48 protein-coding genes and 1 tRNA gene (1 of these 49 cut by a window edge) are annotated in these 57671 nt (G+C 73.1%); 15 read left to right on the top strand and 34 right to left on the bottom strand.

From position 1 onward, the window contains the following. Nucleotides 1-1257: the 5' portion of a phosphopyruvate hydratase gene (gene eno, locus CHF16_RS16945; RefSeq protein ID WP_089327006.1), read on the bottom strand. The gene continues 27 nt to the left of window position 1, outside the view; 1257 of the gene's 1284 nt are visible here — the first part of the coding sequence; its start codon is at nt 1255-1257; the stop codon falls past the left edge of the window. Between the two features lie 201 nt (nt 1258-1458). Here eno and CHF16_RS16940 point away from each other — a divergent pair, with 201 nt between their 5' ends. The 4 genes from CHF16_RS16940 (at nt 1459) to CHF16_RS16925 (ending at nt 5713) form a co-directional block, all read left to right on the top strand. After that, entirely contained in the window at nt 1459-2511 is a 1053-nt protein-coding gene (locus tag CHF16_RS16940; RefSeq protein ID WP_089327005.1) for an ABC transporter substrate-binding protein, read from the top strand. Then, the gene (locus CHF16_RS16935; RefSeq protein WP_089327004.1) at nt 2508-3308 is read left to right on the top strand and encodes an ABC transporter ATP-binding protein; all 801 of its coding nucleotides are present in this window, start codon (nt 2508-2510) and stop codon (nt 3306-3308) included. Before CHF16_RS16940 ends, CHF16_RS16935 begins: the two co-directional genes overlap by 4 nt. After that, a complete protein-coding gene (locus CHF16_RS16930; protein ID WP_089327003.1) occupies nt 3298-4197 on the top strand; it encodes an ABC transporter permease in 900 nt (299 codons plus the stop codon). The genes CHF16_RS16935 and CHF16_RS16930 overlap by 11 nt, the downstream gene beginning before the upstream one ends. A gap of 178 nt (nt 4198-4375) precedes the next feature. Then, nucleotides 4376-5713: a sensor histidine kinase gene (locus CHF16_RS16925; protein ID WP_089327002.1), complete on the top strand. Its 1338-nt coding sequence runs from the start codon at nt 4376-4378 to the stop codon at nt 5711-5713. A 37-nt stretch (nt 5714-5750) separates the two neighbouring features. Here the strand turns inward: CHF16_RS16925 and CHF16_RS16920 are convergent, their stop codons facing one another. The 10 genes from CHF16_RS16920 to CHF16_RS16875 form a co-directional block, all read right to left on the bottom strand. After that, nucleotides 5751-6107 (bottom strand): tetratricopeptide repeat protein, encoded by a 357-nt coding sequence (locus CHF16_RS16920; protein WP_089327001.1) that lies wholly within the window; start codon nt 6105-6107, stop codon nt 5751-5753. A 106-nt stretch (nt 6108-6213) separates the two neighbouring features. After that, a complete protein-coding gene (locus tag CHF16_RS16915) occupies nt 6214-6426 on the bottom strand; it encodes a hypothetical protein (protein ID WP_089327000.1) in 213 nt (70 codons plus the stop codon). A gap of 123 nt (nt 6427-6549) precedes the next feature. Beyond that, nucleotides 6550-7494, bottom strand: coding sequence for an NADP-dependent oxidoreductase (locus CHF16_RS16910; protein ID WP_089326999.1), 945 nt, complete (start codon nt 7492-7494; stop codon nt 6550-6552). A gap of 135 nt (nt 7495-7629) precedes the next feature. Beyond that, entirely contained in the window at nt 7630-10098 is a 2469-nt protein-coding gene (locus tag CHF16_RS16905) for a penicillin-binding protein (RefSeq protein ID WP_179271557.1), read from the bottom strand. 103 nt (nt 10099-10201) lie between these two features. Continuing rightward, nucleotides 10202-11194, bottom strand: a complete 993-nt coding sequence (gene mazG, locus CHF16_RS16900; RefSeq protein WP_089326998.1) for a nucleoside triphosphate pyrophosphohydrolase — start codon at nt 11192-11194, stop codon at nt 10202-10204. Between the two features lie 5 nt (nt 11195-11199). Continuing rightward, complete coding sequence (locus CHF16_RS16895; protein ID WP_143228011.1) at nt 11200-11856, bottom strand: SurA N-terminal domain-containing protein; 657 nt, start codon at nt 11854-11856, stop codon at nt 11200-11202. 46 nt (nt 11857-11902) lie between these two features. Beyond that, complete coding sequence (gene mfd / locus CHF16_RS16890) at nt 11903-15508, bottom strand: transcription-repair coupling factor (protein WP_089327027.1); 3606 nt, start codon at nt 15506-15508, stop codon at nt 11903-11905. A 201-nt stretch (nt 15509-15709) separates the two neighbouring features. Continuing rightward, nucleotides 15710-16126 (bottom strand): FAD synthase family protein, encoded by a 417-nt coding sequence (locus CHF16_RS16885; protein WP_089326996.1) that lies wholly within the window; start codon nt 16124-16126, stop codon nt 15710-15712. Then, nucleotides 16123-16890 carry a CDP-alcohol phosphatidyltransferase family protein gene (locus tag CHF16_RS16880; protein ID WP_089326995.1) on the bottom strand — a complete coding sequence of 256 codons (768 nt, stop codon included), beginning with the start codon at nt 16888-16890 and terminating at the stop codon, nt 16123-16125. The genes CHF16_RS16885 and CHF16_RS16880 overlap by 4 nt, the downstream gene beginning before the upstream one ends. After that, on the bottom strand, nt 16887-17318 hold the full coding sequence (locus tag CHF16_RS16875) for an adenylyltransferase/cytidyltransferase family protein (RefSeq protein ID WP_179271556.1): 432 nt from the start codon (nt 17316-17318) through the stop codon (nt 16887-16889). Before CHF16_RS16875 ends, CHF16_RS16880 begins: the two co-directional genes overlap by 4 nt. Before the next feature lie 185 nt (nt 17319-17503). Here CHF16_RS16875 and CHF16_RS41420 point away from each other — a divergent pair, with 185 nt between their 5' ends. From CHF16_RS41420 to CHF16_RS16860, 3 genes are all read left to right on the top strand, one after another. Then, on the top strand, nt 17504-18418 hold the full coding sequence (locus CHF16_RS41420; RefSeq protein ID WP_245868645.1) for a class I SAM-dependent methyltransferase: 915 nt from the start codon (nt 17504-17506) through the stop codon (nt 18416-18418). 135 nt (nt 18419-18553) lie between these two features. Then, nucleotides 18554-20035: an adenylyl-sulfate kinase gene (cysC, locus tag CHF16_RS16865; RefSeq protein WP_089326993.1), complete on the top strand. Its 1482-nt coding sequence runs from the start codon at nt 18554-18556 to the stop codon at nt 20033-20035. Between the two features lie 120 nt (nt 20036-20155). Next, nucleotides 20156-21082, top strand: coding sequence for a sulfite exporter TauE/SafE family protein (locus tag CHF16_RS16860; RefSeq protein WP_179271555.1), 927 nt, complete (start codon nt 20156-20158; stop codon nt 21080-21082). On the opposite strand, the gene CHF16_RS16855 is transcribed toward CHF16_RS16860, so the two are convergent. From CHF16_RS16855 to CHF16_RS16845, 3 genes are read right to left on the bottom strand one after another with little or no spacing between them, the layout of a single operon-like run. Further along, nucleotides 21059-22375 (bottom strand): lipopolysaccharide biosynthesis protein, encoded by a 1317-nt coding sequence (locus tag CHF16_RS16855; protein ID WP_143228010.1) that lies wholly within the window; start codon nt 22373-22375, stop codon nt 21059-21061. The genes CHF16_RS16860 and CHF16_RS16855 overlap by 24 nt on opposite strands. After that, the gene (locus tag CHF16_RS16850; protein WP_089326990.1) at nt 22372-24024 is read right to left on the bottom strand and encodes a YveK family protein; all 1653 of its coding nucleotides are present in this window, start codon (nt 24022-24024) and stop codon (nt 22372-22374) included. Before CHF16_RS16850 ends, CHF16_RS16855 begins: the two co-directional genes overlap by 4 nt. Nucleotides 24025-24059: 35 nt before the next feature. Further along, nucleotides 24060-25205, bottom strand: a complete 1146-nt coding sequence (locus CHF16_RS16845; protein WP_245868642.1) for a glycosyltransferase family 4 protein — start codon at nt 25203-25205, stop codon at nt 24060-24062. 161 nt (nt 25206-25366) lie between these two features. Between CHF16_RS16845 and CHF16_RS16840 the strand changes: the two genes are divergently transcribed. Continuing rightward, nucleotides 25367-26497: a DUF1972 domain-containing protein gene (locus CHF16_RS16840; protein ID WP_089327025.1), complete on the top strand. Its 1131-nt coding sequence runs from the start codon at nt 25367-25369 to the stop codon at nt 26495-26497. 173 nt (nt 26498-26670) lie between these two features. Here the strand turns inward: CHF16_RS16840 and CHF16_RS16835 are convergent, their stop codons facing one another. Next, nucleotides 26671-28320 (bottom strand): PQQ-binding-like beta-propeller repeat protein, encoded by a 1650-nt coding sequence (locus CHF16_RS16835; RefSeq protein ID WP_179271554.1) that lies wholly within the window; start codon nt 28318-28320, stop codon nt 26671-26673. A 211-nt stretch (nt 28321-28531) separates the two neighbouring features. After that, nucleotides 28532-31696 carry a LamG-like jellyroll fold domain-containing protein gene (locus CHF16_RS41415; protein ID WP_089326988.1) on the bottom strand — a complete coding sequence of 1055 codons (3165 nt, stop codon included), beginning with the start codon at nt 31694-31696 and terminating at the stop codon, nt 28532-28534. Between the two features lie 264 nt (nt 31697-31960). On the opposite strand from CHF16_RS41415, the gene CHF16_RS16825 reads away from it, so the two are divergent. The 3 genes from CHF16_RS16825 (at nt 31961) to CHF16_RS16815 (ending at nt 35890) form a co-directional block, all read left to right on the top strand. Further along, nucleotides 31961-32542: a hypothetical protein gene (locus CHF16_RS16825; RefSeq protein WP_089326987.1), complete on the top strand. Its 582-nt coding sequence runs from the start codon at nt 31961-31963 to the stop codon at nt 32540-32542. A 78-nt stretch (nt 32543-32620) separates the two neighbouring features. Further along, the gene (locus tag CHF16_RS16820) at nt 32621-34426 is read left to right on the top strand and encodes a right-handed parallel beta-helix repeat-containing protein (RefSeq protein ID WP_089326986.1); all 1806 of its coding nucleotides are present in this window, start codon (nt 32621-32623) and stop codon (nt 34424-34426) included. A gap of 114 nt (nt 34427-34540) precedes the next feature. Further along, on the top strand, nt 34541-35890 hold the full coding sequence (locus tag CHF16_RS16815) for an O-antigen ligase family protein (protein ID WP_089326985.1): 1350 nt from the start codon (nt 34541-34543) through the stop codon (nt 35888-35890). On the opposite strand, the gene CHF16_RS16810 is transcribed toward CHF16_RS16815, so the two are convergent. After that, on the bottom strand, nt 35867-36799 hold the full coding sequence (locus tag CHF16_RS16810) for a hypothetical protein (protein ID WP_089326984.1): 933 nt from the start codon (nt 36797-36799) through the stop codon (nt 35867-35869). The genes CHF16_RS16815 and CHF16_RS16810 overlap by 24 nt on opposite strands. 111 nt (nt 36800-36910) lie before the next feature. Here CHF16_RS16810 and rfbC point away from each other — a divergent pair, with 111 nt between their 5' ends. Beyond that, nucleotides 36911-37567: a dTDP-4-dehydrorhamnose 3,5-epimerase gene (gene rfbC / locus CHF16_RS16805; RefSeq protein ID WP_342750098.1), complete on the top strand. Its 657-nt coding sequence runs from the start codon at nt 36911-36913 to the stop codon at nt 37565-37567. A 15-nt stretch (nt 37568-37582) separates the two neighbouring features. Here the strand turns inward: rfbC and rfbD are convergent, their stop codons facing one another. From rfbD to CHF16_RS16745, 12 genes are all read right to left on the bottom strand, one after another. Further along, a complete protein-coding gene (gene rfbD / locus CHF16_RS16800; protein WP_089326982.1) occupies nt 37583-38455 on the bottom strand; it encodes a dTDP-4-dehydrorhamnose reductase in 873 nt (290 codons plus the stop codon). Further along, nucleotides 38452-39456, bottom strand: a complete 1005-nt coding sequence (gene rfbB, locus CHF16_RS16795; protein ID WP_089326981.1) for a dTDP-glucose 4,6-dehydratase — start codon at nt 39454-39456, stop codon at nt 38452-38454. The genes rfbD and rfbB overlap by 4 nt, the downstream gene beginning before the upstream one ends. Then, the gene (locus CHF16_RS16790) at nt 39453-40520 is read right to left on the bottom strand and encodes a glucose-1-phosphate thymidylyltransferase (protein WP_089326980.1); all 1068 of its coding nucleotides are present in this window, start codon (nt 40518-40520) and stop codon (nt 39453-39455) included. The genes rfbB and CHF16_RS16790 overlap by 4 nt, the downstream gene beginning before the upstream one ends. Before the next feature lie 4 nt (nt 40521-40524). Beyond that, nucleotides 40525-41787 carry a sulfate adenylyltransferase subunit 1 gene (locus tag CHF16_RS16785; RefSeq protein WP_089327024.1) on the bottom strand — a complete coding sequence of 421 codons (1263 nt, stop codon included), beginning with the start codon at nt 41785-41787 and terminating at the stop codon, nt 40525-40527. 32 nt (nt 41788-41819) lie between these two features. Next, on the bottom strand, nt 41820-42737 hold the full coding sequence (cysD, locus tag CHF16_RS16780; RefSeq protein ID WP_089326979.1) for a sulfate adenylyltransferase subunit CysD: 918 nt from the start codon (nt 42735-42737) through the stop codon (nt 41820-41822). Nucleotides 42738-42863: 126 nt separating this feature from the next. Further along, entirely contained in the window at nt 42864-43796 is a 933-nt protein-coding gene (locus tag CHF16_RS16775; RefSeq protein ID WP_089326978.1) for an inositol monophosphatase family protein, read from the bottom strand. 116 nt (nt 43797-43912) lie between these two features. After that, nucleotides 43913-45391, bottom strand: a complete 1479-nt coding sequence (locus CHF16_RS16770; RefSeq protein ID WP_089326977.1) for a sugar transferase — start codon at nt 45389-45391, stop codon at nt 43913-43915. A gap of 231 nt (nt 45392-45622) precedes the next feature. After that, entirely contained in the window at nt 45623-46198 is a 576-nt protein-coding gene (pth, locus tag CHF16_RS16765; protein ID WP_089326976.1) for an aminoacyl-tRNA hydrolase, read from the bottom strand. 90 nt (nt 46199-46288) lie between these two features. Continuing rightward, on the bottom strand, nt 46289-46918 hold the full coding sequence (locus tag CHF16_RS16760) for a 50S ribosomal protein L25/general stress protein Ctc (RefSeq protein WP_089326975.1): 630 nt from the start codon (nt 46916-46918) through the stop codon (nt 46289-46291). Between the two features lie 269 nt (nt 46919-47187). Beyond that, complete coding sequence (locus tag CHF16_RS16755; protein WP_089326974.1) at nt 47188-48168, bottom strand: ribose-phosphate diphosphokinase; 981 nt, start codon at nt 48166-48168, stop codon at nt 47188-47190. Nucleotides 48169-48339: 171 nt separating this feature from the next. Then, complete coding sequence (glmU, locus tag CHF16_RS16750) at nt 48340-49785, bottom strand: bifunctional UDP-N-acetylglucosamine diphosphorylase/glucosamine-1-phosphate N-acetyltransferase GlmU (RefSeq protein WP_281259365.1); 1446 nt, start codon at nt 49783-49785, stop codon at nt 48340-48342. A gap of 166 nt (nt 49786-49951) precedes the next feature. After that, nucleotides 49952-50024, bottom strand: a tRNA-Gln gene (locus CHF16_RS16745). Between the two features lie 570 nt (nt 50025-50594). On the opposite strand from CHF16_RS16745, the gene CHF16_RS16740 reads away from it, so the two are divergent. Together CHF16_RS16740 and CHF16_RS16735 are read left to right on the top strand one after the other, a co-directional pair. Then, on the top strand, nt 50595-51545 hold the full coding sequence (locus CHF16_RS16740; protein WP_089326972.1) for an acyl-CoA desaturase: 951 nt from the start codon (nt 50595-50597) through the stop codon (nt 51543-51545). Nucleotides 51546-51598: 53 nt separating this feature from the next. Continuing rightward, complete coding sequence (locus CHF16_RS16735) at nt 51599-52345, top strand: TetR/AcrR family transcriptional regulator (protein WP_179271553.1); 747 nt, start codon at nt 51599-51601, stop codon at nt 52343-52345. A 157-nt stretch (nt 52346-52502) separates the two neighbouring features. On the opposite strand, the gene CHF16_RS16730 is transcribed toward CHF16_RS16735, so the two are convergent. Then, on the bottom strand, nt 52503-53297 hold the full coding sequence (locus tag CHF16_RS16730; RefSeq protein ID WP_089326971.1) for a trans-aconitate 2-methyltransferase: 795 nt from the start codon (nt 53295-53297) through the stop codon (nt 52503-52505). Between the two features lie 264 nt (nt 53298-53561). Between CHF16_RS16730 and CHF16_RS16725 the strand changes: the two genes are divergently transcribed. Continuing rightward, a complete protein-coding gene (locus CHF16_RS16725; protein WP_089326970.1) occupies nt 53562-54053 on the top strand; it encodes a MarR family winged helix-turn-helix transcriptional regulator in 492 nt (163 codons plus the stop codon). A 19-nt stretch (nt 54054-54072) separates the two neighbouring features. On the opposite strand, the gene CHF16_RS16720 is transcribed toward CHF16_RS16725, so the two are convergent. From CHF16_RS16720 to CHF16_RS16705, 4 genes are read right to left on the bottom strand one after another with little or no spacing between them, the layout of a single operon-like run. Beyond that, complete coding sequence (locus CHF16_RS16720) at nt 54073-55188, bottom strand: amidase (RefSeq protein ID WP_089326969.1); 1116 nt, start codon at nt 55186-55188, stop codon at nt 54073-54075. Nucleotides 55189-55237: 49 nt separating this feature from the next. After that, on the bottom strand, nt 55238-57010 hold the full coding sequence (locus tag CHF16_RS16715; RefSeq protein ID WP_089326968.1) for an ABC-F family ATP-binding cassette domain-containing protein: 1773 nt from the start codon (nt 57008-57010) through the stop codon (nt 55238-55240). Between the two features lie 42 nt (nt 57011-57052). After that, nucleotides 57053-57403 (bottom strand): hypothetical protein, encoded by a 351-nt coding sequence (locus CHF16_RS16710; protein ID WP_089326967.1) that lies wholly within the window; start codon nt 57401-57403, stop codon nt 57053-57055. 48 nt (nt 57404-57451) lie between these two features. After that, a complete protein-coding gene (locus CHF16_RS16705; RefSeq protein WP_089326966.1) occupies nt 57452-57634 on the bottom strand; it encodes a hypothetical protein in 183 nt (60 codons plus the stop codon). Nucleotides 57635-57671 lie beyond the last annotated feature (37 nt).

The raw sequence follows: 57671 nt of genomic DNA, 5'->3' as shown, positions 1-57671 counted from the left end.
CGCGGCGGCGCCGGCGTAGCGCGCGGCGTCGTCCAGCAGCTCCTCGATGCGCAGCAGCTGGTTGTACTTGGCGACGCGGTCGCTGCGGGCCGGGGCGCCGGTCTTGATCTGGCCGCAGTTGGTCGCCACGGCGAGGTCGGCGATCGTGGTGTCCTCGGTCTCGCCGGACCGGTGGCTCATCATGCACTTGTACCCGCTGGTCTGCGCGAGCGAGACGGCGTCGAGGGTCTCGCTGAGCGTGCCGATCTGGTTGACCTTCACCAGCAGGGCGTTGGCGGCGCCGGACTTGATGCCCCGGCCGAGCCGCTCGGGGTTGGTGACGAACAGGTCGTCGCCGACGAGCTGGACGCGGTCGCCGACGGCCGCGGTGAGGCCCTCCCAGCCGGCCCAGTCCTCCTCGTCGAGCGGGTCCTCGATGGAGACCAGCGGGTAGCCGCTCAGCAGCTCGCCGTAGTAGGCCGCCATGTCGTCGGCGGAGCGCTTCGTGCCCTCGAACGCGTACTGGCCGTCGGCGTGGAACTCGCTGGCGGCGACGTCGAGGGCGAGCGCGATGTCGCGCCCGGGGGTGAAGCCGGCCTTGCGGATCGCCTCCAGGATGAGGTCGAGCGCGTCCCGGTTGCTCGGCAGGTCGGGGGCGAAGCCGCCCTCGTCGCCGAGCCCGGTGTTCAGGCCCTTGGACTTCAGCACCGACTTCAGCGCGTGGTAGGTCTCGGCGCCCCAGCGCAGCGCCTCGGCGAAGGTGGCCGCGCCGATCGGCGCGATCATGAACTCCTGGATGTCGACGTTGGTGTCGGCGTGCGCGCCGCCGTTCAGGATGTTCATCATCGGCACGGGCAGCAGGTGCGCGTTCGGCCCGCCGACGTAGCGGAACAGCGGCAGTCCGGCGGAGTCGGCGGCGGCCTTGGCGACGGCGAGGCTCACGCCGAGGATCGCGTTGGCGCCGAGCGCGGACTTGGCGGGAGTGCCGTCGAGGTCGACCAGGAGCTGGTCGATCAGCCGCTGGTCGGACGCCGGGTAGCCGACGAGCTTCTCGTCGATGGTCTCATTGACGGCCTTGACCGCGTTGCGGACGCCCTTGCCGCCGTAGCGCTCCCCTCCGTCGCGCAGCTCCACGGCCTCGAACCGGCCGGTCGACGCGCCGCTCGGCACGGCGGCGTGCGCCTCGGTCCCATCGGCGAGCAGGACCTCGACCTCGACGGTCGGATTGCCGCGGGAGTCAAGGATCTCCCGGGCGAGAACGGCCTCGATCGACGACACGGGGAACCCCCTGAGGAAAAGCGGATGATCTGGTGCGGTCACCGAGCCTATCCGTGCCGCCCCCGCACCGACCAACGGGCTCGCCGTTCACATAGGGGACGCCCGTGACGAAACCGTTCCTGAGCCGGGACTTGACGCGGGACTTGCCCAAACTATCTACTAATCTGGTCTATCCGACTTGATTGATAGGGAAACAAGGCAATGCTTCGAGGACTCACCGGGCGCATCACCGCGGCGGCACTGGCCGCCCTGGTCACGGCGGGCGCGCTCGGCGCCTGCGGCGACGGCGGGGGGACCGGCGACGGCGGCGGGTCCGGGGCGCCGCTCAGGCTCGGGTACTTCCCGAACATCACGCACGCCACCGCCCTCGTGGGCGTCGAGAAGGGCATCTTCGCCAAGCACCTGGGCACCGCGCCGAAGACGGCGACGTTCAACGCCGGCCCCTCCGCCGTGGAGGCGCTGTTCTCCGGCGCGATCGACGCGACGTTCGTGGGGCCGAACCCGTCCATCAACGCCTGGGCGAAGTCGCACGGCAAGGCGGTCCACATCATCTCCGGGGCGGCGTCGGGCGGCGTGTCCCTCGTCGTCAAGCCCGGCATCAAGGGCGTCCAGGACCTGCGCGGCAAGCGCATCGCGACCCCGCAGCTCGGCAACACCCAGGACGTCGCGATCCGCTACTGGCTCAAGCAGAACGGCCTCACCGCGAACAAGGACGGCAGCGGCGACGTGAAGGTCGTCCCGCAGGAGAACTCGCAGACGCTCCAGACGTTCGCGCAGGGCGACATCGACGGCGCCTGGGTCCCCGAGCCCTACGCGTCGCGGCTGATCCTGGAGAGCAAGGGCAAGCGGCTGCTGGACGAGAAGACGCTGTGGCCGGGCGGCAAGTTCGTCATCACCAACCTGCTCGTCAGCCAGGAGTACGCGAAGAAGAACCCGGAGCAGGTCAAGAAGCTGCTGGAGGGCGTCGTCGAGGCGACCGACTACATCAACCAGAACCAGGCGGACGCGCAGAAGGTCACCAACGACGCGCTGACGAAGCTGAGCGGCAAGCCGCTCAAGGAGGACGTGCTGGCCGCCGCGTTCAAGGAGATCGACTTCACCGTCGACCCGGTCGCGTCCTCGCTGACGGCCGGCGCGCGGCACGCCGAGGAGATCGGCCTGCTGGAGAAGACCGACCTGACCGGCATCTACGACCTCAAGCCGCTCAACGAGGTGCTCAAGGCGAATGGGAAGCCGCAGGTGGACGACCGATGAGCACGACCGCGGCGGTCCGGCTCGACGGCGTCTCCAAGGCGTTCGGCGGCGGCCGGTCGGCGCTGCTCGCGCTCGACCGGGTCTCCCTGGACGTCGCGCCGGGCGAGTTCACCTGCCTGCTCGGCGCGTCCGGCTGCGGGAAGAGCACGCTGCTGAACCTCGTCGCGGACCTGGAGCGGCCGAGCGCCGGGACGATCGACACCGCGGGCGCCCGCGTCGCGCTCATGTTCCAGGAGCCCGCGCTGTTCCCGTGGCTGACCGTGACGGGCAACCTGGAGCTCGCCCTCAAGATGCGCGGCGTGCCGCGCAAGGAGCGGCGCGACCGGGCGGCGGAGCTGCTCGACTCGGTGCACCTCGGCGGCTTCGCGAAGAAGCGCCCGCACCAGCTGTCCGGCGGCATGCGCCAGCGCGTCGCGCTCGCCCGCGCGCTGTCGCTCACCGAGGGCGCGGGCGGCGGGAGCGCGGACGGCGAGGACGCGGACGGCCGGCGGACCGTCCTGCTGATGGACGAGCCGTTCGGCGCGCTCGACGCCATGACCCGCGACCTCCTGCACGACGAGGTCGAGCGGATCTGGCGGGAGCGGAACCTGACCGTGCTGTTCGTCACGCACAACGTGCGGGAGGCGGTGCGGCTCGGCGACCGGGTCGTGCTGCTCAGCAGCCGCCCCGGCCGGGTGGTGGAGGAGTTCCCCGTCCCGATGGGGCGGCCCCGCCGGATCGACTCGCCGGAGGTCGCCGCGCTGGCGGCCACCATCACCGACCGGCTGCGCGAGGAGGTCGTCCGGCATGGCGCATGAGGTGCTGAAGAAGGGCGCGCCCGCGGGCGGCGGCCCGGCGGAGGGGCTCCGCGAGCGGGAGCTGGCCGGGCTGGACGCCCTGGAGCTCGGCGGCGGGACGAGGGTCCGGCTCGCCCGGCGGGCCTGGTCGGCGCTGTGGCCCATGGCCGCGGCCGTGCTGATCGCGCTCGCCGTCTGGCAGGCGGTGGTGTGGAGCGGCTGGAAGGACCCGTGGGTCCTGCCCGGCCCCCGCGACACGCTCCCGGTGTTCTGGGACCAGGTCACGAGCGGGCGGTTCTGGGAGGCGGTCGCGCTGACCATGCGGCGCGCCCTGGTCGGGTTCGCGCTGGCCGTCGGCGCCGGGGTGCTGACCGGCGTGCTGGTGGCGCGGTTCCGGGTGCTGCGGCGCGCCTTCGGCTCGCTGATCACCGGCCTGCAGACGATGCCGTCGATCGCGTGGTTCCCGCTCGCCATCCTGCTGTTCCGGCTGAGCGAGAGCGCGATCCTGTTCGTGGTGATCCTGGGCGCGGCGCCCTCGATCGCCAACGGGCTGATCGCGGGCGTCGACTACACCCCGCCGATCCTGCTGCGCGCGGGACGCGTGATGGGGCTGCGCGGCCTCCTGCTGTACCGGCACCTGATCATGCCCGCGTCGCTGCCGGCGTTCGTGGCCGGGCTGAAGCAGGGCTGGGCGTTCGCCTGGCGCAGCCTGATGGCGGGCGAGCTGCTGGTCATCATCGGCGACACGACGTCCCTCGGCGTGCTGCTGTCGCAGGCGCGGGAGCTGAACAACACCGCCGACATGATCTCCTACATGCTGGTGATCCTGATCATCGGGATCGTGATCGACCAGCTGTTCGGGGTCGCGGACGGCGCGGTCCGGCGGCGCTGGGGCGTCGACGCGGCATGACCGGGTTTTACCCGTCCGCCGCGATGGCGTTTGCCGCTTTCCGGCAAGACCTCCCGGGTACCAGGAGAAACGTACCCGGGAGGTCGCCATACGCTTCCGGCTTCCCCGGCCGTCCGCGGGACTGAGCCGCTGGATCTGGCGCGCCGTCCTGCGCCGCCCGGAGATCCGGGTCCGGGTGATGCTCGTGGCCGTCCTCATCGCGCTGGTGCTGTCCGGCGTGCTGTGCGGGGTGATGCTGTACCTGATCAGGCAGCAGGTGCGGGTCGAAACGATGCGCGACCTCGCCCGGGACGGCCGCCGGGTGGCGACCGCGATCAAGAACGGCACGCTGACCCCCGAGATCCGGGCGCCCGGCGGCGAGCTGCTGGAGGTCACCGACCGCCAGGGCCGGGTGATCGCGGCGTCGCCGCGGATGCGCGGCCGCGAGCCGCCGCGCCTGCCCCCGCTGCCGCTGGACGTCGACCGCCGCGACACCCGCAGGTGCGGTGTCGACGCGCCCGGCGGGCCCTGCTTCCTCATCGTCGAGTTCCAGGTCGGCATCGGGCCGTCGGCGAAGCTCGTCTACTCGCTGGCGCCCGAGCCCGGGCTCGCGCCGGAACCGCTGCAGGCGGCGCTCGCCGCCCTCAGCGTCCCGCTCATCACCGGCCTGGTCGGTTACGCGACCTGGCTGTCGGCCAACCGGACGCTGCGGCCCGTCAACGCGATCCGCCGGGAGCTGGACGAGATCACCGCCACCGATCTGGAGCGCCGGGTGCCGGTGCCGCCGCGCCGCGACGAGGTCGGGCTGCTCGCCGAGAGCATCAACGCGACCCTCGACCGGCTGGAGCAGGCGGTCGCCCGGCAGCGCGGCTTCGTCTCCGACGTGTCGCACGAGCTGCGCAGCCCCCTCGCCGCGCTGCGAATGGAAGTGGAACTGGCGCTGTCGGCGCCGGAGGAGGCCGACGTGCAGGAGACGCTCCAGGCCGTCCTGGAGAACACCGAGCGGCTGTCGGCGGTGGTGGACGACCTGCTGGCGCTGGCGCGGCTGGAGGCCGACCGCAACTTCCCGCGCGAGGTGGTCGACCTCCCCGAGCTGGCGGACGAGGAGGTCCTGCGCCGACCCAGGCGCACCCAGGTGACCGTCCTGTCCGAGGGTGCCGTGCGGGTGGAGGGCGGCCGCAGCGAGCTGGCGCGGCTGCTGACGAACCTGCTGGACAACGCCGACCGGCACGCGGCGTCGGAGGTGACGATGATCCTGCGCACCGAGCCGCCCGCGACCGCCGTCGTCGAGGTGATCGACGACGGCCCGGGCGTCCCGCCGCAGGACCGCGAGCGCGTGTTCGAGCGGTTCACCCGGCTGGCCGAGGGCCGGCACCGCGACGCAGGCGGCACCGGCCTCGGCCTGGCGATCTCGCGGGACATCGCGACCGCGCACCAGGGGTCGCTGGTCCTCACCGACCGGCTGGACGGCCGCAGCGGCGCCCGGTTCGTCCTCCGCCTCCCCGCCGCGCCCTCCACGCCCGACGACGAGCGGTGACGCGCCGGCGGGCGGGGGTACCGGGCGAGCGGCGGTGTCAGGCCAGATCGGCGGCCGTGACGGACACCTCGACGCCGGGCGCGGGCTCCACGCCCATCGCGCGCGCGAGCTTGCGGAACTTGCCCGCCTCCGCCGCGCGCCCGCGCCGCTCCAGGGTGCGGGCCAGGGCCTCGTGCGCCCAGCCGTTGCAGGGGTCGAGGTCCACGAGGCGGCGGAAGACCGCCTCGGCGCGGCCGAGCTGCGCGCTGTGGAAGTAGGCGCGGCCGAGCAGCTCGACGGCGGCGCGGTTGCCGGGGTCGCCCTCGACGACCGGGGCGAGCAGGCGCGCGGCGCCGGCGTAGTCCTTGGCGTCGAAGAACAGCGTGGCGCGCTCGAACTCCTCGTAGGCGGTCATCCCGGCCTCCCCTCGGTTGCGTGATACAACCCCGCCAACCGGGGGCACCCGGCGTTTGTTCCCGGCGGTCCGGGCGGCCGGCCCGGCGGCGCGTGCCCCATGGGGCTCACTCGAGGCCGAGCGAGTCGCGGAGGCGCTCGCGCTCGGCCTCCAGCAGCTCGATCTGGCCCTCCAGCTCCTCCCGCTGGCTCAGGTACTGCCCGGCGTCGACGAAGTCGCCCGGGTCGTCGGGCGGCCCCGGCAGGTCGGCGCGGAGCCGCTCGAGCGACTCCTCGACCTGGCGGAGCCGGGTGCGCAGCTCCTCCTCGGACTGGTTCATCTGGTCCTCCCGTCGTCGGGCCGCCCGCGCGGGCGGCCCCTGCATGCAGCTCTGCATGCCCGCCTCCCGCCGGTCTGCACGCCGTCCCGCCGTGAGACGCCGATCACGGCCCGCGGCACGGGGTCAGACGCGCAGCACGGTCTTGCCGCGGGCGCCGCCGGCCCGGCTGGCGGCCAGCGCGTCGGCCGCCTCGTCGAGGGGCGCCTCCCGCTCGACGCGCACCCGCAGCTTGCCCGCGTCGATGAGGTCGGACAGCCGGTCCAGCAGCTCCGCGGACGGCTCGACCTGGAAGTTGACGCCGCGCAGCTCCCGCGCCTCCATCGCGTCCGGGTTCACCGCCCAGACCGTGCTGACGTAGGTGCCGCCGGGACGCAGCAGCTGGGCCAGATGGTCGGCCGCGGCCGTGTCGCTCGCCATGTCGAGGATCGCGTCGACGCCGTCGGAGTGGACGGCCAGCACCTGCCCGTTGAGGTCGCCCTTGGAGTGGTCGACGGTCTCGTCCGCGCCGAGGCGTCGCATCGTGCCCGCCATGTCGTCGCGGGCGGTCGCGATCACCTTGGCGCCCGCGAGGGCGGCGAGCTGCACCGCGCTCTGCCCGGTGCCGCCGGTCGCGCCGACGACCAGCACGGTCTGCCCGGAGTCGATGCGCGCCTCGTCGACCATGGCGAGCGCGCTCATGCTCGCGATCGGCACCGCCGCGGCCTGCGTGTAGATCATGCCCTCGGGCATCCTCGCGACCGGCCCGTCGTCGCGGGCGATCGCGTACTCGGCGTAGCTGCCGAGGCCGCGCTCGGGCATGCCGAAGACCCCGTAGACCTGCTCCCCGTGCCGCAGCCGGGTCACGCCGTCGCCGGCCTCCTCCACCACGCCCGCCCCGTCCTGGCCGAGGATCAGCGGGAAGGAGGCGTCGATCGAGTCCTTGAGCAGCCCGTCGGCGATCTTCCAGTCCATCGGATTGACCCCGGCCGCGATCATCTTCACCAGGATCTCCCCCGGCCCCGGTTCGGGCCGCGGCAGGTTCATCGGCGCCGGTGTGGCGCCGTACTCGGACACGGCGATGGCTCGCATGACGATCGTCCCCCCGATCGGATCGCAGGGGGCCCTGGCGCCCCCGCAGGTGCCCTACCCGATCATCGAGACGATCACACGGATCCGCAGGTCAGACGGGTCACACGCGGGCCGCCCCCGCCCCGGGGCGACCGATCAGGGCGACGGCGGACGGGCCGGGTCGCCGGGCGGCAGCGGCGGGATCGTCACCGGCGGGCGCGGGCCGTCCGGGCCGTCCGGCCCCTCCGGGTCGCCCGGCTCCTCGGACCGGTCCGGGCCGCGGCTGGCGCGCACCGTGATGGTCGTGCCGGGCTCGGCCGGGCCGGGCGCGGGCGACATCTCGGCGACCGTCCCCTTCGGGTACCGGTCGGACGCGACCTGCGCGCCCACGTTGGTCGTGAAGCCCGCGGCGCGGAGCTTGGCGACCGCGTCGTTCAGCTTCATCCCGCGCACGTCGGGCACCTTCACCCGGTCCTCGCCGGACCCCTTGCTGAAGTACAGCGACGGCGGCCGGTGGAACGACGACGGCGCGGTCCCGCGCAGCGCACCGCTCATGCTCTGCTGCCAGATCGGCGCGGGGATCGTCGCGCCGAACACGGAGCCGTAGCACCGCCCGTCCATGCAGAGGCTGTCCATCGGGTGCCGGTAGCCGCCGCGCGGGTCGCCGACCCACACGGCCGCCGCGAGGTCCGGGGTGTACCCGGCGAACCAGGCGGCGGAGAAGTTGTCGACGGTGCCGGTCTTGCCCGCGGCGGGCCGGCCGATGCCCATGCCCCGCGCGGTGCCCTTGGTGAGGACGCCCTGCAGCACGTAGTTGACGGCGTCGGCGACGCCGTCGTCGAGCACCTGCTCGCAGTCGCGCGGCGGCACCTTCAGCTTGCGCCCCGCGGCGTCCTTCACGGACTTGATCGCGATCGGCTTGCAGTACTCGCCGCGCGCGCCGAACGCGGCGTAGGCGGCGGCGAGCCGCAGCGGGGAGACGGGGTTGAAGCCGAGCGTGAAGGCCGGGTACTGCTCCAGCGGCTTGCCGTTCGCCTGCTTCATCCCGAGCCGCTCGGCCATCCGGACGGTGTCGCACAGCCCGACCTCCTTCTCCAGCGCGAGGAAGAAGGTGTTGACCGAGTGGTGCGTGCCGGTGACGAGGCTGAACTGCTTGCCTCCCTCGCCGTCGGCGGCGTTGCGCAGCGACGCGTTCGGGTCGCCGACCCGGTCGCCGTCGCAGTTGCGGAAGCCGACCGGGGTGTAGGCGCGCGGCGCCATCAGCCGGGTGCCGAACGGCATGCCCTCGTCCAGCGCGGCGGCGAGCGTGAACGCCTTGAACGTCGACCCGGCCTGCATGCCGATGCTGGAGCCGTGGCTGGCGTCTGCGGCGAAGTTGATCCAGGTCTTGCCGCGCTCCTTGTCGGGCCCGAGGGCGCGGTCGACGACCATCGCCTTGATCTCGCCGGTGCCCGGCTGGACCATCGCCTCGGCGGCGGCCTTGTGCGCCGAGTTCTTCGGTGGGACGTGCCGGTCCACCGCCCGCTGTGCCGCCTTCTGCGCCCGCGGGTCCATGGTCGTGCGGATCGTCAGGCCCCCGCGCTTGAGCAGCTTCTCCCGGTCCTTGGCGGTCTTGCCGAAGACCGGATTGGTGAGGATCTCGCGCTGCACGTAGTCGCAGAAGAACGGCGCCCTGCTGGACACGCAGCCGCTGCGGATGTTGTCGATCTTCAGCCCGAGGGGCCTGCGCTTCGCCTCGGCCGCCTTCGCCGCGTCGATCCAGCCGAGCGCGGCCATCCGGTCCAGGACGGTGTCGCGGCGCTGCCGGGCCTCGCCGGGATGGCGGGTCGGGTCGTAGGCGTACGGGTAGCGGATGATCCCGGCGAGCAGCGCCGCCTCGGGCAGGTCCAGCTCGGACGCGTGCTTGGAGAAGTAGTGCCGGGAGGCGGCCTCGATGCCGTACGCGCCGTCGCCGTAGTAGGCGATGTTGAGGTAGCGGCGCAGGATCTCGTCCTTGCTGAACTTCTCCTCCACCGCGACCGCGTACCGCAGCTCGCGGACCTTGCGGGCGGTGGTGACCTCCTTGGCGGCCTCCCGCTCCTCGTCGCTGTCGGCCTGGGTGAGCAGCAGGTTCTTCACGTACTGCTGGGTGATGCCGGAGCCGCCCTGGGTGACCTGCCCGCTGCTGAGGTTGCTGGCGAGCGCCCGCAGCGTGCCGTGCAGGTCGATGGCGCCGTGCTCGTAGAAGCGGCTGTCCTCGATGGCGAGCACCGCGCGCCGCGCGACCGGCGCGATCTTGTTGAGCGGGACGTCCACCCGGTTCTGGTAGAAGAACGTCGCGATCTTCGAGCCGTCGGCGGCGAGGATCGTGGACCGCTGCGGGACGCCGGACGTCGTCAGGTTCACCGGGTCGCTGTCGAACCAGCGGGCCGTGTCGCGGGCGCCGACGCCCGCCGTGCACGCGGTGGGCAGCAGCATCAGCGCGACGATGAACCCGGCGAGGCCGCCGAGGGCGCCGAGGCCGCGCAGCGCGCGGAGCTTCTCGGCGCGGGTCGTGGACGCGGTCAGGATCCGGCGGCGCGGCGGGGCCGGGGCACCGCTTCCCGCATCGCGATTCCCCGCATCACCATCCGCCCCGGTCGGCACGCGCCTAGAGTAAACGTGCCTTCGCGGACGGACCACCCCATTGGCGATGTTCCGCCCTAATCCCGGCGATCCACGCTCCGGCGATCCGGGCTCTTCCCGTGGATCAGGCGCGCTGCCGCCGTCGTTCCCACGCTTGGACACGATCGCGGAATACCCGGGAAACGGCGCGCAACTCCGCCTCGGGGTCGGCTCCCCGCTCCACCGCCTCCCGGACGAGGGCGAAAAGCCGCGAACCGAGATCATTCTCGGTGGCCGCGCCGTCCCCCTCCCCGGCGAGCCCGTCGGCGAGCCCCTCCGGGGCCTCCATCCGCGCCGCGCGGCGCTGGAGCTGCGCCGCCAGCGACAGCGCGGGCTGGCCCATCGGCACCCCGTCCAGGGCGGACGCCTCCGCGCCGCTCTTCGCCGCCCGCTCGGCCGCCTTGATCTGCTCCCAGTTGGCGTTGACCTCGTCGGCGCCGGAGACGGTCACGTCCCCGAACACGTGCGGGTGGCGGCGGACCAGCTTCTCCACGATCGCGGCGGCGACGTCGTCGATGGTGAACGCGGTCTCGTCGTCGCGCTCGGCGGCCACCACCGAATGGAACGCCACCTGCATCAGCACGTCCCCGAGCTCCTCGCGGAGCGCGCCGTAGTCGCCCGACTCGATCGTGTCGAGGACCTCGTACGCCTCCTCCAGCAGGTACGGGACCAGCGTGGTGTGCGTCTGCTTGCGGTCCCACGGGCATTCGCGGCGCAGCGTGTCCATGACCGAGACCAGGTCGAGCAGCCGCGCGCCCGGCAGGTCGTAGGAGCCGTGCAGCACCTCGACGTCCAGCGGGTCGTTGACGACGAGCGTCCCGACCTCGCGCATCAGGTCCTCGTCGCCCTCGGGGGCGGCGACCCACACCACGTCGGCGGCCCGCGCGTCCGCGACCAGCCGCGCCGCGTCGGGCTCCCCGACGGTCCGCGCCGCGATCCCGGCGTCGCGCAGGGACGGCAGCAGCGGATGCCCGTCGCGCAGCCGGACGGCGCCCGCCGAGCGGAGCGCGTCCCACGCCCGCCAGGTCAGCAGCCCCGGCGCGACCCGGTGCGTGGTCGCGAGCAGTGTCAGCGCCATGCGCCTCAGATACCCGAGTCGGGGCTGGACAGCCGGTAGCCGACCGGGGCGATCTCGAACTTGCCCGGGTCGTAGCTGCCGTAGCGGGGGTTGACCTCGATGTCCATGCGGTTCGCGGTCTGCTGGAACAGCTCGTTCCACCGCCGGCCGGCCTGCTGCGTCGCCGGGCTGAGCTGGTTGCCCATGTCCGCGCCGAACCGCTGCATGACCGCCGCCTGCGTCGCCACGAGGCGCGCGAGGTCGCGGGTGTGCTCGCGGGGCAGCCCGCTCGCCAGCGTGATCGAGGCCGCGCCGCCGCGCCCGTCCAGCGCCCGCACCGCGGTGTCGACCTGCCCGCCCGTGACCCGCACCCCGGCCCGGTCGGCGACCTCGCGCGCGACCCGGAAGTTGATCAGCAGGGTGAGCGCGCCCTGCAGGTCGGACTCGGACTCGCCGGCGAGCTGCGGCGCCGGGTTGGCGGGGTTGGCGCGCAGCTCGTTGGCCGCCGGGTCGGCGCGGAACTGGGCGCGCCAGTCGCGGACGGTCTGGCTGAGCTCGGTGACGGTGATGCGGTCGTCGCCGACGAGGGCGGCGGTGCCGACCTTCGGGGAGCCGCCGCAGCCGGCCAGCGCGCCGGCCGCCAGCGCGACCGCCACCGCCGCCTTCACGGACTTACCAGGCACGATTCCTCGTCTCATTGTGGATCTCGCGGGTCGGGGCGGGCCCAGGCTACCGCTTGGCGGCGGCGGACGCCGGTTCGAGGAACAGCGCCTCCACCAGGTCGGTCGCCCACTTCAGCAGCTCCTGGTCGCGCAGCGGCCGGCCGCCGAGCGGCGCGGTCTTCGGCATCGGCACCAGCAGGGTGTCGGTCGCGGGCTTCAGGATGCTCTTCGGGTACAGCCGCTGGAGCCTGACCTGCCGGGAGTCCGGCAGGTCCACCGGCGTGAACTTCACGAAGTTGCCCTGGAGCGTGACGTCGGTCAGCCCGGCCCGGCGCGCCTTCGCCCGGAACCGCGCCACCTCCAGCAGGTTCAGCACCGGGACGGGCAGCGGGCCGAACCGGTCCTTCAGCTCGTCGTGCACGGCGCCGATCTCCTCGTCGGAGGTGATCGCGGCGATGCGGCGGTAGGCGTCCAGCCGGAGCCGCTCCCCCGGCACGTACTCGTGCGGCAGGTGCGCGTCGACGGGCAGCTCGACCTTCGTCTCGGCGGGCTCGGCCGCGGCGGCGCCGCCCTCCTTCAGGTCCCGGACGGCCTCCCCGACCATCCGGACGTACAGGTCGAACCCGACTCCGGCGACGTGCCCGGACTGCTCCGCGCCGAGGATGTTGCCCGCGCCGCGGATCTCCAGGTCCTTCATCGCGACGTACATGCCGGCGCCGACCTCGGTGTGCTGCGCCAGCGTCGCGAGCCGCTCGTGCGCGGTCTCCGTCAGCGGCTGCTCCGGCTGGTACAGGAAGTAGGCGTAGGCGCGCTCGCGGCCGCGGCCCACGCGCCCGCGCAGCTGGTGCAGCTGCGACAGCCCGTACATGTCGGCGCGGTCGACGATGAGGGTGTTGGCGTTCGGCACGTCCAGCCCGGACTCGACGATCGTGGTCGCGACGAGGACGTCGTAGTTCTTCTCCCAGAAGTCGACCATGACCTTCTCGAGCTCGTTCTCGTTCATCTGCCCGTGCGCGACCGCGATCCGCGCCTCCGGGACGAGCCGCGCCAGGTTCGCCGCGACCTTGTTGATCGAGCGGACCCGGTTGTGCACGAAGAAGACCTGGCCCTCGCGCAGCAGCTCGCGGCGGATCGCGGCGGCGATCTGCTTCTCCTCGTACGGGCCGACGAACGTCAGCACCGGGTGCCGCTCCTCCGGCGGGGTGAGGATCGTCGACATCTCGCGGATGCCGGTCAGCCCCATCTCCAGCGTGCGCGGGATCGGCGTCGCGGACATGGCGAGCACGTCCACCTGCGTCCGGAGCCGCTTCAGCTCCTCCTTGTGCTCGACGCCGAACCGCTGCTCCTCGTCGATGATGACCAGGCCGAGGTTCTTGAACCGGGTCTGCGACGACAGGATGCGGTGCGTGCCGACGACGACGTCCACGGTGCCCTCGGACAGGCCGCGCAGCGTCTCCTCGATCTCCTTGTCGGTCTGGAACCGGCTGATCGGCTTCACCACGACGGGGAACGCCGCGAACCGCTCGCTGAACGTCGACATGTGCTGCTGCACCAGCAGCGTCGTCGGCACGAGCACCGCGACCTGGCGGCCGTCCTGCACCGCCTTGAACGCCGCCCGCACCGCGATCTCGGTCTTGCCGTAGCCGACGTCGCCGCAGATCAGCCGGTCCATCGGGACGGGCTTCTCCATGTCGCCCTTGACCTCGTCGATGGCGGCGAGCTGGTCGGGCGTCTCGTTGTAGGGGAAGGCGTCCTCCAGCTCCCGCTGCCAGGGCGTGTCCGGCGCGAACGCGTGGCCGGGGCTCGCCATCCGCGCCGAGTACAGCCGGATCAGCTCGCCGGCGATCTGCTTGACCGCCTTGCGCGCGCGGGACTTGGCCTTCTGCCAGTCGGAGCCGCCGAGCCGGTGCAGGCTGGGCGCCTCGCCGCCGACGTAGCGGGTCAGCTCCTCCAGCTGGTCGGTCGGGACGAACAGCCGGTCGCCCTTGGCGTACTCCAGGATCAGGTACTCGCGGGTGGCGCCCTGCACCGTCCGGCTGACCATCTCCACGTACCGGCCGACGCCGTGCTGCTCGTGCACGACGTAGTCGCCCGGCCGGAGCTGGAGCGGGTCGATGCCGCCGCGCCGCCGCGACGGCATGCGCCGCGCGTCCTTCGTGGACGACTTCTGCCCGGACAGGTCGGTCTCGGTGAGCACCGCGAGCTTGACCGACTCCCAGACGAAGCCGTTCTCCAACAGCCCGGTCGCCACGGTCACCACGGACGGCTCGGGCGGCTCCGCGAGGTCGGCGCGCCGCGCCCCGATGCCCTCCTCCCCGACGAGCTGGACGAGCCGCTCGGCGGGCCCGTGCCCGGCGGTGACCATCACGACGCGCCAGCCGCCGTCGATCCAGCCCTTCAGGTCGCCGACGACGCGGGAGGTGTCGCCCCGGTACGCCTCGGCGGGCACCACGCCCAGGCTCAGCACGCCGTCGCCGCCGTCCGGCGAGGACGGCCCGCCCGCCTCGCCCGCCGCGAGCGGGTTGAGCGCGGTCACGCTCCAGCGCGGCAGGCCCAGCTCGGTGCTGTGCTCGCGGACCTCCTCCAGCGAGCGGAACGCGGCGGCGCCGAGGTCGATCGGCGCCTCTCCCCCGGCGGCGGCGTTCACCCAGCTCGCCTCCAGGAACTCCTGGCTCGTCCGGACCAGCTCCACCGCCCGCGTCCGGATCCGCTCCGGCTCGCACACCAGCAGCGCCGACCCCTCCGGCAGCAGGTCGGTGAGCAGCTCCATCCGGTCGGCGAGGACGGGCGAGAACGCCTCCATGCCCTCGACGGTGTCGCCGTCGGCGATCCGGCCGAGGATCTCCTCCAGCGCCGGGTGCTGCTCGGCGAGCCGCTTCGCCCGCTCGCGCACCTGCTCGGTCAGCGGCAGCTCGCGGCACGGCGGCGCCCACAGCCCGCCCTGCGCGACCTCCAGCGACCGCTGGTCGGCGGCCTTGAAGTAGCGGATCTCCTCGACGGTGTCGCCCCAGAACTCCACCCGCAGCGGGTGCTCCTCGGTCGGCGGGAACACGTCCAGGATCCCGCCGCGCACCGCGATCTCGCCGCGCTTCTCCACCAGGTCGACGCGGTGGTACCCGGCGTCCACCAGGGCGCGGACGGCCTCGTCCATGTCGGCGTCCGCGCCGGAGACCAGCCGCACCGGCTCCAGGTCGGCGAGGCCGGCCACGATCGGCTGGAGCACGGCGCGGACCGGCGTCACGACGACGTCCAGCGCACCGCCCTTCGGCGCCCCGTCCGGCGCGTCCTCCCCGGCGGGCGGGCCGCCCGCGTCCGGGTGGACGAGGCGGCGCAGCACCGCGAGCCGCTGCCCGACGGTGTCCGAGCGCGGCGACAGCTTCTCGTGCGGCAGCGTCTCCCATGCGGGGAAGTGCGCGACCCGCGCCGGGTCGATCAGGCTCGACAGCGCGGCGGCCAGGTCCTCGGCCTCGCGGCCCGTCGCGGTCACCGCGAGCACCGTGCCGCCGCCTCCGCCGTCGCCGTCGCGGTCGCGCAGCGCACGGCTCAGCGCGGCGGCGAGGACGGGCCAGAGCGCGCCCGGAGCCACGACCTCCTGGTCGGCGCGCACCCGCCGCAGGGCCTCCCGCAGCCCGGAGTCGGTACACGCAAGGTCAACAAGTCCAGAAAGCGTCATCTTCGCCCGCACATTCGCCGAAATAACCCCGAGGCAGGGCAGCCCGAAAACCCGGAAATCCCCTCGGACCCCGGTACCGCTACCAGGGTACGCGCCCGCCGGGCCGCCGCGTGACGCGCCGGGCGGCCCGCTCACATGCGGGGGCTCGCGTGCGGGGGCTCACGTGCCCCCGGTCGCCTGCCCGCGCTCGCGTGCCCGCGGTCACGTCCCGGCGATCATCCGCCGGAGCGCCGTGCTGGAGGTGTGCACCGTGTAGGGGAAGTACACGACCCGCACGCCGACCGCGCCGAGGTCGGCCTCCAGCCGGTCGCCCTTCTCGGTGCCCTTCCAGTCGTCGCCCTTGAACAGCACGTCGAAGCCGAGCTCGCGCCACATGACGACCTTGTCGCTGGACACGTCGGTGACGACCTCGTCCACGCACGCCATGCTGCCGACGATCGCCAGCCGCTCGGCCAGCGGGACGATCGGGGGCCGGCCCTTGACCCGCTCCAGCACCTCGTCGGTGACGACGCCCGCGATCAGCCGGTCGCACTCGCGCCGCGCCCGCCGCAGGATGTTCAGGTGCCCGATGTGGAACATGTCGTAGGCGCCCGGCACGTAGCCGACGACACCGCTCACCGGAGCACCGCCTCGCGGTCGCGGGCCGGCGCGTCCAGCGCCCCGACCTCGCGGAACCACTTCACCGCGGCGGCCGCCAGGAACAGCAGGTTGCCGAGGAAGATCAGCCCGTACAGCGGGCGAAACACCGAGGGGGCGCCGAGCAGCAGGAACGCCACGCAGAGCAGCCCGTAGTCGGTCGGCACGACCAGCAGCGAGCGGACCATGGACGGCGCGGCGGCGGGCGGCGCCTGCTCGCCGGTCCGGGCGCGGTGGGCGCGGGCCAGCAGGTCCTTGAGGATCATGCCGAAGAACATCACCGCGGCGACGACCGTGAAGCCGACCGGGATCAGCAGGAACGCGGGCTCGTCGAGGTCGCCGAACCGGTACCAGGAGATCAGCACGGCCAGGTGCAGCGCGGAGATCTTGGCGCTGTCGACCATGTGGTCGAGGTACTCGCCGGACATCGAGCCGCCGCCGCGCAGCCGGGCCAGCTGCCCGTCCGCCGCGTCGAAGGCGTACCCGACCACCAGCGCCAGGCAGACCGCGACGCCCAGCCACGGCGCCGGGTCGACCAGCGCGATCAGCGCGATGCCGGTGAAGGTGAACGCGGCGCTGATCGCCGTGACCATGTTCGGGGTCAGGCCGAGCACGTAGGAGGCGGCCGCCAGCACCCGCCCCAGCTTGCGGTTGACGAAGCGCGAGTACGCCGGGGCGCCCTTGGCGGTCTTCTGCGCCATGGCGAGCCGGGACAGCGCGTCCCGGAATCCGGGCCGGCCGCTCATGCGACCGACGCCTTCGGGTTCGCGCCCGGCAGCGCCCCGCGGAGCACGGCGCTGCGCGTCTCGGCCAGCCCGGTGAGCGCCACCACGGCGACGCCCGTCCCGGCCAGCTCGCGCTCGACGTCGGCGGCGGCCGGGGCGTCCGGACCGCCGGTGAAGACCCGCTGGAAGCCGACGGCCTCGTGGGCCTCGCGCAGGCCCGTCCCCGCCAGGGGGACGACGCCGGACACGTACCGCACGTTCGAGACGATCTCCATCCGCTCGATCGCCGGGACGATCGGCCGGGCGCCGAACAGCTCCTCGGCCGCCTCGTCCGCGAGCACGCCGACCACCAGGCGGTCGCACCGCCCGGCGGCGCGGCTCAGCAGGTCGAGATGCCCCACATGGAAGAGGTCGAAAACCCCCGGCGAGAAGCCGACCACGTGGTGCATGAAATCCCCCTGATAGCGCGCGATGACCGACATGCGGGTGGGTCACGCGTACGTTAGCAGCTATCAAACGGCCAGATGGGGCGGTCGAGGGCACCGGCGCGCGGCCCCGTCCGCCGCGACACGGCGTAGACCAAGAATGCGCAAATAGCGGACGGAGCGCATCCGGGCGATTACGCTGCGGAACTGTGACCGATCTGCGTACGCCGCCGCTCAGCGACGGCGATCTCTTCTCAGAACGCGCCCGTCAGTACGCCCAAGAGAAGCCCCTGCAGCGGATCCACGTCCTGGAGGCGGGCTGCGGCTGGGGCACGGGCCTGGACCTCGGCGACCACGAGCGCCACGTCACGGGCGTCGACATGGAGTCCCCGGAGCTGCGCGCCTACACCTGCGAGCGGCCCGACCTCGACACCTGGTACCTCGGCGACCTGCGCACCGCGCCGATGCCGCCGCGCGCCTTCGACATCGTGCACGCCTCGTACCTGATCGAGCGCGTGCCGCACGCCGAGCTGGTGCTCGACCGCTTCGTCGCCGCGCTGAAGCCCGGCGGGCTGCTGCTGGTCCACCTGCGCGACCGCAACACCGCGTTCGCCTTCCTGGACCGCACGCTCCCCCGGTGGCTGCGCACCGGCGGCCGGAGCCGCCCGCGGCCGGTCCGGGCGCCGCGCGCCGGCCGGGCCGGCGGCCGCGGCGGGCGGGGCCCGCGCGGCGCGCACGCCCGCGTCCCGAGCCCCGGCGACGAGCGGGTGGCCGGGCCCGAGGCGGGCGCCGGCGCGCGGGCGCGGACCCTCGCCGACCCGGCTCCGGAGGCGCGGCCCGCCGCGCGGCCGGTCCCGGTCGTGCGGACGAGCCCGCCGCCCGCGGTGTACGGCAAGGTCGCCTCCCGTGCGGGCATGCGCTGGTACTGCGTGATGCGCGGCCTGGTGATCTCCGAGGAGTACACCTCCCGGCAGGCCATCGACGCGCTCGGCGCCGGGACGGGCGTCGCCGAGCTGCTGTGCCGGCTGGTGTCCGCGCTCACCCGGGGCCGCCTCACCGCCGACCACAGCGAGATCACCCTGGTCATCCGCAAGCCGGAGAACCGGTTCGCGCGGGTGATCTGAGCGGGCCGCCGGGCGGGGCCGCCGGGCGGGGCGGGTGTGCGCGGGGCCGGGTCGGCGCAGTATTTTTCCTGCGGAAACTCCCACTGACACGGACGAGCCCGGCTCCCCCGCCGCCGGGCGGGATCGGAGATCGCGGTGACCGCCGAAGCCGGCCTTCCCGACACGCTGCGCGACCTGCCCGCCTGTACCCCCGACCCGGTGGAGCTGGCCGATCTGGAGCTGCTCCTCGCCGGGGTGTACCGCCCGCTGAGCGGCTTCCTCGGCTCCTACGACACCGCGATGGTGATCGCGGGCGGCCGGCTGTCGGACGGCACCCCGTGGCCGGTCCCGGTCACGCTGACCGTCCCGAAGGAGCTGACCGGGCACGAGCGGGTCGTCCTGCAGGACCCGGAGGGCGTGCCGCTCGCCGTGCTCACCGTCGCCGAGGCCTGGCAGGACCCGACCACCCAGGCGTGGCGGCTCGCCGGCCCGCTGGAGGGCCTGCGCGCCCCCGCGCACGGCCCGTTCCACTCGCTGCGCCGCCGTCCCGACGAGCTCGACCCCGTCGAGGGCCCGCAGCTCGCCGTGGCGACGCGCGAGCCCCTGCACCGCAAGCAGCTCGGCCAGCTCCGCCAGGTCGCCGAGCGGCTCGGCGCGCGGGTGCTCGTGCTGCCGCTGCTCGGCGGCGAGCACGACGAGTCCCTCGTCCGGGCGCTGCTGGGCGTCCGCAAGGAGCTGCCGGACGGGGCCCGCGTCATCCCGGTGCCGCTGCCGCCGCGCGGTACCGGCCCCGAGCACGAGGAGCGCGACGTCCGGCTGCGCGCGCACGTCGCCGCCGCCTACGGGGCCACCCACCTGCTCGCCGGCGCCGAGCTGGAGGGCACCGCGATCCCGCTGGTCGTCCCCGAGCCGTGGGCCTACGACGCCGACGTGGAGGTCTGGCGGCCGGTCGCGCGCATCGAGCCCGACCACGTCCAGGCCGAGCTGACGCGGGAGCGGCTGAACGAGCTGCTGGACGCGGGCGAGCCCGTCCCCGACTGGTTCACCCCGCCGGCCGTCGCCGCCGAGCTGGCGCTGGCCCGCCCGCCGAAGCGCTCGCGCGGGATCACGGTGTTCTTCACCGGGCTGTCGGGCTCCGGCAAGTCGACGATCGCGCGCGGCCTGGCGGACGCGCTGATCGAGCGCGGCGGCCGCACCGTCACCCTGCTGGACGGCGACGTCGTGCGGCGGATGCTGTCGGCCGGCCTGACGTTCTCCCGCGCCGACCGCGACCTCAACATCCGCCGGATCGGGTTCGTCGCGGCGGAGATCACCCGGCACGGCGGGACGGCGATCTGCGCGCCGATCGCCCCCTACGCGGCGACCCGCGCCGAGGTCCGCCGGATGGTGTCCGCCGTGGGCGACTTCATCCTGGTGCACGTCGCCACGCCGCTGGAGGAGTGCGAGCGCCGCGACCGCAAGGGCCTGTACGCCAAGGCCCGCGCGGGGCAGATCCCGGAGTTCACCGGCATCTCCGACCCCTACGAGGAGCCGGACGACGCCGACCTGACCCTGGACACCTCGCGGATGGCCCCGGAGGAGGCGGTCGGCAGGGTCCTCGACCTGCTGGTGGACGGGGGCTGGGTCCGCCCCGCATAGCGGGTTTTGCCTCTTCCGTCCCGTCCGTCTCGTTTGTCCATCGATAGCCGGGTTACCACGCCCGAGTGGCGTCCTCTACTCTGTAGAGCAGTTTTCCTACATGTCAGGTAGGTCATGCCGATGGACTTCGATTGGACGATGGCGCTGGGCTCGTTCCTCGTCGCCATCATCGTCGGGCTGACCGGGATGGGCGGCGGCGCGCTGATGACGCCGATGCTCGTCACGTTCTTCGGCGTGAGCCCGCTCGCCGCCGTGTCCAGCGACCTCGTCGCCGCCGCCGTGATGAAGCCGGTGGGCAGCGCGGTCCACTACCGGCAGGGCACGATCAACATGCGGCTGGTCGGCTGGCTGTGCGCGGGCTCGGTGCCCGCCGCGTTCTCCGGCGTGCTGCTGGCGAGGGCGCTCGGCGACGGCGACTCCGTCGAGAACCTGATCAGCAAGGCCATGGGCGTCGCGCTGATGATCGCCGCGATCGGGCTCGTGCTGCGCGCCTACCTGGCGCACCGGGGACGCGCGGGCGGCGACGGCGCCGAGGCCCCGGAGGTCGCCGTCCGGCCCGTCCCGACCGTGCTGATCGGGATCGTCGGCGGCCTCGTCGTCGGGATCACCTCGGTCGGCTCCGGCTCGCTCATCATCGTCGCGCTGCTCGCCCTCTACCCGACGCTGAAGGCCAACCAGCTCGTCGGCACCGACCTGCTCCAGGCCGTCCCGCTGGTGTTCGCCGCCGCCATCGGCCACCTGCTGTTCGGCGACTTCCGCATGGAGGTCACCGCCGCCCTGCTCGTCGGCTCCGTCCCCGGCGTCTACCTCGGCTCGAAGATCTCCTCGCGGGCGCCGGGCGGGCTCATCCGGCGCGTGCTGGCCCTCGTCCTGGTCGCGTCCTCGCTGAAGATGTTCGGCGTCGGCGCCGTCCCCCTCGCCTGGACGATGGTCGTCCTCGCGTCCGCCACGGTCGCCGCCTGGCTCGTCCTGCGCCGCCGCCCCTCCCCCGCCGCGGCGGGGCCACGGGACGCGGTCGCGGCCTCAGCCGACGAGCTGGTCCGCTGACTCCGGCGCCGGCCGGCCCCCGCGCGGCGGGTCGGTCCGGCGCAGCATCCGCCACAGCATGAACGCCGACACCAGCCCGCCCGCGCCCAGGCAGTACGGGGCGAGCGAGGCGTGCCCCGAGTCGGTGGCCAGCAGGACGAGCAGGACGGTCAGCCCGCTCGCGCTCTCCACCCCGCGGATGACGAACACCGACCGCGACAGCTTGCGCGCCGTCGCCAGGCTGGCCAGCGGCAGCGTGCAGGCGAAGCACACCGCGTAGACGCCCCAGCCGCCGAGCGCGACCGCGTCCACCTCGAACGAGCCGCCGGTCACCACCGGGCCGAGCCAGCCGGCCAGCAGGATCCCGGCGAGGCTCATCACCAGCGCGATGCCCGCCATCAGCGAGCAGGCCCGCACCGCCTGCCGGGCCCGCATGGGCGTGCCGGCCCGCTCCGCCTTGGCGAAGTCGCCGAGCAGGAACCAGCCGGCGCCGTTGACGAACGTCAGCGCGGGCGCGAGCAGCAGCCGCGCCGCCTCCACCCCGGCGAGCGCCGCCGTCGACCCGAAACCGGCGATCATGACGCGGGCGAGCAGCAGCGCGGTCGGCCGGATCCCGGCCTGGACGGACCGCCACGCGGAGAACTCCAGGATCTCCCGGAACGCGGTCCCGCGCAGCGGGGCCCGCGCGTACTCCCGCGCGGGGAGCCGCAGCCGGGCGAGCGTGATCGACGCGACGCACCCCGCGCACATGGCGCCGAGCAGCACCGCGACGGACGCGTCCGCGCCGAGGGCGAGCGCGCCGCCGAGGACCGCGAGCGTCGTGCCGAGGTAGCAGACGTCGTTGGCGGCCAGCCGCCAGAACTCCATCCGCGCCGTGAAGATCCGCCGGCCGGTCTCGTTCAGCAGCCACAGCGCCACCAGCAGCGCGAAGACGCCGATGGTGCCGGGCCCGGCCAGGCCCATCAGCGCGGCGACGAGCGCCCCCGCCGCCGACCCGGCCGCGACCGTGCCCGCCACGGACAGGATCAGCGCGCCCCGGATGCGCGGGTCGAACCGGTCGAAGACGGTGAGGGTGTCGCCGACCCAGCTCGTCTGCACCGCCGTGATCATGATGATGACGGCGAAGAACAGCGCGTAGGCGCCGTAGCCGGACGCGCCGAGCGTCCGCGCGCCGAGCGCCTGGACCACCAGGCTCCCGCCGGCGGTCACGAACTGCACGGTGACGGCTCCGCCCGCCGACGCGAGCAGCCGCCCCGCCTTCCCGGCGATGCCGCCGGCCTTCGCCACGCCCTTCTCCGGCGCCTCCGGACTCACCTGTCCGCGTCGTAGCGCATCAGGGACGAGTCCTCTTTTCCCTCGCCCTCCGCCGCGGACGCCGGCTCGGCGTCGGAGGCCGCGGCACGGCCGGTCGCGGGCTCCGCGGACTTCGCCTTGCCGGAGGAGGACCGCGACGAGCGGCCGGACGAGCGGCTCGACGACCGTCCGGACGAGGGCGTGGACGAAGACGACGAGGACGACGGGGTCCGCCCGGTCGACGGGCGGGTGGCCGAGAGCAGCTGCTCATCGGTCACGAAGGTGAGGTCCTCCACGGTGCGGGTGGGGTCGTCGCCGCCGAGCAGCGGGTCGGCGGCCGGACTCGCCGCCGGGCGTGTGTCGTCCTCCGCGGAGGAGTCGCCCGCGCGGCCCTTGGCGCGCGTGCCCCGGCGCGGCGGCTTCGCGGACGCGCCGGAGTTCTTGCTCGCGACGCGCGTCCCCCACGTCCCGGAGGAGGACCGCGACGCCGACCCCGAGCCCGAGCCCGACCGGGACGAGCCCGTGCCCGCGCCGTTCAGCCGGGACGGCCGGCCCGCGTCGCGCTCGGCCGGGGGCGGCGGCGGGGCCGCCGGCATCATCTGCGTCGCGGACGCCGAGGGGGCGGCGAGGCCCGCGTCGTCGGCGTGCCGCGGCCGGCCGTTCCGGTCGGCGGGGGGCGGCGGCGGGGCCTGCCGGCCGCGGGGCCGGCGCCCCCGGCCCGCCGGCGGCGCGGCGGGCGGCTCGATGCCGTAGCCGTCGTCGGCGCGGCCCCGGTACTCGTCGTACCCGCGCCCCACCGGAAGCTCGGGCACGCCGCCGCCGGGACCCGCGAGCGCGGGGCCGGCCGGCGCGCCGGCGGGCACCGGGCCGGGCCGGGACCGGCCGCCGCGGTGCGGTGCCGAGGCGCGCAGGAACGACACGATGCACGCGAGGATCGCGCCGAGCGCGATCCCGATCGCGGCGTTGCGCGGCAGCTTGCTGGGGTTCGGCGCGGTCGGGTCGGCGGTGTCGATGAACTGGACGCCGTCGTTGCTCTTGGACCGCGCGGACAGCAGCCCGCTCTCCTCGGCCTGGTACTTGGCGAGCTGGTTGGCGAGCAGCTTGTAGGCCCGGCTCCCCGGCTGGAGCTGCTCCATGTCCTGGGTGACCTTGGCCTCCAGGTCCTTCAGGTTCTGGATCCGCTCGTTGAGCTTCTCCACGCTGGTGGAGACCGTGACCTCCTGGTAGGCCTGCAGCACCGCGTTGGCGATGATCGCGGCCTCGGGCATGCTGTCGCCCTTCGCGGTCACCACCACCACGCCGCCGTCGGGCTTGCTGGAGGTCTGCACCCGGCCGCGGAGCTGCTCACCGGTGAGGTTGGGGCCGCGCTTGCTCTTGACGATCTGGGCGGCGCGGGCCATCACCGGCGTCGAGCCGGCGAACACCGCGCGCTGCGCGGTGTAGGTGGCGTAGCCCTGGCCGGAGACGACGCCGACGCGGAGCGCGTTGTTGTTGTTCGTGGGGTCGGTGACGGCGAACCTGGCGGTCGCGGTGGCGCCGCCGAACAGGATCTGCGTGGCCGCGACGGAGGCGAGCAGGGCGGCCAGCACGATGACGAGCGACATCAGCCGGTAGCGCCAGACCGCCTCGACGAGGCTGATCTCCGGTGTTGCGGGGGTCTGTGCTGTCATCGGGGCTCTGGGTCCTCAGAACGGCGGACAGGTGGCTAGGCGGGACGGGTCAGGCCGCGGACGGCCTCCCGCAGCTCGCGGTGGTAGCGGTCCTTGCCGAACCGCCGGGCGGCGTCGGCACGGGCCCGTTTGGCCATCACCAGCGCGCCGTTCCAGTCGTCGAGCAGACGGGCGATCCCGTCGGCGAGGGCCGCGGGGTCGTCGGGCGGCACGCTGATGCCGTTGTCGCCGTCGGTGACGATCTCGACCAGCCCCTGGGTGGCGCTGGCGACCACCGGCCGGCCGGCCAGCATCGCCTCGACCGCGACGTTCCCGAAGGGTTCGACGCGCGAGGGGACGATCGCGATGTCCGCCTCGGCGAACGAATTCCACACCGAGGGGCGGAAGCCCGCGAACTCCACCCGGCCGTCGTCGCCCGCGAGGTCGCGCAGCTCGTCCTCGAACCACTCGTAACCCGGAAAGACGCTGCCGATCAAGGTCAGGGTCGTATCGTACCCGCGCTCCCGGAGGATCCGGACGGCTTTGACCGCGACGTCCGACCCCTTGCGCGGGGACAGCCGGCCGACCAGCGCGATCCGCGCGGGCGGGCCCGGCTCGGCGCGCGGCGGGACCACCTCGGGCGGCTCCTCCACACCGTTGTAGATGATCTCGGCGCGGCGCCCGGCACGGCCGAGGGCGGCGGCGCTGGCCCGGCTGTTCACCACGACGGAGCGCGCCAGCCGCAGCGGCGCCGACAGCGCGGCGCGCACGGGCCCGGGCACGCCGTCCTCGGCCTCGTGGACGTGGCACAGCGAGGGCACGCGGGCGAGCCGGCCGGCGAGCAGCCACACCGGGATCGTCACGGTGTTCACGTAGAGGGCGGCGGCGCGCTCGCGGCGCAGCAGCCGCCGGGCCGCCGGCAGCGCGCGCAGGGCGGCGGCGGCGAGCCGGACGAGCCCGAGCGGCGACATGTACGCCTTGCGCAGCACCGGGACGGGCAGCACGACGATCTCGGCGCCCGCGTCCCGCAGCGCCTCCGACAGCGGCCCGTCGGCGGGCAGGGTGACGATCACGCGCCAGTGCGAGGCGAGCGAGCGCACCGACTCGATGAGCATCCGGTCGGAGCCGTAGAGGTCGGGCGAGGGGTGCGCCAGCACCACCGTGGACCTCGCGTCCGTGGACCTCGCGTCCCGTTCGGCCACTTGCCCTCCTTCTGGCGCGCCCGCCCCCGGGGTACCAGTTCGCGCGACCTTTAGATTAACTGCCTTTTACGCCCCGGGCGCCCGGCTCCCGGCGCGTACCCTGAGCCGGGTCGTCAACGGCAGGATTCCGTAAAGAGGTGGGGGTAAGGGTGCGCATCGCCATGGTAGGTACTCGCGGGGTGCCGGCGCGGTACGGCGGGTTCGAGACGGCGGTCGAGGAGATCGGCAGGCGGCTCGCGGCGCGCGGCCACGAGGTCATGGTCTACTGCCGCGGCGAGCGCCATCCCGAGCCCGAGTACCTCGGCATGCGGCTGATCCACCTGCCCGCCATCGAGAAGAAGGTGGCCGAGACGCTCAGCCACACCGGGCTGTCGGTGCTGCACGCGTTCCGCGGGAAGATCGGGCGGGAGGGAGCGGACGTCGCGCTGGTGTTCAACGCCGCCAACGCGCCGCTGCTGCCGGTGCTGCGGACGCTGCGCATCCCGGTCGCGACGCACGTCGACGGGCTGGAGTGGAAGCGCACCAAGTGGAGCGGGACGGGCCAGCGCTACTACCGGGCCGCCGAGGCCATGGCGGTGCGCTGGTCGGACGCGCTCATCGCGGACGCCGCCGGCATCCAGGACTACTACCGCGAGCGGTTCGGCGCGGAGTCGGTGTTCATCCCCTACGGCGCGCCGATCCTCGCCGGGACCGACACCGCGAAGCTGGCCGAGGCCGGCTACGAGCCCGGCGGGTACCACCTGGTCGTCGCCCGGTTCGAGCCGGAGAACCACGTGCACCTGGCGGTGGAGGGGTACCGCCGGAGCCGGGCCGCGAAGCCGCTCGTCGTGGTGGGGTCGGCGCCTTACGCCGACGAGTACACCGCCCAGGTGAAGGAGCTGGCGGGCGACGACCCGCGCATCACCTTCCTCGGCGGCGTGTGGGACCAGGACCTCCTGGACGCCCTGTACGCGGGCGCGCTGACCTACGTGCACGGCCACTCGGTCGGCGGGACGAACCCGTCCCTGCTGCGCGCGATGGGCGCGGGCGCGTCCGTGCTGGCGTTCGACGTCAACTTCAACCGCGAGGTGCTCGGCGAGGACGCGGGCCGCTTCTTCGCGGACGCGGCCGAGCTCGCGGAGCGGATCGAGGCGGCGGAGGCCGACCCCGGCGCCGCCGCCGACCGCGGCGCGGCGGCGCGCAAGCGGGCCGCCGAGCGCTACGTGTGGGACGACGTGGCCGACTCCTACGAGCGGCTCTGCGAGGACCTGGTGGCGCGGCGGCTGTCCCGCAAGACCGTCCGGCCGAAGTGACCGTTCCGCCCCGCTGGCCGATTGTGGACACCGGCCGGCGGGGCGCGGAACGTAACGGACACGAACCTCACGGACACGAACGCAACGGACACAGAGAAGCGCCCCCCGGCGGATCGCCGGGGGGCGCTTCTCATGCGCTGCTCGCGCGCCTCGCGCGACTCACGCGCGGACGGTCAGCCGACCGACTTGGAGGCGGCGCTGGTGATCGTGTTGCCCGAGGCGTCCTTCACCCGGATCTTGTAGGTGTGCTTGCCGCTGGGCGGGTTGGCGTCGGTGAAGCTCATCTTCGGCAGGTTCCAGAAGCTGGAGTTCTTCTTCACCGTCGCGATGGGCGTGGTGCCCTTGTCGCGCAGGACCTCGTAGGTGAGCGACGCGTTGTCCATGTCCCAGGTGGCCTTCCAGGACACGGTGATCTTCTTGGAGAGGGCCGACTTCGAGGCGGTCGGCGCGGCGAGCTCGGAGGCCAGCGGCCCCGACTTGTTCGGCGCCTTGGCCTTCACGGCGAACCGCACGAGACCCTGCTGGGCCTTGCCGTTCACCTTCGGGAACTCGCCGCCCATGGCGATGTACTCGGAGTTGCCGGTGACCGCCCAGGCGGCCTGGTACTGCTTGGTGAAGGACCCCATCGCCAGGGTGGGGAACCAGTGCAGCAGGGTCGGGACGGGCTGCTTGCGGTAGTTGCTGTTGCTGCCCGGGGCGGCCTTGTCGGTGCCCGTGGCGACCCTGGTCTCGGCGAGCGCCCGCTGCCAGCGCGTCGGGGTGGCCTCGGGGAACGCGCCGAGCGAGGAGCAGTCGTGCGCGTGGGACACGCTGTAGACCGACTGGCCCTGGGCGAAGATGCCGTAGGTCGCGCCGTAGCAGTTGTCCAGCCACACCAGGTCGCCGTTGGCGGCCTTCGCGGCGAACCGGCCGTCGAACCAGTGGAGGCCCTCGCCGTTGGCCGAGGCGAACACCGTGTCGCCCGACACGAACAGGTCGGTCACGTAGGAGAACTTCGAGCCCTGCCGGGTCGGGATGGGCTTGCTGGTCCAGGTGGCGGACGCCCCGTTGGTGGCGTTGACGGCGCCGATGCCGACGCGCTGCGCGCCGTTCAGCTTCTGGAACCGGCCGCCGATGATGACGCGCTCGTTGCCCGGCGCCATCGCCAGCGCGAACACCTCGTCGTCGTCGGCGGTCGGGCGCCAGGTGTCGACGTTGGCGCCGTTGGACGCCTTCACCGCCGCGAGCCGCGTCCGCGACTTGCCGTTGACGTTGAAGAAGTTCCCGCCGAAGTACACGGTGGAGTTCGTGGCCGCGATGCCGCGCACCTTGTTGGACACCTTCGGCGCGAACGCGTCGACCAGCTTGCCGGTCGCGGTGTCGAACGCGGCGAGGCGGCTGTGCGCCTTGCCGTCGACGGTGGTGAACTCGCCGCCGACGTACACCCGCTTGCCGTCGGGGGAGGCCGTGATCCGCAGGCCCTGCCCGTTCAGCGAGTGGTTGAACGAGGTGATGAGGTTCCCGGTCGTCAGGTCGAACGCCAGGATGTTCTTCCGGGTCACCTCCTTGGCGTTGCCCGGGGCCGTGCCCGGCGGGCGCGCCTTGGTGAAGTTGCCGGTCGCGTACACGGTCTTGCCGACCGTCGTCATGCTCCACACGACGCCGTCGACCTGCCACGTCGGCAGCGGATCGACGCTCACCGTCGCCGGCGTGCCGGACGGCGGCGCGGTGTCCGCGGCCGCGGCACCGGCCGGCATGTAGGAGGCGCCCGCGAGCGTGAGCGCGGCGGCCGCCGCCACACCCACCCGCGTGCCGCTCCGGCGCTGACGCAAAAGAGCTCTCACGAGTCGCATCCCCTAGCGCATAAGGCCCGCGTGACCCCTGCGGTCACTCCGACCCGGGAATCCTAGTGGCCGCCGGCGGCACCGGATCGGGCACCTTATGAAATCGTGACCGAAGTCCAGATGTGGGGATTAGCAGAAAAAAGCGCCCCGAGGCGTAAACCCCGGGGCGCTTTCGAGCGTCCGCGCCATTTCCGCCGCGGCCGTCGGCCGGTCAGCCGGTGGCGCGCACGGCCTTCAGGTCGTCCACCGACACGACGATGGGCGCGTTGGTGGTGCTGCCCGCCAGCTGCGTCCGGATCCCGACCGCGCCCGCGACCTGCAGCCCGGCGGTGTTGTCGGTGCCGGTGAGCTGCCAGCCGGGCTCGGTGGCGCCGTCGGCCCACACCTTGGCCTTCAGCGTCGTCGGCGCCGTCCCGGTGACCTGGAACCGCAGCCGCAGCCGCTGCCCCGGCGCGTAGGTCAGCCCGGCGACGTTCTGCTCCGCCACGATGACCGTCTCGGCGTTGCTCGCGTCGGTGCGGCTCAGCTGGAACGACACCACGCCGGACGGCCGGAGCCTGACCCGCGCCCGGTAGTCGCCGGCTCCGGGGACCCGGCGGCCGGCGGCCCACACGTACACGCCGTTGCCGGTGCCCTCCTTGTCGACCGCCAGCGTGAACGACAGGTCGGTGTCCTGCTCGGACACCGAGCCGAGGTAGCCGCCGCCGGTGTTGCCGGGCGTCCCCAGCGTGACCTGCCCGGTGCCGTTGACCGACAGGACGCCCCCGGAGCCGTTGCGGGCCCACTCGCCGCCGATGTCGGCGGTGCCCCAGCCGTCGGCGACGGTCCGGCCGAACGCGTCCTGCGCGAGCGTGCTGGACGTCGGGGTGACGGCGTGCACCACCTCGCCGGTCGCACCCTGGTCGTCGGTGACCGTGAGCTTGACGTTGTAGCTCCCGGCGGACTCGTAGGTGTGCGACGGCGTGGCGCCGGTGCCGGTGTGCCCGTCGCCGAAGTCCCACGCGTAGCTCGCGACGGATCCGTCGGAGTCGGCGGAGCCCGACCCGTCGAAGGCGCACGCCAGCTCGTCGCAGGACGAGGTGAACGCCGCGGTCGGCGGCTGGTTCGGCTGGACCGCGCCGGTGCCGACGCCGTGGTGGCGCGTCACCTGGGCCGCGGTCAGCGCGCTCGGGTAGACGGCGACCTCGTCGAGGGTGCCGTTCAGGTAGCCGCTGGACGGGGCGCTCGGCCAGCCGCTGAGGTTGTCGCCGCCGACGCGCCAGTAGCCGGCGTAGCTCTGCGCGCCCGTGACGGACGGGTCGGCGGCGACCTGGGCGCCGTCGACGTACAGCTTCATGCCGTCGCTGCCGGAGAGGGTGCCGACGACGTGGTGCCACTGGCCGTTGTTCAGGCCCGCGGCGCTCTCCACCGTCTTGGTGGCCCCGGGGTAGACGCCGAAGACGACGCGCCCGTTGTTGGTCATGTACAGGTGGCGGTCGTACTTGTCGCTGTTGCCGCTCGTGACGTTCCCGTACCCGATGATCTTCCCGCCGGAGGTGGACGTCGTCTTCACCCACGCCTCGATGCTGAAGTCCCCGGGGGTGGGCGCCTTGCCGCTCACCGCGGTGCCGGTGGAGCCCCCGCCGAAGCGCACCGCGCGGTCGGGGTCGTCCGAGAGCGCGCCCGCCTGGGAGCGGGTCGTGCCCGAGCCGAGCGTGAGGTCGTTCGCCCCGGCGTAGTCGGACGCGGGGCCGCTGCTCTCGCCGAGGCGCCAGTAGGCGGACGGCCCGTCCCCGCCGACCTCCGCCGAGTACGGGCCGGGCGTGCCGCTGCCGGCCGTCGCGGAGTTCGAGGCGCTGCTCGTGACGGCGTTGCCCGCCGGGTCGACCGCGCGGACGCGGTAGGTGTGCGAGCTGCCCGGCTCGGCGGTCCGGTCGAGGAACGCCGCGGTGGGCATCTCCCAGAAGTTGGACGGCTTCTCGACGCTGCCGATGGGCGTCGTGCCGCCGTCGCGCAGCACCTCGTACTTCAGCGTGGCGTTGTCCATGTCCCACGTGGTCTTCCACGCGACGCGGACGCTGCCGTCGGCCATGGCCTTCGCGGTCGGGGTGCCGAGCTCCCCGGCGTCCGGGCCGGTCTCGTTCGGGGCGTCGGCCTTCAGCGCGAACCGGACGAGCCCCTGCTGCGCCTTGCCGTTCACGCGGGGGAACTCGCCGCCGAGCGCGATGTAGCGGTCGTTGCCGGTGACCGCCCAGGCGGCCTGGTACTGCCCGGTGAACGTCCCCATGGCGAGGCTGGGGTACCAGTGCAAGAGGCTCGGGACCGGCTGGCCGCTGTAGTGGCTGCCCGTCCCGGGCGGCGCCTGGTCGGTGCCCGTCGGGTACGCCGTCTCGGCGAGAGCGCGCTGCCAGCGCTGCGGGCTCTCTTCGGGGAACGCGCCGAGCGAGGCGCAGTCGTGCGCGTGGGACACGCTGTAGACCGACTGGTCCTGGGCGAAGATGCCGTACGTGGCGCCGTAGCAGTTGTCCAGCCACACCAGGTCGCCGTTGGCGGCCTTGGCCGCGAACCGGCCGTCGAACCAGTGGCCGCCCTCGCCGTTGGCCGAGGCGAACACCGTGTCGCCCTGCACGTAGAAGTCGGTCACGTAGGAGTAGCGGCTGCCGTCCCGCGTCGGGATCGGCTTGCTCGTCCAGGTGGCGGACGCGCCGTCGGTGGCGTTGACGGCGCCGACGCCCACCTGCTGGACGCCGTTCAGCTTCTGGAACCGGCCGCCGATGATGACGCGCTGGTCGCCCGGCGCCATCGCCAGCGCGAACACCTCGTCGTCGTCGGCGGTGGGCCGCCAGGTGTCGATGTTGGCGCCGTCCGACGCCTTCACGGCCGCGAGCCGCGTCCGCGACTTGCCGTTGACGTTGAAGAAGTTCCCGCCGAGGTAGACCGTCGTGTCCGTCGCGGCGATGCCGCGCACCTTCGCCGAGACGTTCGGCGCGAACCCGGCGACGAGCGCGCCGGTGTCGGTGTCGAAGGCCGCGACGTGGTTGCGCTGCTGCCCGTCGACCGAGGTGAAGTCGCCGCCGACGTAGACGCGGTCGCCGCTCGGCGACGCCACGATCCGCAGGCCCTGGCCGTTCAGCGAGTGGTCGAACGACGTGACGAGGTTCCCGGTCGTCAGGTCGAACGCCAGGATGTTCTTGCGGTCCACTTCCTGCGCGCTGCCCGCCGCCGTCCCCGGCGGGCGCGCCTTGGTGAAGTTGCCGGTCGCGTAGACGGTGTTGCCGACCGTCGTCATGCTCCACACGACACCGTCGACCTGCCACGTCGGCAGCGGGTCGGCACTGACCGTCGCCGGCGTCCCCGGCGGCGGGTCGGTGTCGGCCGCGGCACCGCCCGCGGGCACGGAGGCCCCGAGCAGTGCGGCCGAGAAAGCGGTGACTGCGGCTATCGCCGTTCTGCGGACGCGCGAGACGCGGCGATGCGAAGGTACAGATCTCACTGAGTCGGTCCCCTGAACTTCCGCTCCGGTGGCCCCCACGGTCACCGGAGTAAAGGCAGAGTAACGGAGGCCCCGGCTCTACACTGTTCACCCCACCGTTTGACTTTTTCCGGTACCGGTCCTATTCCGGTCACTCACCCCTCATTCACGGTTCGAGGAGAATGCCGCATGTCCCAACGGGGAGCGCGTCCGCGCAAGCATCTCGTCGCGACGGGGGCGGTGCTGGCCCTCGCACTGGCGGTGACGGGCTGCTCGGACGGCGGAGAGAAGAAGGACAAGGGCGCCCCGCCCCCGCCGCCGAGCACGCAGCCGGAGGAGTCCGCGAACGCGGCGCCCGGCTCGCTCGACCTGAAGTCCTCCGAGGGGCTGCGCAAGCCGGTCGTCTACAACGACAAGATCAGCGTGCGGATCAGCGGCATCCGCTACGTCAAGAACAAGGCGAAGGGCCCCGGCGAGCTGACCGGCCGGGTGCTCACCATCTTCACGCTCCGCTTCACCAACGGCTCGGCGCAGCCGCTCGACCTCAACAAGGTCCGCGTGGTGGCCAGGTACGGCCCGAGCAAGGCCGAGGCGCGGCCGACCTCCTACGCCGACATCAACGACTTCTACGGCACGGTGGCGGCCGGCGGGCAGAAGTCGGCGTCCTACGCCTTCGACCTGCCGTCCAGCGGCTACAAGTCGGTCGTCATCGGCGTCAAGTTCGACGACCAGCACAAGACGGCCCTGTTCACCGGTTCGCTGCAGCGCTGATCCGGCGGGGTGGCCGGGCGGGCCCGGCGTGGGTACGTTCTGAGTGAGATTCCCGGGGGCAAAGGAACACGTCACGCCATGCCACGTCACCCGCAGCGCGCGCCGCTTCCGCGCCGCGCCATCGTCAGGGTCCTCGCGCTGCCGCTCGTCCTCGGCGTCGGCCTGCTCGGCTGGCAGATCCCCGGGGACAACGACGCGGTCCCGGCCCCCGGCAACGCGGACGGCCCGCCCGGCGCGGCCCCGGTGGGCAGCACCGACTACCGGGTACCGGACGGCGCGCTGTTCGTCTCCCCGTCCGGGGAGGACGACGCCGACGGCGGCCGCGACCGTCCGCTGCGCACGCTCGCCCGCGCCATCGCGAAGGCGCGCCCGGGCGGCACGATCGTCCTGCGCGGCGGGGTCTACCACCAGAGCGCGACCGTCCCGGCGGGCAAGCGGCTGACGATCCAGCCGCACCCCCGCGAAGCGGTGTGGTTCGACGGCAGCACGCCCGTCGCGGGCTGGCGGGCGGCGGACGGCGCATGGGTCCGCGACGGCTGGACGGCGGCGTTCGACTCCAGCCCCACCTACACCGCCGGGGCGAAGCCGAGCCGTGACAGCGACTTCCAGTTCGTCTCGCCCGACCACCCGATGGCCGCGCACCCCGACCAGGTCTGGGTGGACGGCGTGCCCCAGCGGCAGGTCGGGTCGCTCGACGAGGTGAAGGGCGGCCGCTTCTACGTGGACGAGCGGGCCCGCCGGCTCTACCTCGGCTCCGACCCGCGCGGCCACGACGTCCGCGCGAGCACGCTCGGCGAGGCGATCACCATCGCGGGCGCGGGGTCGCGGCTGCGCGGCATCGGCGTGCGGCGTTACGCGACCGCGCTGCCGCGGATGGGCACCGTGAAGGTCACGGGCGCGAACGTCACGGTGGAGAACGTCGCGGTCACCGACTCGGCCACCACCGGCCTGAGCGTCCTCGCGTCCGGCGCCCGCGTCCGGCGCGTCACCACCACCCGCAACGGGATGCTCGGCGTCCACGCCAACCAGGCCGACGACCTGCGGCTGGAGAAGGTGCGCAGCACCGAGAACAACCTGGAGCACTTCAAGTACTCGCCGGTCTCCGGCGGCATCAAGGTCACCCGGTCCCGGAAGGTGGCGGTGACCGACGGGGTGGTGACCGGCAACCTCGGCAAGGGCGTGTGGATGGACGAGTCCGTCTACGACATCACGCTCACCGGCGCCCGCATCACCGGCAACGCCGACCACGGCGTCTCCCTGGAGCTCAGCGCGAAGGCCGTCGTCGCGGGCAACGTCATCACCGGCAACGGCGGCGACGGACTGAAGATCAACAACACCTCCGGCGTGCAGGTGTGGAACAACTCCCTGGCGGGGAACGGGCGGACGATCCGCATCGTCCAGGACGCCCGCAGCCCCGACGACCCGGGCACGCCGGGCCGCGACCCCCGCCGGAAGGGCCCCGACCCGGAGATGACCTGGCGGATCGGCCGGACGACCGTCAGCAACAACACGCTCGCCGACCCCCGGCCCGGCAGCCCCTGCCTGCTCTGCGTGCAGGACCACACCAACGAGCGGTCCGCGAGCGAGATGGGCCTGACCGTCAACGGCAACGTCTACGTCCGGCCCGACGCGAGCGATCCGCGCGCCCTCGTGGTGTGGATGGGCAAGTCCTACGACGACCTCGGCCGGTTCCGGTCGGTGACCGGGCAGGAGGCGCGGGGCCGAATGCACGAGTCCCCCGCGGCCGCCGGGGCCGGGGGCACGCTCGAACGCACCCTGGGCGCGGCCGCCGACGCCGAGGCGGCGGTCCCGCTGCCGCCCGCCGTCGCGAAGCTGCTCGGCAAGCGCCCCGGCACCCGGCACATCGGCGCCTGGACGTCCTGACGCCGCCGCCCGGCCGGGGCGGCGGCCCGTCCTCGCCGGCCCCGGCGCGACAGCGGGGACACCGGCCCCGCACCCGTATTCTTGGTCGCGTCCTCAGTGAGCCGGGAGCCTTCCATGACCACCGTTAGGGGCCTGTTCCCGCGTCGCAGGCCGCCGGCGCCGAGCGCCGGCTGGTGGGCCGCGACGCTGCCGCTGGCGCTGATGCTGGCCAGCGACTACAAGCTGCGGAGCCGGGAGGTCGACCAGGCGGTGGGCGGCAGCGCCGACCTGACCGTGCTGGCGGAGATCGCCGTCTACGGGCTGGCGGCGCTGTACCTGGTGAACGGCTTCGGGCTGCGGCCGCCGCGGCGGCGCGTCTCCGGGCTGCTGCTGTCGGCGTGGCTGTTCGTCGGGTACGCCGCCTTCTCGGCGCTGTGGTCGCCCTACAAGTCGCTCGGCATCGTGCGCGGCACCCAGCTGGTGATCACGATGCTGCTGGCGCAGTGCCTGGCGACCCGCGCGACGCCCGCCGACCTGCGGCGGCTCTCGCACGCGTTCATCGCGATCGTGGTGGCGTCGGTCGGGATCGGCGTCGCGCACCCGTTCCCGCGCACCGCGCACACCGAGGAGCGGTTCAACTGGCTGTACGTCCACCCCGTCCAGGCCGGGATCTACCTCGCGGTCGCCGTGCTGCTGACGGTCGGCTACCTGATCCGCTGGACGACGCCGCGGGACCGGCTGTGGCATCCCGCCGTCTACCTGACCGCGCTGGGGATCCTCACCGGCGCGCTCGTCGCGACCGGGACGCGCGGCGCCGCGCTGGGCTGCGCCGCCGGGCTGGTCGTCCTGCTGGCCGCCGCGCGCGGGCCCAAGGGCCGGGTGGACGTGGTGGTGCTCGGCGCGGCGATCTCCGTCGTCGCGGTGCTGGCCTTCTCCGACAAGATCCTCGCGTTCGTGGCGCGCGGCGAGTCCGCGGAGAAGCTGGCCTCGCTGAACTCGCGGACCGAACTGTGGACGTTCGCGATGGACGCCTTCGCCGAGGAGCCGTTCTTCGGGCACGGGCTGGGCGCGTCCCGCGGGCTCTTCCTGGACGACATCGGCCTCGGCGGCGGGCACAACGCGTTCGTCAACTCCCTGGTCGACCAGGGGGTGGTCGGCACGGCGGCGTTCACGGCGCTGCTGATGACGCTCGGGTTCGTGCTGCTGCTGATGTCCCGGCAGCGGACGCTGCGCGCCGACTCCGGCATGCTGCTCGGCCTGCTCGCCTTCTTCCTCGTCGACAGCATCACCACCGAGGGGCTCGCCGCCCCCGCCAACGTGGCGAGCGCCTGGCTGCTGCTCATGGTCGCGTGGGCGGAGACGCTGCGCCGCCAGGGCGGCGACCCGCCGCCGGCCGCCGCCCCGCCGGTCACGGTCCGCGCCGAGGTCGACGACCGCGCGCTCGGCGGCGGGCCCGGCGGCTCAGCCCTGCCGCCGGCCCCGTAGGTAGAAGCCCCCGGCGAGCACGCCCAGCAGCACCAGGCCGGCGAGCGCGCCGGTGCCGAGCACCCCGCCGGGCAGCCCCGACTTGTCGGGGATCGTGACGGGAGCGGCGCGCTCCGTCGCCGGCAGCGAGATGGTCGGCCGCGCCCGCGTGGCCGCGTTCGGCTCGGGCAGCACGACCGACCGGAAGACGGGCCGCAGGCCGCCCCCGGCGAGCAGCACCTGCTTGCCGTCGGAGGTGACGCCGAACGCCTTCCCGGCCATCGAGGCCGCGGTCCGCACGACCTGGCCGGCGTCCTCGCGGATGCCGCCGAGGACCCGCACGTCCGCGGTGGACTTCAGGACGACCCGGCCGTCCCGGGCGAACTGCCCGCCGCGGACGGGGAACGGCAGGCTCCGCAGTTTGGTCAGCGCGTTCTTGCCGGGGCCGAGGACGCTGGGCAGCGCGAAGACGGCCGCGGAGTCCTCGCCCGTGGTGATGACGTAGAGCCGGCTCTCGTCGGGGTCGGCGAGGAGGGTGTTCGCGGCGTGGCCGCCGTCCGGGTAGGCCACCTTGAAGGACTTGACCGGCAGCGTCCCGCCCGACAGCTGGGCGGGCTCGGCGATCCGGTGCAGGGTGAAGGCGCCGCTCTGCCCGGCGTTCAGCTCCGTGACGAACAGCCCGGCCTCACCGGCGGAGTTCTTCACGACCGTGACGGCGTCCAGGCGGGCGCCGGGGGACGCGCCGGCCAGCGTGTAGGCGGCGCGGGTGCGGCCCTTGGTGTCGAGCGCGAACAGCATGGACCTGCCGCCCGCCGTCGCGACCGTCCACCAGATGTCCGGGTGCGCCATCCCGGCGACCATGGCGGCCGGCCGGGCGAGGCGGGGGTCGGTCGGCCGGAAGCGGGCCTTGGCGGGGGCCGTGCTCGTCACGGCCGGTGACGGTGTCGGCGTCGGCTTCGGTGCCGCCATCGCCGCCGGACCTGTCAGAACCACGAGTGCCACCGCCGCGCCGCCCGCGGCGGACCGAAGCACTCGGGGAGGGTGTGCTCTCACAGTGACGTCCAAATCTACGGGGAACCGTGTGGCATTCTTGCGTATGTGGATCCACTCGGCATTAAAGGTACGTACTTGTTCAACCCCCGCGTACACGGCGACGAGCGGGGGTCGTTCCACGAGTGGTTCCGCGCCGAGGACCTCCGCGCCCGGCTCGGGCACGGCCTGAACCTCGCCCAGGCGAACTGCTCGGTGTCGTCACGCGGAGTACTGCGCGGCGTGCACTTCGCCGACGTCCCGCCCGGCCAGGCCAAGTACATCACCTGCGTCCGCGGCGCGATCCTGGACGTGGTCGTCGACCTGCGCGTCGGCTCCCCCACCTTCGCCCAGTGGGAACCCGTGCGGCTGGACGAGGAGAACCGCTCCTGCCTGTACGTCGCCGAGGGCATCGGCCACGCCTTCATGGCGCTCACCGACGACGCCACCGTCGTCTACCTGTGCTCGGAACCGTACGCCCCCGGCCGGGAGCACGGCGTGCACCCGCTCGACCCCGACCTCGCCATCCAGTGGCCGTCGGACATCGCGCCGGTCCTGTCCGGCAAGGACGCGCAGGCCCCCACCTTGATGGAGGCGCGCGAGAGCGGCCTGCTGCCCGACTACCAGGAATGCCTGGACTACTACACCAAGCTCGGCCTGCCCGCCTGACGGGCGGGCCGCCGGTCAGGCCGGGGCCGCCGGGCTCCGCGCGTCCAGCAGGGCCGGCCAGGCCGCGTGCAGTGCGGCGCGCCAGTCCCGCATCGGCGGCAGCCCCGCCGCCGCCCACCGGTCGTGCCCGAGGACGCTGAACGCCGGACGCGCCGCCGGACGGGGGAACCGGTCGCTCGTCGTCGGCCGCACCCGCCCGGGATCGAGCCCGAGCAGCGCGAACACCTCGCGCGCCAGCCCGTACCAGGTCGTCCGGCCCGCGTTCGTGCCGTGGTACACCCCGGGCGGCGCCCCGGACGCGGCCAGCCCGACGATCCGGTCCGCGAGGTCGCCCGTCCACGTCGGCTGCCCGACCTGGTCGTCCACCACCTCGACGCCGTCGCGCTCGGCCGCCAGCCGCATCATCGTGCGGACGAAGTTCGGCCCGTGCGCGCCGTACAGCCACGCCGTCCGCAGCACGTAGCCGCGCTCGTAGCCGAGCACCGCCCGCTCCCCCGCGAGCTTCGTGCGGCCGTAGGCGTTGACCGGCGCCGGGACGGCGTCCTCCGGGTACGGTTCGCGGCCCGCGCCGTCGAGCACGTAGTCCGTGGAGATCTGGATCAGCTTGGCGCCGGTGCCCGCGCACGCGTCGGCCAGTGCCGCGGGGGCGGCGCCGTTCACCGCGAGCGCGTCGCCCTCCCGCTCCTCCGCGTCGTCCACGGCGGTCCACGCCGCGCAGTTCACCACCGTCGCCGGCCGGTACCGCAGCAGCGCCGCGCGCACCGCCGCCGGGTCGGTGACGTCCAGGACGTCCCGTCCCGCCGCGACGCACTCGGCGCCGTCCGCGCGCAGCCGCGCGACGAGGTCGGTGCCGAGCATCCCGCCGGCGCCGGTGACGAGCCAGGTCACCGCGCGTCCTCCGACCGCTTCTTCAGCGGCTCCCACCAGTCGCGGTTCTCGGCGTACCAGCGGACGGTCGCGGCCAGCCCCTCCTCGAACGGGACCTCCGGCGCGTACCCGAGCGCGCGGAGCCGCGCGTCCGACAGCGAGTAGCGGCGGTCGTGGCCCTTGCGGTCCTCGACGCGCTCCACCCGGTCCCAGCCGGCGCCGAGCGCCGCCAGCAGCCGGCCCGTCAGCTCCAGGTTCGTCAGCTCCGCCGTCCCCGCGATGTGGTAGACCTCGCCCGGCGCGCCCTTCTCGGCGACGAGCTGGATGCCGCGGCAGTGGTCGGCCACGTGGATCCAGTCGCGGACGTTGCCGCCGTCGCCGTACAGCGGGACGGTGCGCCCGTCCAGCAGGTTCGTCGCGAACAGCGGGATGACCTTCTCCGGGAACTGGTACGGCCCGTAGTTGTTGCCGCAGCGGGTGATGGACACCGGCAGCCCGTGCGTGCGCGCGTAGGCGAGGGCCATCATGTCCCCGCCCGCCTTCGCAGCGGAGTACGGCGAGTTCGGCGCGAGCGGCGCGTCCTCGTCCCAGGACCCCTCGTCGATGCTGCCGTACACCTCGTCGGTGGACACCTGCACCACCCGCGGCGTCCCCGCGTCCAGGCACGCCTGCATCAGCGCCTGGACGCCCAGCACGTTCGTGCGGGCGAACTCCGCGCCGCTGGCGATCGACCGGTCCACGTGCGACTCGGCCGCGAAGTTGATCACCACGTCGTGCCCGGGCACCAGCCCGGCGAGCAGCTCGGCGTCGCAGATGTCGCCGTGCACGAACGTGTACCCGCCCTCGGCGGGCTCCAGGTTGCGCAGGTTCCCCGCGTAGGTGAGCTTGTCCAGCACGGTGACCTCGGCGCCCGCCCACTCCGGGTAGGCGCCGCCGGCCAGTTCCCGGACGTAGTGCGAGCCGATGAACCCGGCGCCGCCGGTGACGAGCACCCGCGGGGCGCCGCTCCGCGGGGCGCTCATTTGCTGATCTGCACTTTGCTGTGGTCTCCCAAGACGAGCCGGTGCGCCTTCGGCACCCGGGGGGCGGGCGTGACCTGCGCCTCGCGTCCGATCAGCGAGCACTCGATGCGCCCGACGCCGTCGATGGACGCGCCGCACAGCACGATCGAGTACTCGATCTCGCTGTCGAGGACCGCGCAGTCACGGTCGATCGAGGTGAAGGGCCCGACGTAGGAGTCGCGGATGTCCGAACCCGCGCCGACGATCGCCGGGCCCACGATGCGGGACCCCGCGACGCGGGCGCCCTTCTCCACCACGACCCGGCCGATCAGCTCGCTCGCCCCGTCGACCTCACCCTCCACACAGGGTTCGACGCCTTCCAGCACCAGCCGGTTGACCTCCAGCATGTCGGTGACGTTGCCGGTGTCCTTCCAGTAGCCGGTGATGGCGGTCGACTCGACCCGGTGGCCGTGCTCGATCAGCCACTGGATCGCGTCGGTGATCTCCAGCTCGCCGCGCCGGGACGGCCGCAGCTCCGCGACCGCCGCGTGCACCGCCGGGCTGAACAGGTACACCCCGACCAGCGCCATCTCGCTCTTCGGCCGCTCCGGCTTCTCCTCCAGCGCGACGACCCGGCCGGCCTCGTCCAGCTCCGCGACGCCGAACGCGCGCGGATCCGACACCCGGGTCAGCATGATCTGCGCCTCGGGCCGCTCCTCACGGAACCGCTCCACCAGCTCGGCGATGCCGCCGACGATGAAGTTGTCGCCGAGGTACATCACGAAGTCGTCGTCGCCGAGGTACTCCCGGGCGATGAGGACCGCGTGCGCCAGCCCGCGCGGCGCGTCCTGCGGCAGGTAGGTGACGTCCAGGCCGAACCGGGACCCGTCGCCGACCGCCGCGCGGATCTCCGCCGCGGTGTCGCCGACGACGATCCCGACCTCGCGGATCCCCGCGTCCCGGATCGCCTCCAGGCCGTAGAACAGCACCGGCTTGTTGGCCACCGGCACGAGCTGCTTCGCGAACGAGTGAGTGATCGGACGCAGCCGGGACCCCGACCCGCCCGCCAGCACCAGCGCCTTCACGCCGCTACCGCGCCCCGAGGATCATGCCCGCCGCGACGGTGTTGTTGGTGGCCTCGTCGATCAGGATGAAGCCGCCGGTGAGGCGGTTGCGGCCGTAGTCGTCCACGAACAGCGGCTGCGTGACGCGCAGCGACACCCGGCCGATCTCGTTCAGGCCGAGGGCCGTCGCCGCCTCGTCGCGGTGCAGGGTGTTGACGTCCAGCCGGTAGTGCAGGTCCTTCACCATCGTCTTCGCGGTGCGGGTCGTGTGCTTGATGACCAGCTTCGAGCGCGGCGTGAGCGTGCGGTCGGGGGTCATCCAGCAGACCATCGCGTCGAGGTCCTGCGCGACCTCGGGCCGGTTGTTCGGCCGCGCGATCATGTCGCCGCGGGAGATGTCGATGTCGTCGGCGAGGCGCAGCGTCACCGACATCGGCGCGAACGCCTGCTCCACCGGGCCGCGCGGCCCGTCGATGGCGGTGATCCGCGTGGTCAGCCCGGACGGCAGGTGCACGACCTCGTCGCCCGGCTTCAGCACGCCGCCCGCGACCTGGCCCGCGTAGCCGCGGTAGTCGTGCAGCTCCGGGTCCGTCGAGGCGTGCGGCCGGATCACGTACTGCACCGGGAACCGCACGTCGATGAGGTTCCGGTCGGAGGCGATGTGCACGTGCTCCAGGTGGTGCAGCAGCGACGACCCCTCGTACCAGGGCATGTTGCCGCTGCGCTCGACGACGTTGTCGCCGTGCAGCGCCGAGATCGGCACGAACGTCAGGTCGGTCACGTCCAGCTTGGACGCGAACGCGGTGAACTCGTCCACGATCCGCTCGTACACGCCGCGGTCGTAGTCGACGAGGTCCATCTTGTTGACCGCCACGACCAGGTGCGGGACCTGCAGCAGCGTCGTCAGGAACGCGTGCCGGCGCGACTGCTCCAGGATGCCCTTGCGGGCGTCCACCAGGATGATCGCCAGGTCGGCGGTCGACGCGCCCGTCACCATGTTCCGGGTGTACTGGATGTGCCCCGGCGTGTCCGCGATGATGAACTTGCGGCGCGGCGTCGCGAAGTAGCGGTAGGCCACGTCGATCGTGATGCCCTGCTCCCGCTCGGCGCGCAGGCCGTCGGTCAGCAGCGCGAGGTTGGTGTACTCCTCGCCCCGCTCGGTGCTCGTGCGCTCCACCGACTCCAGCTGGTCCTCGAAGATCGACTTGGAGTCGAACAGCAGCCGGCCGATCAGCGTCGACTTGCCGTCGTCGACGCTGCCGGCGGTGGCGAACCGCAGCAGGTCCATCGGCTTGCCCGCGGGCTCCTCGTTGCCGGCCATCAGAAGTAGCCCTCCTTCTTGCGGTCCTCCATCGCGGCCTCGCTGGTCCGGTCGTCGGCGCGGGTCTGGCCGCGCTCGGTGATCCGGGTCGCCGCGATCTCCTCGATCACCTCGTCCAGCGTCGCCGCCGACGACTTCACCGCGCCCGTGCAGGACGCGTCGCCGACCGTCCGGTACCGGACGGTCGCCTCGAACTCCGGCTCGTCGTCGCCGCGGTTCGCGTACCCGGTCTCGGCGTCCAGCAGCAGCCCGTCGCGCTCGAACACGCGCCGGGAGTGCGCGAAGTAGATCGAGGGGAGCGCCAGCTCCTCCCGCCGGACGTAGTCCCAGATGTCGAGCTCCGTCCAGTTGGACAGCGGGAACACCCGGACGTGCTCGCCCTGCTCGATCTTGGTGTTGAACAGGTTCCACAGCTCCGGGCGCTGGTTCTTCGGGTCCCACTGGCCGAACTCGTCCCGGAACGACACCACCCGCTCCTTGGCGCGGGCCTTCTCCTCGTCGCGCCGCGCCCCGCCGAACGCCGCGTCGAACCGGTGCTCCTCGATCGCGTCCAGCAGCGGCACGATCTGCAGCCGGTTCCGGGACGCCCGCCGCCCCTTCTGCTCCGCGACCCGGCCGCTGTCGATCGCGTCCTGCACCGACGCCACCACCAGCCGCACGCCGAGCTCGGCGACCCGCCGGTCGCGGAACTCGATGACCTCGGGGAAGTTGTGCCCGGTGTCGACGTGCATCACCGGGAACGGGATCGGCGCCGGCCAGAACGCCTTCTCGGCGAGGCGCAGCATCACCAGGCTGTCCTTGCCGCCCGAGAACAGCAGCACCGGCCGTTCGAACTCGGCCGCCACCTCCCGGAAGATGTGGATCGACTCGGCTTCAAGGACGTCCAACTGGGACAGCAGGTAATCGGAACGCTGCATGGTCTGGGGCTCTCTCCACGCTGTTCTGGCAGATGCAACCGGTGGCCGCGGGACGGGACGTCCCACCGGGTCGAACGCCGGCCGGGGGCGGTTCAGTCCCGCCCGGCCGGACAAGGCCGGCGGAACTCAGCCCGGCCCGGCACCGGCGGCTCCCGCGATACCGGTCAGCAGCATCGATGCCGACGCGGGATGGCACACCAGGATATCCGGCAGCCGGGGGTCCTCCCGGTTGTACTCCAGCGGCGACCCGTCGAGCCGCGACGCGTGCGCGCCCGCGCCGAGCGCCACCGCCGCCGGCGCCGCCGAATCCCACTCGTACTGGCCGCCCGCGTGCACGTACGCGTCGACCTCGCCGAGCAGCACCGCGGAGATCTTCGCCCCCGCCGAACCGATCGGCACCAGCTCCACGTCCACGTCGCCGAGCCGCTCGGCCAGCCGCCGCACGAACTCCGGCGGGCGCGTCCGGCTCACCGCGACGCGCAGCTTGCCCGCGTCCGGCGCCGGGACGTGCAGCGGCACCTCGCGCGGCTGCGCCCGCACCGGACCGGCCGTCACCGGGTCGGGGGCGCCCGCGTCCGTCCGGACGAGCGCGGCGCCGCCCGTCGCGTCCGTGCGGAGCGTCAGGCCCTGCGCCGGCAGCGCCACCGCCCCGGCGGCCAGCCGGCCACGACCGGACGCGTCCCGCTCCCACAGCGCCACGTGGACCGCCCAGTCTCGGCGGCCCTCCTCGGCGAACTCCCGGGTGCCGTCCAGCGGGTCGACGATCCACACCCGCGCCGCGGTCCGCCGCTCGGCGGCCGCGGTGTTGCGGGTCGGGGCGCGGTCGTCGCCCTTCGACCGCTTCCCCGCGACCGAGGAGCGGCCCTCCTCGGACAGGACGGCGTCGCCGGGACAGCGCTCCGCCAGAGCCGCCATGAGGTACTCGTGCGCCCGCAGGTCGCCGGTGTCCTTCAGGACCCCCGCGTCCGCGAAGCCGACCTCGTCACGCACGCCCAGCAGCAGCCGCCCCGCCGCGCCGGCCAGCTCCGCGGCCAGCGCGTGGTCGTCCACATCCGTCATCCGCTGATCACGTTCCCGACTCGCACGGTCTGTTGGGTCCACTTTCTCATGCCTACCCCAGGCAGCCCGATGCCCGGTCCCGGTCAGCGGGGGCCGGCGCGGGGGTCAGCGGTGGGTCAGTAGGCCCCGGAACCCCGGAAGACCGCACTCCACGTCTTCCACATGATCTGCAGGTCGAGGGCGAGGGTCCAGTTGTCGACGTAGCGCAGGTCGAGCCGGACGGACTCCTCCCACGTCAGGTCGGAGCGGCCGCTCACCTGCCACAGGCCCGTCAGCCCCGGCTTCACCACCAGCCGCCGGTACACGTCGCCGCCGTACTGGGCGACCTCCTCCGGCAGCGGCGGGCGCGGCCCCACCAGCGACATCTCACCGCGCAGCACGTTGAACAGCTGCGGCAGCTCGTCCAGCGAGTAGCGGCGCAGCCACCGGCCCACCCGGGTGACCCGCGGGTCCTCCCGCAGCTTGAACAGCACGCCGTCGTTCTCGTTGGACGCCAGCAGCTCCCGGCGCCGCGCCTCCGCGTCCTGCACCATCGTGCGGAACTTCAGCACGGTGAACTCGCGGCCGCCGCGCCCGACCCGCGTCTGCCGGAACAGCACCGGGCCGCGGTCCCCGTCGAACTTGATCAGCAGCGCCACCAGCGCCAGCAGCGGGCTCAAGGCCACGATCCCGGTCAGCGCCGCGACCCGGTCGAACAGGCCCTTGAACAGCTTGCGGCCGCCGTCCAGCTCCGGGTGCTCCACGTGCAGCAGCGGCAGCCCCGACACCGGGCGGATCGAGATCCGCGGGCCGGTCACGTCCATCAGCGCCGGCGCCACGACCAGCTCGATGTCCTCGCGCTCGATCTGCCACGCCAGCCGGCGCAGCGCCACCCCGTCCATCTCCGGGCAGGCCAGCACCGCCACCGAGTCCGCGGCGATCCGCTCGGCGACCGCCGCCGCCTGCGCGAAGTCGCCGAGCACCGGGACGCCCTCGATCTCGGCCACCGCGTCCTCACCGGACACCAGCGCCGGCGGCAGGCACACCGCCACGATGTCCATGCCGTGGTACCGCTTCGTGCGCAGCAGCCGGATCAGGTCGGCCACCGACGTCCGGTGCCCCACCGCGACCACGCGGCGCATGCACTCGCCGTTCCAGCGCCGCTTGTGCAGCCACTTGCGCAGCCGGTACCGCGCGACCAGCGCCAGGAACGTGCCGAGCGGCAGCGCCATCACCACGTAGCCGCGCGCCACCTCGGTCTTCGTCGCGTACGCCACGATCGCGACCGCCGCCGTCAGGATGAACCCGGCCCGGATGACCCGGTGGAACTCCTCGTAGCCGACGCCGACGTACCGCGGCTGGTACGCCCGGCACATCATCAGCGTCGGCACCCACAGCAGCGGCAGCGCGACGGTCAGCGCCACGTACGGCGCGTTCAGCTCCGTCGGCACCCCCGGGAACCGCAGCACGAACGCGATGACGCCGGCCATCAGCATGCTGAGGAAGTCCAGCCAGGTGGCGACCCGCCGGTACGCGCCGCTCCAGTTCTGCGACTGCGCGCGCTTCTGCTCATGGCGGGTCGATGACTCGGCCTGGACCTTGTCAACGACGGCCATAAACCACTCACCAATCCCCTGTAACGCGCGCCACGACAGCGCGATTCACACCGAAGACGGTTGAACGCCGCTCTAGGTTCACATGCAACTCGAACCTCGTCCGCGCGCCATCCTACGGATGCTTTGCCATGGTCAGCGGCGGAACGCCGGCGCCGCCGGGGAACCGGGCCGCCGCCCGGCGGAACGCCCGTGGTGGCGGCGCGCTCGGCGGCCGCCCGTGGCCGGATCCGGTCACCCCGCGTGGAACACGTTCTGGGCCGCCTCCAGCCCGTCCGACAGCAGCGCCTCCACCGCGTCCGCCGCCCGGTCGACCTCCAGGTCGAGGGTCTTGCGCTCGGTGGCGGAGAAGTCCTTCAGCACGAACGCCGCCGCGTCCATCCGCCCCGGCGGCCGCCCCACCCCGAACCGCACCCGCAGGTACTCCCTCGTCCCGAGCGACCGCGTCACCGACCGCAGCCCGTTGTGACCATTGTCACCACCGCCGCGCTTCAGCCGCACCGCCCCGAACGGGATGTCCAGCTCGTCGTGGACGACGACCAGCCGCTCCTCGGGCACCTTGAAGAAGTCCCGCAGCCCCTTCACCGGACCGCCCGACTCGTTCATGAACGACCGCGGCTTCGCCAGCACCGCCCGCCCCCCCGCGAGCCGCCCCTCCAGCACGTCCGCCCGCGCCCGGTGCGACTTGAACCGGCCCCCGGCCCGCGCCGCCAGCTCGTCCAGCACCATGAACCCGGCGTTGTGCCGGTTCCCCGCATACGACGGCCCCGGATTGCCGAGCCCCACGACCAGCCAGAGATCCGCGCTCACCCGAACTCCTCACGACGCGCAGGGCCCCCGCCGGTGCGCACACCGGCGGGGGCCGTGAAAGAACCATGCGGCCGCACGGCCGCGCCTGCGCTACTCGCCGGCGGGCTCGCCCTCGCCCTCGGCGCCCGCACCCTCGGCCGCGGCCTCCTCGGCCCCCGCCTCCGGCTCCGCCGACGTCGCCGCCGTGGCGTCGGAGATCTGCAGGATCAGCGTGTCCTCGTCCGCCGCCAGCGTCGTGCCCGACGGCAGCTTCAGGTCCTTCGCCAGCACCTGCGTGTCGACCGCCAGGCCGGTGATGTCCAGGTCGACCGACTCCGGAATGTGCGTCGCCTCCGTCTCCACGGAGATCTCCACGACCGTCTGCGCCACCTGGCCGCCCGCGACCACGTCACCGATCACGTTCACCGGCAGGTCCACGACGACCTTCTCGCCGCGCTTCACCAGCAGCAGGTCGACGTGCTCCAGGAACCCCTTGATCGGGTCGCGCTGCACGTCCTTCGGCAGCGCCAGCTCCGAGCCGTTGCCGAGCCCCTCGATGGTCAGCAGCACGTTCGGCGTCTTCAGCGCCAGCATCAGGTCGTGACCCGGCAGCGAGATGTGCTGCGGGTCGGTGCCGTGACCGTAGAGGACGGCGGGCACCTTGCCGGCCCGGCGGGTGCGCCGCGCGGCACCCTTACCGAACTCGGTGCGCGGCTCGGCGGCAATGCGTACCTCGGACACGGCGAAAACTCCTCGTTGTTGCGATCCACGGCCGTCCGGCACTGGACGTCCGCTACGGACAGAGCGAATCAGGCGATGCTCGATGCGTCAGGCGCCTCGAAGATTCTTTGCGTTCCCCGGGGAGTGCGACTCCAAGACCGGCACCGCACTTAACGACCCGAGGCACACGCGATTGAAAGAGTCTAGCCGATCGCAGGGGCCTATTGGCCCAGGGGGAGGTGTCGGCCCAGGGGGGCCGACACCCCTGGGCCGACACCTCCCCCTGGGAATTAGCTGTGCCCGCCGAACAGGCTGGTCACGGAGCCGTCGCTGAAGACCTCGTTGATCGCGCGGCCCACCAGGGGGGCGATGGAGAGGACGGTGAGCTTGTCGAACTGCTTCTCTTCGGGGATCGGGAGCGTGTTGGTCAGGACGACCTCGGAGATGCGCGAGTTCTTCAGGCGGTCCACGGCGGGGCCGGACAGGACGCCGTGGGTGGCGGCGACGACGACCTTGGTGGCGCCCTGGTCGAAGAGGGCGTCCGCCGCCTTCACGATGGTGCCGCCGGTGTCGATCATGTCGTCGACGACCACGCAGGTGCGGCCCTTGACCTCGCCGACGACGTCGAAGACCTTCACCTCGTTCGCCACGTCCGGGTCGCGCTTCTTGTGGATGATCGCCATCGGCACGCCGCCGAGCCGGTCGGACCAGCGCTCGGTCACCCGCACCCGGCCCGCGTCCGGCGCGACCACCGTCACCTGGGAGGTGTCCAGGCGGCTCTCGAAGTGGCGGGCCAGCAGGTCCAGCGCGAACAGGTGGTCCACCGGGCCGTCGAAGAAGCCCTGGATCTGCGCGGTGTGCAGGTCCACGGTGATCAACCGGTCGGCGCCCGCGGTCTTGAACAGGTCCGCCATCAGCCGCGCCGAGATCGGCTCCCGGCCGCGGTGCTTCTTGTCCTGCCGCGCGTAGCCGAAGAACGGCGCGACGACGGTGATCCGCTTGGCGGACGCGCGCTTCAGCGCGTCCACCATGATCAGCTGCTCCATGATCCACTGATTGATGGGAGCCGTGTGGCTCTGGATCACGAAGGCGTCCGACCCGCGGACCGACTCCAGGAACCGCACGAACGTCTCGCCGTTGGCGAAGTCATACGCGGACGTCGGTGTGAGCTCGATGTGGAGGTTGTCGGCGACTTCCTTGGCCAGGTCCGGGTGGGCTCGGCCGGTGAAGAGCATCAGCTTCTTCTGACCGCTCGCTTTGATCCCACTCACCTCTGACAACTCCCCCTCAATGGAACTGTGCCTTACATGTGGGTTGTTGTCCCCACTCCCCGCGCACCACAAGACTCCGGTCCACGGGTTGCTCTGTTGTCACGGAAGACACCGGTGTCCTCCACATCCCCGCCCGACGGAGGGGAAGCATCTCGCGCCCTCGGCGCGGCGTTACGGCGCGCCCTCGGCCTCGTCCTTGGCGCGCCGGGCGGCCTCCGCCGCCGGCGTGCCCGGCCGGCGGCGCTCCACCCAGCCCTCGACGTTGCGCTGCCGCGCCCGCGCGACCGCCATCGCCCCGGGCGGGACGTCCTGGACGATCACGGACCCGGCGGCGGTGTAGGCGCCGTCGCCCACCTCCACCGGGGCGACGATCATGTTGTCGCTGCCGATCTTCACGTGCGAGCCGATGACGCTGCGGTGCTTCTGGACGCCGTCGTAGTTCACGAACACCGAGCTCGCGCCGATGTTGGAGCCCTCGCCGATCTCGGCGTCCCCCACATAGGTCAGGTGCGGCACCTTCGTGCCCTCGCCGATGTCGGCGTTCTTGGTCTCGACGTAGGTCCCGACCTTGGCCTTGCGCGCCAGCTTCGTCCCGGGCCGCAGGTAGGCGTAGGGGCCGACGGACGCCTCGGGCCCGATCTCGGCCTCCACGCACACGGCGTTGACGACGGTGGCGCCCTCGCCGACCGTCGTGTCGGTCAGCGTGCATCCGGGTCCGACCCGGGCGCCCTCGCCCACGTGCGTCGTGCCGTGCAGCTGCGTGCCGGGGAGGATCTCGGCGTCCGGCTCGGCGGTCACGCCCACGTCGATCCAGGTGGACGCCGGGTCGATGATCGTCACCCCGGCGCGCATGTGCGCCTCGAGGATGCGGTCGTTCAGCTGCCTGCGCGCCTGCGCGAGCTGGACCTTGTCGTTGACGCCCTGGGTCTCCACCCAGTCGGCGACCAGGTGCGCGCCGGCCCGGTGGCCGTCCGCGCGCACGATCGCCACGACGTCGGTGAGGTACTCCTCGCCGCCCGCGTTGTCGGTGGTCACCCGCTTCAGGGCGTCGGCCAGCAGGGCGCCGTCGAAGGCGTACATGCCGACGTTGATCTCGTTGATGGCGCGCTGCGCCTCGGTGGCGTCCTTGTGCTCGACGATCGCCTCGACGCCGCCGTCGGCCGCCCGGACCATCCGCCCGTACCCGGTGGCGTCCGGCATCTCGGTCGTCAGCACGGTGGCGGCGTTGCCCTCGCTCTCGTGCGTCCGGACGAGCGCCTGGAGCGTCTCGCCCCGCAGCAGCGGGTGGTCGCCGTTGGTGACGACCACGGTGCCGTCCAGCGCGCCGGTCTGCTCCAGCGCCATGCGCACCGCGTGGCCCGTCCCGCCCTGGTGCTCCTGGACGACGGCCTCGGCGTCCGGCGCGTGCGCGGCGAGGTGCTCGACGACCTGCTCGCGCCGGTGCCCGACGACCACGACGAGCCGCTCGGGGTCGAGCCGCCGCGCGGCGGCCAGCACGTGGCCGAGCATGCTGCGGCCGCACAGCTCGTGCAGGACCTTCGACTTGCGGGACTTCATGCGGGTGCCCTCGCCCGCGGCGAGAACGATGACGGCGGCCGGTCGGCTCGCAGCACTCACAAGGAGGCTCCTCGGCATCGCGGACGGGATCGGTCTCGGACGCGCCCACCTGCGAGTTCGTGACACGGCAGGCCGGAACGCACCCGACACGGGCAGGATACCGCCCACCCGCGACCTGTCACCCCGCCGCCCGCCTCGGGCGTCCTACCTGGGACATCTCAGACAGCTCCGCCGCCAGGGCTCGAACCTGGAATCTTCTGGACCAAAACCAGCTGCGTTTCCAATTACGCTACGGCGGATCGACAGCACTTTCCTTTACAGGAGGGGCGCCTGCCAAGCCCACGATACCGGTCACCCGGTCGTTGACCCACACCTATTGCCGAGGCTGCGCGCGCTCGGCGAGGAGCCTGCCGAGCGCCTCGTCGGCCCGGCCTCCGGGGTGCGGGGACGTTCCGTAACCAGAGGGAGCAGGTGCTTATGGAGATGTTGAGGGAGCCCGCGATCTCGCGATAGGTCCACCCCTGGCGGCGGAGGTCGATGGCCTTGGGCTTGAGCTGATCTCGAATCTCGTCCGGCATTGGCCCGCTCATGAGGGCGACCTCACCGTGACCACCACCTTGCGTGACCATATCATTGCTCTTCGTGTTCATCTGCTGCGCAGCCTTACCCCAAAACGGTTTAATCCGTCCATTTGCGGCAAGCCACTCCACACCCGGGCCACGGGCGCGCGGGACAACGGAGATCGTGAGGGGTTTGTGGCTGGAGAGGCAGTTTCCCCCTGGATTTACCGTTCGGTGCTGGGCAACCTACGCTTGCGTAGGTTACGGTGGCGTAGGTAAGGCTCATCTAGTAGCAGGAAGTGGTGGCGCATGACAGCTCCGACCATGGACCCCCCTCGGCCGCAACCGCGGCCGGAGTTCGCGCCGGAGGCGCGCGGCACCGCGGAACGGGTGCTCATCGCCGTGTTCACGGGCGTGCCGTTCCTGGCGCTGTTCGCGGCGGTACCGCTGGCGTGGGGACGGTTCCTCGGCTGGACGGACGTCGTGCTCACCGCGGTGTTCTACGTGCTGTCCGCGGGCGGCATCACGGTCGGGTACCACCGGTACTTCACGCACGGGTCGTTCAAGGCCAGGCGGGGTCTGAAGATCGCCCTGGCGCTCGCCGGGAGCATGGCGATCGAGGGCCCGGTCATCACGTGGGTCGCCGACCACCGGCGGCACCACAAGCACTCGGACAAGGAGTTCGACCCGCACTCGCCGTGGCGGTTCGGGGACGACTGGAAGGCGCTCGCGAAGGGGCTGGCCTGGGCGCACTACGGCTGGCTGTTCGACGCCAACCGGACGTCCAAGAAGCGGTTCGCCAAGGACCTGCTGAACGATCGCGACATCCGGCGCATCCACCTGGCGTTCCCCGCGCTGGTCGCGGTGTCGTTCCTGCTGCCGGCGGTGCTCGGCGGGCTGATCACGATGTCCTGGACGGGCTTCCTGACCGCGCTGTTCTGGGCCGGGTTCGTCCGGATCACGCTGGTGCACCACGTGACGTGGTCGATCAACTCGATCTGCCACACCTTCGGCACCGAGGACTTCGAGGTCCGCGACAGGTCCCGCAACGTGTGGTGGCTGGCCATCCCGTCGCTCGGCGAATCGTGGCACAACCTGCACCATTCGGACCCGACGTGCGCGCGGCACGGCGTGCTGAAGGGGCAGGTCGACATCAGCGCGCGGATCATCCAGGCGTTCGAGAAGGCGGGCTGGGCGCACGACGTCCGGTGGCCGAACAGCGACAGGCTCGCCGCGAAACGCACGAAGCAGGCGGTTTGACCGCCACAATTGATACCGTGACAGATCCCGCTCCCAGGTCCCGCAGAAAGCGGATGACGGGCAAGGAACGCCGCGAGCAGCTGCTCGACATCGGCCGGTCGCTGTTCGCCGACCGCGGCCTGGACGGCACCTCGGTGGAGGAGATCGCCTCCGCGGCCGGCGTGTCCAAGCCCGTGGTGTACGAGCACTTCGGCGGCAAGGAGGGGCTCTACGCGGTCGTCGTCGACCGCGAGTTCGAGCGCCTCCTGGGGCTGGTCACGGACGCCCTGAACTCGGCCATCCACTACCGCGGAAAGCTGGAGAAGGCGGCGCTGGCGCTGCTGGAGTACATCGAGGGCCATCCGGACGGCTTCCGCATCCTGGTCCGCGACTCGCACGGCGGCACGGGCACCGGCAGCTACGCGAGCCTGCTCAGCGAGATAGCGGGCGAGGTGGAGTACGTCCTCGCGCAGGAGTTCGACCGGCACGACTACGACGACAAGTTCGCGCCCATGTACGCGCAGATGCTGGTCGGCATGGTCGCGATGACGGGCCAGTGGTGGCTGGACGTCCGCAAGCCGCGCCGGGAGGAGGTCGCCGCGCACGTGGTGAACCTCGCGTGGAACGGCCTCGCGGCGCTGGAGCCGAAGCCGTCGCTGGACCCGCGCCGGCGGCGCAAGGAGCAGGAGCGCCGGGAGCGGGCCGCCGAGAAGGCCGCGGCGAAGGCCGGGAAGGCCGAGGAGAAGGCGGCGGCGAAGGCGGAGAAGGAGCGGCGCCGGGCGCGCCGCGAGCTGGACGGGATCGCCGACCCCTCGACGTGAAGCGGCCGGTGGCCGCCGGAGTTCGTCCGGGCGGCCACCGGCCAGGGGTCGCCGGGCTCGGGTTTCGAGTCCGGGAGCTGCGGACGCCGCCCTTCCGTCCGAGTCGCGCACCGCAGGGGAACGAGTCGCTCACCTCGGCGGCGGGGCGGCATCCCGTCTAGGTGGTGTTCCGGGTGGCGATCACGAAGATCCTCCGGAACGGGAACACGGTGCCGTAGGGGGTCGCGGGGTAGGCCCGGCGGAGCCGTTCGGCGTAGTCGGCCAGGAACTCGGCGGCCTCATCGGGGCCGAGCGCGGCGAGGACGGGCCGCAGCGCGGTGCCCTTGACCCATTCGAGGACGGGGTCGTCGCCGTGCAGGACCTGCGCGTAGGTGGTCTCCCAGGCGTCGACGGCGCAGCCGCGGCGGGTGAGGAGGTCGAGGTAGCCGGCGGGGTCGAGGACGGGCGCGTCGCGCTGGAGGTGCCCGAGCCGGGCCCGCCACCTCTCGGAGCGGCAGAGTTCGCGCAGCAGCACGTGGCTGGGCGCGTCGAAGTTGCCGGGGACCTGGAAGGCGAGGCGCCCGCCGGGGGCGAGGGCGTCGACCCAGCGGGGCAGCAGTTCGGTGTGCTCGGGGACCCACTGCAGGGCGGCGTTGGAGACGATCAGGTCGACGGGCCGCTCGGGGCGCCAGGAGGCGATGTCGGCGACGCGGAAGGCGAGCCTGCCGGGGATCTCGTGCGCGCGGGCCGCGGCGATCATGTCGGGTGAGCTGTCGAGGGCGTCGATGGCGGCACCCGGCCAGCGGGCGGCGAGGGTGGCGGTGAGTTCGCCGCCGCCGCAGCCGAGGTCGGTGACGCGGGCGGGTTCGGCGCCGCCGAGGCGGGCGACGAGCTCGGCGAACGGCCGGGCGCGCTCGTCGCCGAAGATCCCGTACTGGGCGGGATCCCACACGGCAGCGGTTTCTCTCGACATCAAGACACAGCATGCCCGGCCCATATCTTGATGTCAAGAGTCCTTTCGGCGCGTCGCGACCGGCCACCGGACTAGGCCCAGCGGCCGATGGTGCGGGGCGGCCCGGCGTTCCTAGGCTCGCGGCCATGACTTCGAGCGAATGGGCCGCCCGGCCGGCTGCTGATCGGCGAGGTGCTCGCCGCGGCCGGCGGCCCGCGGCGGGGGTGATCGGTTTCCGGGGAATCGGGGAGTGTGTCTCGATATCGAGACAGGTAGTGTGGCGGAATGCGCGATGAGGTCGACGAACTGGTCGAGGCGTGGCGGGCCGAGCGCCCGGACCTGGACGTGCGGCCGCTGCAGGTCCTCAGCCGCGTGTCCCGGCTGGCCCGGCACCTCGACCGGGCCCGGCGGGCGGTGTTCGTCGCGCACGACCTGGAGTCGTGGGAGTTCGACGTCCTCACCGCGCTGCGCCGGGCGGGCGCGCCCTACCAGCTGAGCCCGGGACGGCTGCTGCGCGCGACGCTGGTGACGTCCGGCACCATGACGAACCGCATCGACCGGCTGGCGGCGGCGGGGCTGGTCGAGCGGCATCCCGACCCGCTGGACAAGCGCGGCGTGCAGGTCCGCCTCACCGAGGCGGGCCTGACGCGCGTCGACGCGGCGTTCGCCGATCTGCTCGACCGGGAGCAGGCGATCCTGGAGGGCCTCAGCCCCGAGCAGCGGGATGTGCTGGCCGACCTGCTCCGCACCCTCCTGGTCCCGTTCGACCGCGGCTAGGCCGGCCGGGCCAGGCCCGTCAGGACAGCGCGGCCTCCAGCGCGGCGGCCAGGCCGCAGAGCCGCTCCTCGCCGCCCGCGGGCCCGATGAGCTGGACGGACGCGGGCAGGTGCGAGCCCGGCAGCGGGACGGGCAGCGCGAAGGCGGGCAGCCCCGCGACGTTGACCTGGCCGGTCAGCGTGGTCAGCTCCAGGTCGGCTTCGTCGGCCTCGCCGGGTTCGGGGGCGACGCAGGTCAGCACGGGCAGCGCGATCGCGGCGTGCCGGGCGAGGATCGCGTCCAGCTCGGCCCGCAGCTCCTCGCGGGCGCGGAGGGCCCAGTCGAGCATTCCGGCCTGCGCCACGTCCCCCATCTGCTGGATGCGGCGGTGGATGCGGCCGCTCAGCTTGGACGGATCGTCGAGCAGGCGGCCGTTGTGCCGCCACCCTTCCGCGCTGACGATGACGCCGTTGACGGTGGCGGCCTCCTCGTACTGCGCGGACGTGACGTCCGTGACGGGTCCGAGGCGGCGGAGGGCGTCGTCCACGGCGGCGTCGATCGCGGGGTCCACGCCGGGGACGCGGAGCCGCGCGACCGGCAGGGACGCGTCGTACGGGACGGGCGTGAACCCCGGTTCGATGAGGCCCATGCCGAGGACGACGGCGGCGACGTCGCGCCCCATGGGTCCGACGACGTCGAGGGTCTCCGAGAGCGGGTGCACCCCTTCGAGGGACACCCGCCCGTTCGTGGTCTTGAGCCCGGCGATGCCGCAGCAGGCGGCGGGGATGCGGATCGACCCGGAGGTGTCGGTGCCGAACGCGACGTCGGCCTCCCCCGTGGCGACGGCGACGGCGGAGCCGCTGGACGAGCCGCCCGGCACCCGCGCCGGGTCGAGCGGGTTCACCGGCATGCCGGACCACGGGTTGACGCCGTCGGCGGCCATGCACAGCTCGTTCAGGTTGGCCTTGCCGGCGATGCGGGCGCCCTGGGCGCGGGCGGAGGCGACGACGGGCGCGTCCGCGGCGGCGGGCTCGGCGCGGTCGGCGATGGCCCGGCAGCCCGCCGTGGTGGGCAGGCCGGCCACGTCGATGGCGTCCTTGACGGCGAGCCGGGGACCGTCGCCCGGAGCGTCCGTCTTGATGATCCAAGTGGGCATTGACAGATCATGCCTGGTTCGCGGTGGTACGCGCACCAGGGCCGTCCTGCTAGCCGAGATCCTCGGCGAGCATGAGCCACTCCTCCTCGACCCGGGCGGCCTCGGCCTGGATCTCGCGGAGCCGGCCGTCCAGCTCCTGGAGCTTGGCGTAGTCGGTGGCGTGCGCGGCGAGCTGCTCGTGGAGCTCGCCCTCCTGCGCGGCGAGCTTCTCCAGGCGGCGTTCGAGCCGGTCGAGCTCCTTGCGGGCCTTCCAGTCCTGCCCGCCCTTGGGCTTCGGCTGCGCGGCCCCGGCGGCGGGCGCCGCGGCGGCGGGCGCGGTGCCCGGCTTCGGGGCGGTCCCGGCGGCGCGGCGTTCGAGGTACTCGTCGACGCCGCCGGGCAGCATCGACACGCGGCCGTCGCCCAGTAGCGCGACGACGTGGTCGGTGATGCGCTCCAGGAAGTACCGGTCATGGCTGACGACGACGAGGGTGCCCGGCCAGCCGTCGAGGAGGTCCTCGACCTCGGTGAGGGTCTCGATGTCGAGGTCGTTGGTGGGCTCGTCCAGCAGCAGGACGTTCGGTTCGCCCATCAGCAGCCGGAGCAGCTGGAGCCGGCGGCGCTCGCCGCCGGACAGGTCGCCGACGGGCGTCCACTGCCGGTCGCCGGAGAAGCCGAGCCGCTCGAGGAGCTGGCTGGCCGTCCACTCGCGCTTGCCGACGGTGATGCGGCGGCGGATCTCCTCGACCGACTCCAGGACGCGCCGGGACGGGTCGAGCTCCTCCAGGTTCTGCGACAGGTGCGCGAGCTGGACGGTCTTGCCCTGCACGACCTGCCCCGACACCGGCCGGACGGCCCCGTCGAGGAGCCGCAGCAGGGTGCTCTTGCCGCTGCCGTTGACGCCGACGAGCCCGACCCGGTCGCCGGGCCCGAGCCGCCAGGTCATCCGGGTGAACAGCTCCCGGCCGCCGACCTCGACGGTGGCGTCCTCGATGTCGAAGACGGTCTTGCCGAGCCGTGCGGTCGCGAACCGGGTCAGCTCGACCGAGTCGCGCAGCGGCGGCTCGTCGGCGATGAGGGCCTGCGCGGCGTCGACCCGGAACTTCGGCTTGGACGTGCGGGCCTGCGGGCCGCGGCGCAGCCACGCCAACTCCTTGCGGAGCAGGTTCTGCCGCTTGGCCTCGGTGGCGGCGGCGATCCGGGCGCGCTCGGCCTTGGCGAGGACGTAGGCGGAGTAGCCGCCCTCGTAGCGCTCGACGCGGCCGTCGACGACCTCCCACGTCCGGTCGGTGACCTCGTCGAGGAACCAGCGGTCGTGGGTGACGACGAGCAGCGCGACCTTGCGCGCCTTGAGGTGCCGGGCGAGCCAGTCGATCGCCTCGATGTCGAGGTGGTTGGTGGGCTCGTCCAGCATCAGCAGGTCGGACTCGGGGACCAGGAGCCGGGCCAGCGCGACGCGGCGGCGCTCCCCGCCGGACATGCCGTCGAGCGGGGCGTCCAGGTCGAGGTCGGCGAGGAGCCCGGCGAGGACGTCGCGGACGCGGACGTCGCCCGCCCACTCGTGCTCGGCGCGGTCGCCCAGCACCACGGACCGGACGGTCGCGCCGTCCGGGAACTCGTCCCGCTGGGTCAGGTAGCCGAGCCGGAGGCCGCGCGCGTGGGTGACGCGCCCGGCGTCGGGTTCGGTCTCGCGGGCGAGGACGGCCACGAGGGTGCTCTTGCCGCCGCCGTTGCGGCCGACGACGCCGACGCGGTCGCCCTCGTCCAGGCCGAGGGACACGGCGTCGAGCAGCGGCTGGGGCCCGTAGGCCTTGGCGACGTTCTCAAGGTTGATCAGATTCACGGCACCATCAACCCTATTGCCCCGGCCGCACCGCTCGCGCGGTCAGGCGCCCGGCTGCGCCCCGGGCGTCCCGGGCGGCGGCTGCTCCTGCGGGCCGGGGGCCGGCGGCGGGTTCCCCGGTGGCTGCGCGTGGCCCTGCTGGCCGAAATTCTGCTGGCCGTATCCCTGCTGCCCGTAGTCGCCGTATCCCTGCCGGCCGTACTCCGGCTGGCCGTACCCGGGCTGCGCGTACCCCTGCTGGGGATATCCCTGCTGCGGGTAGCCCTGCCGGCCGTACCCGGGCGGGACGCCGGGTCCGCCCGACTTGCGGGTGGCGAGCACGATGACGAACACCACCACGCCGATCAGCACGACGAAGACGCCCACCAGGATGATCAGCATCAGGAATCCCATGGACGCTCCCGCGCTCGCCACTGCGCCCGCCCTCCTCCGGTGCCGCGTTCAGCGGACGGCCGGCGGTGCGGACCTGTCCCTCGCGTGCCCCTGAACGCTAGCGTTCCCGTTCCGGACGACCGCACCTGGCGCGTTGTGGCGTATGTCACGATCGCGGCGCACGGCCAGCACGACGAGCGCCACCATCATGGCGAGCGCGACCAGACCGAGCAACCCGGACAGAATCGTCATCGCTCCACCTCGCCGGAGGGATCGGTGCGGCAGGGAA

Origin of the sequence: Actinomadura meyerae (assembly GCF_900188445.1) — a bacterium.
GTDB lineage: Bacteria > Actinomycetota > Actinomycetes > Streptosporangiales > Streptosporangiaceae > Spirillospora > Spirillospora meyerae.
Note: the sequence above shows the minus strand (reverse complement) of the source record. Positions and strands in the feature narration are given on the sequence as shown.

Coding starts and splice junctions, on each gene's coding strand:
- CHF16_RS16940 (WP_089327005.1), top strand. CDS start 1,459: ATGCTTCGAGGACTCACCGGGCGCATCACCGCGGCGGCACTGGCCGCC.
- CHF16_RS16935 (WP_089327004.1), top strand. CDS start 2,508: ATGAGCACGACCGCGGCGGTCCGGCTCGACGGCGTCTCCAAGGCGTTC.
- CHF16_RS16930 (WP_089327003.1), top strand. CDS start 3,298: ATGGCGCATGAGGTGCTGAAGAAGGGCGCGCCCGCGGGCGGCGGCCCG.
- CHF16_RS16925 (WP_089327002.1), top strand. CDS start 4,376: ATGCTCGTGGCCGTCCTCATCGCGCTGGTGCTGTCCGGCGTGCTGTGC.
- CHF16_RS16920 (WP_089327001.1), bottom strand. CDS start 6,107: ATGACCGCCTACGAGGAGTTCGAGCGCGCCACGCTGTTCTTCGACGCC.
- CHF16_RS16915 (WP_089327000.1), bottom strand. CDS start 6,426: ATGAACCAGTCCGAGGAGGAGCTGCGCACCCGGCTCCGCCAGGTCGAG.
- CHF16_RS16910 (WP_089326999.1), bottom strand. CDS start 7,494: ATGCGAGCCATCGCCGTGTCCGAGTACGGCGCCACACCGGCGCCGATG.
- mazG (WP_089326998.1), bottom strand. CDS start 11,194: ATGGCGCTGACACTGCTCGCGACCACGCACCGGGTCGCGCCGGGGCTG.
- mfd (WP_089327027.1), bottom strand. CDS start 15,508: ATGACGCTTTCTGGACTTGTTGACCTTGCGTGTACCGACTCCGGGCTG.
- CHF16_RS16880 (WP_089326995.1), bottom strand. CDS start 16,890: ATGAGCGGCCGGCCCGGATTCCGGGACGCGCTGTCCCGGCTCGCCATG.
- CHF16_RS16875 (WP_179271556.1), bottom strand. CDS start 17,318: ATGCACCACGTGGTCGGCTTCTCGCCGGGGGTTTTCGACCTCTTCCAT.
- CHF16_RS16860 (WP_179271555.1), top strand. CDS start 20,156: ATGGACTTCGATTGGACGATGGCGCTGGGCTCGTTCCTCGTCGCCATC.
- CHF16_RS16850 (WP_089326990.1), bottom strand. CDS start 24,024: ATGACAGCACAGACCCCCGCAACACCGGAGATCAGCCTCGTCGAGGCG.
- CHF16_RS16840 (WP_089327025.1), top strand. CDS start 25,367: ATGGTAGGTACTCGCGGGGTGCCGGCGCGGTACGGCGGGTTCGAGACG.
- CHF16_RS16825 (WP_089326987.1), top strand. CDS start 31,961: ATGTCCCAACGGGGAGCGCGTCCGCGCAAGCATCTCGTCGCGACGGGG.
- CHF16_RS16820 (WP_089326986.1), top strand. CDS start 32,621: ATGCCACGTCACCCGCAGCGCGCGCCGCTTCCGCGCCGCGCCATCGTC.
- CHF16_RS16815 (WP_089326985.1), top strand. CDS start 34,541: ATGACCACCGTTAGGGGCCTGTTCCCGCGTCGCAGGCCGCCGGCGCCG.
- rfbB (WP_089326981.1), bottom strand. CDS start 39,456: ATGAGCGCCCCGCGGAGCGGCGCCCCGCGGGTGCTCGTCACCGGCGGC.
- CHF16_RS16785 (WP_089327024.1), bottom strand. CDS start 41,787: ATGGACCTGCTGCGGTTCGCCACCGCCGGCAGCGTCGACGACGGCAAG.
- cysD (WP_089326979.1), bottom strand. CDS start 42,737: ATGCAGCGTTCCGATTACCTGCTGTCCCAGTTGGACGTCCTTGAAGCC.
- CHF16_RS16775 (WP_089326978.1), bottom strand. CDS start 43,796: ATGACGGATGTGGACGACCACGCGCTGGCCGCGGAGCTGGCCGGCGCG.
- CHF16_RS16770 (WP_089326977.1), bottom strand. CDS start 45,391: ATGGCCGTCGTTGACAAGGTCCAGGCCGAGTCATCGACCCGCCATGAG.
- CHF16_RS16740 (WP_089326972.1), top strand. CDS start 50,595: ATGACAGCTCCGACCATGGACCCCCCTCGGCCGCAACCGCGGCCGGAG.
- CHF16_RS16735 (WP_179271553.1), top strand. CDS start 51,599: ATGACGGGCAAGGAACGCCGCGAGCAGCTGCTCGACATCGGCCGGTCG.
- CHF16_RS16730 (WP_089326971.1), bottom strand. CDS start 53,297: ATGTCGAGAGAAACCGCTGCCGTGTGGGATCCCGCCCAGTACGGGATC.
- CHF16_RS16725 (WP_089326970.1), top strand. CDS start 53,562: ATGCGCGATGAGGTCGACGAACTGGTCGAGGCGTGGCGGGCCGAGCGC.
- CHF16_RS16720 (WP_089326969.1), bottom strand. CDS start 55,188: ATGCCCACTTGGATCATCAAGACGGACGCTCCGGGCGACGGTCCCCGG.
- CHF16_RS16710 (WP_089326967.1), bottom strand. CDS start 57,403: ATGGGATTCCTGATGCTGATCATCCTGGTGGGCGTCTTCGTCGTGCTG.
- CHF16_RS16705 (WP_089326966.1), bottom strand. CDS start 57,634: ATGACGATTCTGTCCGGGTTGCTCGGTCTGGTCGCGCTCGCCATGATG.